57 protein-coding genes and 1 rRNA gene are annotated in these 57,671 nt (G+C 55.1%); 14 read left to right on the forward strand and 44 right to left on the reverse strand.

The genetic code is table 11. The features are described from left to right. A 16S ribosomal RNA gene (locus BMW84_RS20535) occupies positions 1–315 on the reverse strand; the annotation flags it as partial. 370 nt (positions 316–685) lie between these two features. Next, the gene (locus tag BMW84_RS20540) at positions 686–1,561 is read right to left on the reverse strand and encodes a nucleotidyltransferase-like protein (protein ID WP_175498941.1); all 876 of its coding nucleotides are present in this window, start codon (positions 1,559–1,561) and stop codon (positions 686–688) included. A gap of 128 nt (positions 1,562–1,689) precedes the next feature. Between BMW84_RS20540 and BMW84_RS20545 the strand changes: the two genes are divergently transcribed. Continuing rightward, positions 1,690–2,046: a DUF2614 family zinc ribbon-containing protein gene (locus BMW84_RS20545; protein WP_091071607.1), complete on the forward strand. Its 357-nt coding sequence runs from the start codon at positions 1,690–1,692 to the stop codon at positions 2,044–2,046. A gap of 84 nt (positions 2,047–2,130) precedes the next feature. Here the strand turns inward: BMW84_RS20545 and BMW84_RS20550 are convergent, their stop codons facing one another. The 17 genes from BMW84_RS20550 to BMW84_RS20635 form a co-directional block, all read right to left on the reverse strand. After that, positions 2,131–3,852, reverse strand: coding sequence for a glycosyl hydrolase family 18 protein (locus BMW84_RS20550; protein WP_091071608.1), 1,722 nt, complete (start codon positions 3,850–3,852; stop codon positions 2,131–2,133). 180 nt (positions 3,853–4,032) lie between these two features. Then, the gene (gene perR / locus BMW84_RS20555) at positions 4,033–4,464 is read right to left on the reverse strand and encodes a peroxide-responsive transcriptional repressor PerR (protein ID WP_091071610.1); all 432 of its coding nucleotides are present in this window, start codon (positions 4,462–4,464) and stop codon (positions 4,033–4,035) included. A 117-nt stretch (positions 4,465–4,581) separates the two neighbouring features. Continuing rightward, a complete protein-coding gene (locus BMW84_RS20560; RefSeq protein ID WP_254773072.1) occupies positions 4,582–6,426 on the reverse strand; it encodes a DUF4097 family beta strand repeat-containing protein in 1,845 nt (614 codons plus the stop codon). A gap of 42 nt (positions 6,427–6,468) precedes the next feature. Further along, entirely contained in the window at positions 6,469–6,939 is a 471-nt protein-coding gene (locus BMW84_RS20565) for a GNAT family N-acetyltransferase (protein ID WP_091071612.1), read from the reverse strand. Between the two features lie 100 nt (positions 6,940–7,039). Beyond that, positions 7,040–8,473, reverse strand: coding sequence for an Asp-tRNA(Asn)/Glu-tRNA(Gln) amidotransferase subunit GatB (gene gatB, locus BMW84_RS20570; protein ID WP_175498943.1), 1,434 nt, complete (start codon positions 8,471–8,473; stop codon positions 7,040–7,042). A gap of 30 nt (positions 8,474–8,503) precedes the next feature. Beyond that, positions 8,504–9,961 carry an Asp-tRNA(Asn)/Glu-tRNA(Gln) amidotransferase subunit GatA gene (gene gatA / locus BMW84_RS20575; protein ID WP_091071615.1) on the reverse strand — a complete coding sequence of 486 codons (1,458 nt, stop codon included), beginning with the start codon at positions 9,959–9,961 and terminating at the stop codon, positions 8,504–8,506. A gap of 25 nt (positions 9,962–9,986) precedes the next feature. Then, positions 9,987–10,274, reverse strand: coding sequence for an Asp-tRNA(Asn)/Glu-tRNA(Gln) amidotransferase subunit GatC (gene gatC, locus BMW84_RS20580; protein WP_091071617.1), 288 nt, complete (start codon positions 10,272–10,274; stop codon positions 9,987–9,989). Between the two features lie 140 nt (positions 10,275–10,414). Continuing rightward, positions 10,415–10,798: an ATPase gene (locus BMW84_RS20585; RefSeq protein ID WP_091071618.1), complete on the reverse strand. Its 384-nt coding sequence runs from the start codon at positions 10,796–10,798 to the stop codon at positions 10,415–10,417. Positions 10,799–10,954: 156 nt separating this feature from the next. Further along, on the reverse strand, positions 10,955–11,725 hold the full coding sequence (locus BMW84_RS20590; RefSeq protein WP_091071620.1) for an ABC transporter permease subunit: 771 nt from the start codon (positions 11,723–11,725) through the stop codon (positions 10,955–10,957). Further along, positions 11,722–12,630 (reverse strand): ABC transporter ATP-binding protein, encoded by a 909-nt coding sequence (locus tag BMW84_RS20595; protein WP_091071621.1) that lies wholly within the window; start codon positions 12,628–12,630, stop codon positions 11,722–11,724. Before BMW84_RS20595 ends, BMW84_RS20590 begins: the two co-directional genes overlap by 4 nt. Further along, positions 12,630–12,821 carry a PLD nuclease N-terminal domain-containing protein gene (locus BMW84_RS20600; RefSeq protein WP_091071623.1) on the reverse strand — a complete coding sequence of 64 codons (192 nt, stop codon included), beginning with the start codon at positions 12,819–12,821 and terminating at the stop codon, positions 12,630–12,632. The genes BMW84_RS20595 and BMW84_RS20600 overlap by 1 nt, the downstream gene beginning before the upstream one ends. After that, complete coding sequence (locus BMW84_RS20605) at positions 12,818–13,069, reverse strand: hypothetical protein (RefSeq protein WP_091071624.1); 252 nt, start codon at positions 13,067–13,069, stop codon at positions 12,818–12,820. The genes BMW84_RS20600 and BMW84_RS20605 overlap by 4 nt, the downstream gene beginning before the upstream one ends. Further along, positions 13,066–13,389: a DUF5345 family protein gene (locus tag BMW84_RS20610; protein ID WP_091071625.1), complete on the reverse strand. Its 324-nt coding sequence runs from the start codon at positions 13,387–13,389 to the stop codon at positions 13,066–13,068. The genes BMW84_RS20605 and BMW84_RS20610 overlap by 4 nt, the downstream gene beginning before the upstream one ends. Further along, positions 13,379–13,912 carry an RNA polymerase sigma factor SigY gene (sigY, locus tag BMW84_RS20615; RefSeq protein WP_091071626.1) on the reverse strand — a complete coding sequence of 178 codons (534 nt, stop codon included), beginning with the start codon at positions 13,910–13,912 and terminating at the stop codon, positions 13,379–13,381. The genes BMW84_RS20610 and sigY overlap by 11 nt, the downstream gene beginning before the upstream one ends. Before the next feature lie 445 nt (positions 13,913–14,357). Next, entirely contained in the window at positions 14,358–14,990 is a 633-nt protein-coding gene (locus BMW84_RS20625; RefSeq protein WP_091071629.1) for an MBL fold metallo-hydrolase, read from the reverse strand. A gap of 1 nt (position 14,991) precedes the next feature. Beyond that, positions 14,992–15,558, reverse strand: a complete 567-nt coding sequence (locus BMW84_RS20630) for a thioredoxin family protein (RefSeq protein ID WP_091071631.1) — start codon at positions 15,556–15,558, stop codon at positions 14,992–14,994. Next, a complete protein-coding gene (locus BMW84_RS20635; RefSeq protein ID WP_091071632.1) occupies positions 15,555–16,169 on the reverse strand; it encodes an undecaprenyl phosphate transporter UptA in 615 nt (204 codons plus the stop codon). Before BMW84_RS20635 ends, BMW84_RS20630 begins: the two co-directional genes overlap by 4 nt. 220 nt (positions 16,170–16,389) lie before the next feature. Here BMW84_RS20635 and BMW84_RS20640 point away from each other — a divergent pair, with 220 nt between their 5' ends. Next, positions 16,390–16,683 carry an autorepressor SdpR family transcription factor gene (locus BMW84_RS20640; RefSeq protein WP_175498968.1) on the forward strand — a complete coding sequence of 98 codons (294 nt, stop codon included), beginning with the start codon at positions 16,390–16,392 and terminating at the stop codon, positions 16,681–16,683. After that, positions 16,680–17,333, forward strand: a complete 654-nt coding sequence (locus BMW84_RS20645; RefSeq protein ID WP_091071636.1) for an SdpI family protein — start codon at positions 16,680–16,682, stop codon at positions 17,331–17,333. The genes BMW84_RS20640 and BMW84_RS20645 overlap by 4 nt, the downstream gene beginning before the upstream one ends. Before the next feature lie 98 nt (positions 17,334–17,431). Here the strand turns inward: BMW84_RS20645 and BMW84_RS20650 are convergent, their stop codons facing one another. The 3 genes from BMW84_RS20650 to BMW84_RS20665 form a co-directional block, all read right to left on the reverse strand. Beyond that, complete coding sequence (locus BMW84_RS20650) at positions 17,432–20,065, reverse strand: O-antigen ligase family protein (RefSeq protein WP_091071637.1); 2,634 nt, start codon at positions 20,063–20,065, stop codon at positions 17,432–17,434. Between the two features lie 757 nt (positions 20,066–20,822). Beyond that, positions 20,823–22,004 (reverse strand): class I SAM-dependent methyltransferase, encoded by a 1,182-nt coding sequence (locus BMW84_RS20660; protein WP_091071640.1) that lies wholly within the window; start codon positions 22,002–22,004, stop codon positions 20,823–20,825. 80 nt (positions 22,005–22,084) lie between these two features. Continuing rightward, entirely contained in the window at positions 22,085–22,750 is a 666-nt protein-coding gene (locus tag BMW84_RS20665) for a DUF6483 family protein (RefSeq protein WP_091071642.1), read from the reverse strand. A 260-nt stretch (positions 22,751–23,010) separates the two neighbouring features. Between BMW84_RS20665 and BMW84_RS20670 the strand changes: the two genes are divergently transcribed. Both BMW84_RS20670 and BMW84_RS20675 read left to right on the forward strand, forming a co-directional pair. Continuing rightward, positions 23,011–23,502, forward strand: a complete 492-nt coding sequence (locus BMW84_RS20670; protein ID WP_254773074.1) for an ArsR/SmtB family transcription factor — start codon at positions 23,011–23,013, stop codon at positions 23,500–23,502. Then, positions 23,503–24,804, forward strand: a complete 1,302-nt coding sequence (locus BMW84_RS20675; protein ID WP_091071646.1) for an MFS transporter — start codon at positions 23,503–23,505, stop codon at positions 24,802–24,804. A 62-nt stretch (positions 24,805–24,866) separates the two neighbouring features. Here BMW84_RS20675 and BMW84_RS20680 read toward each other — a convergent pair whose 3' ends face one another. Continuing rightward, entirely contained in the window at positions 24,867–25,658 is a 792-nt protein-coding gene (locus BMW84_RS20680) for an alpha/beta fold hydrolase (RefSeq protein ID WP_091071648.1), read from the reverse strand. A gap of 92 nt (positions 25,659–25,750) precedes the next feature. Next, positions 25,751–26,281, reverse strand: a complete 531-nt coding sequence (yyaC, locus tag BMW84_RS20685) for a spore protease YyaC (protein WP_091071650.1) — start codon at positions 26,279–26,281, stop codon at positions 25,751–25,753. A gap of 152 nt (positions 26,282–26,433) precedes the next feature. Between yyaC and BMW84_RS20690 the strand changes: the two genes are divergently transcribed. After that, positions 26,434–26,664, forward strand: coding sequence for a DUF1128 family protein (locus tag BMW84_RS20690; protein ID WP_091071651.1), 231 nt, complete (start codon positions 26,434–26,436; stop codon positions 26,662–26,664). Positions 26,665–26,836: 172 nt separating this feature from the next. On the opposite strand, the gene BMW84_RS20695 is transcribed toward BMW84_RS20690, so the two are convergent. Continuing rightward, entirely contained in the window at positions 26,837–27,556 is a 720-nt protein-coding gene (locus tag BMW84_RS20695) for a pirin family protein (RefSeq protein WP_091071653.1), read from the reverse strand. Between the two features lie 279 nt (positions 27,557–27,835). Between BMW84_RS20695 and BMW84_RS20700 the strand changes: the two genes are divergently transcribed. Together BMW84_RS20700 and BMW84_RS20705 are read left to right on the forward strand one after the other, a co-directional pair. Beyond that, positions 27,836–28,339: a YtxH domain-containing protein gene (locus tag BMW84_RS20700; protein ID WP_091071655.1), complete on the forward strand. Its 504-nt coding sequence runs from the start codon at positions 27,836–27,838 to the stop codon at positions 28,337–28,339. Between the two features lie 117 nt (positions 28,340–28,456). Further along, positions 28,457–28,789, forward strand: a complete 333-nt coding sequence (locus tag BMW84_RS20705) for a DUF5665 domain-containing protein (RefSeq protein ID WP_091071657.1) — start codon at positions 28,457–28,459, stop codon at positions 28,787–28,789. A gap of 94 nt (positions 28,790–28,883) precedes the next feature. Here the strand turns inward: BMW84_RS20705 and BMW84_RS20710 are convergent, their stop codons facing one another. The 10 genes from BMW84_RS20710 to BMW84_RS20755 form a co-directional block, all read right to left on the reverse strand. Beyond that, positions 28,884–29,654, reverse strand: a complete 771-nt coding sequence (locus BMW84_RS20710; RefSeq protein WP_091071658.1) for a sigma-70 family RNA polymerase sigma factor — start codon at positions 29,652–29,654, stop codon at positions 28,884–28,886. After that, a complete protein-coding gene (gene rsbW, locus BMW84_RS20715) occupies positions 29,651–30,103 on the reverse strand; it encodes an anti-sigma B factor RsbW (RefSeq protein ID WP_091071660.1) in 453 nt (150 codons plus the stop codon). The genes BMW84_RS20710 and rsbW overlap by 4 nt, the downstream gene beginning before the upstream one ends. An 18-nt stretch (positions 30,104–30,121) precedes the next feature. Then, on the reverse strand, positions 30,122–30,460 hold the full coding sequence (locus BMW84_RS20720) for an STAS domain-containing protein (protein WP_042200066.1): 339 nt from the start codon (positions 30,458–30,460) through the stop codon (positions 30,122–30,124). A 97-nt stretch (positions 30,461–30,557) separates the two neighbouring features. Further along, the gene (locus tag BMW84_RS20725; protein ID WP_091071661.1) at positions 30,558–32,228 is read right to left on the reverse strand and encodes a response regulator; all 1,671 of its coding nucleotides are present in this window, start codon (positions 32,226–32,228) and stop codon (positions 30,558–30,560) included. Positions 32,229–32,245: 17 nt separating this feature from the next. Continuing rightward, on the reverse strand, positions 32,246–33,106 hold the full coding sequence (locus tag BMW84_RS20730) for a CheR family methyltransferase (protein ID WP_254773081.1): 861 nt from the start codon (positions 33,104–33,106) through the stop codon (positions 32,246–32,248). Positions 33,107–33,196: 90 nt separating this feature from the next. Further along, on the reverse strand, positions 33,197–36,844 hold the full coding sequence (locus BMW84_RS20735; protein ID WP_091071665.1) for a response regulator: 3,648 nt from the start codon (positions 36,842–36,844) through the stop codon (positions 33,197–33,199). Then, positions 36,841–38,013 carry a SpoIIE family protein phosphatase gene (locus tag BMW84_RS20740; RefSeq protein WP_091071666.1) on the reverse strand — a complete coding sequence of 391 codons (1,173 nt, stop codon included), beginning with the start codon at positions 38,011–38,013 and terminating at the stop codon, positions 36,841–36,843. Before BMW84_RS20740 ends, BMW84_RS20735 begins: the two co-directional genes overlap by 4 nt. A 222-nt stretch (positions 38,014–38,235) precedes the next feature. Beyond that, positions 38,236–38,583, reverse strand: a complete 348-nt coding sequence (locus tag BMW84_RS20745) for a YflT domain-containing protein (protein WP_091071668.1) — start codon at positions 38,581–38,583, stop codon at positions 38,236–38,238. 86 nt (positions 38,584–38,669) lie between these two features. Beyond that, on the reverse strand, positions 38,670–39,197 hold the full coding sequence (locus BMW84_RS20750; RefSeq protein WP_091071669.1) for a hypothetical protein: 528 nt from the start codon (positions 39,195–39,197) through the stop codon (positions 38,670–38,672). Positions 39,198–39,235: 38 nt separating this feature from the next. Beyond that, positions 39,236–39,745 carry a DUF948 domain-containing protein gene (locus BMW84_RS20755; RefSeq protein ID WP_091071671.1) on the reverse strand — a complete coding sequence of 170 codons (510 nt, stop codon included), beginning with the start codon at positions 39,743–39,745 and terminating at the stop codon, positions 39,236–39,238. A 196-nt stretch (positions 39,746–39,941) separates the two neighbouring features. Here BMW84_RS20755 and BMW84_RS20760 point away from each other — a divergent pair, with 196 nt between their 5' ends. Together BMW84_RS20760 and BMW84_RS20765 are read left to right on the forward strand one after the other, a co-directional pair. Continuing rightward, positions 39,942–40,109: a DUF1328 domain-containing protein gene (locus tag BMW84_RS20760; protein ID WP_091071672.1), complete on the forward strand. Its 168-nt coding sequence runs from the start codon at positions 39,942–39,944 to the stop codon at positions 40,107–40,109. A 240-nt stretch (positions 40,110–40,349) separates the two neighbouring features. Further along, a complete protein-coding gene (locus tag BMW84_RS20765) occupies positions 40,350–40,733 on the forward strand; it encodes a hypothetical protein (RefSeq protein ID WP_091071674.1) in 384 nt (127 codons plus the stop codon). A gap of 166 nt (positions 40,734–40,899) precedes the next feature. Here the strand turns inward: BMW84_RS20765 and BMW84_RS20770 are convergent, their stop codons facing one another. Together BMW84_RS20770 and BMW84_RS20775 are read right to left on the reverse strand one after the other, a co-directional pair. After that, a complete protein-coding gene (locus BMW84_RS20770) occupies positions 40,900–42,015 on the reverse strand; it encodes a C40 family peptidase (protein ID WP_091071676.1) in 1,116 nt (371 codons plus the stop codon). 217 nt (positions 42,016–42,232) lie between these two features. Next, positions 42,233–43,102, reverse strand: coding sequence for a cation diffusion facilitator family transporter (locus tag BMW84_RS20775; RefSeq protein WP_091071677.1), 870 nt, complete (start codon positions 43,100–43,102; stop codon positions 42,233–42,235). 149 nt (positions 43,103–43,251) lie between these two features. Between BMW84_RS20775 and BMW84_RS20780 the strand changes: the two genes are divergently transcribed. Beyond that, positions 43,252–43,434: a hypothetical protein gene (locus tag BMW84_RS20780; RefSeq protein WP_175498947.1), complete on the forward strand. Its 183-nt coding sequence runs from the start codon at positions 43,252–43,254 to the stop codon at positions 43,432–43,434. Between the two features lie 164 nt (positions 43,435–43,598). Here BMW84_RS20780 and BMW84_RS20785 read toward each other — a convergent pair whose 3' ends face one another. Continuing rightward, on the reverse strand, positions 43,599–45,221 hold the full coding sequence (locus tag BMW84_RS20785) for an ABC-F family ATP-binding cassette domain-containing protein (RefSeq protein ID WP_091071679.1): 1,623 nt from the start codon (positions 45,219–45,221) through the stop codon (positions 43,599–43,601). Between the two features lie 254 nt (positions 45,222–45,475). Between BMW84_RS20785 and BMW84_RS20790 the strand changes: the two genes are divergently transcribed. From BMW84_RS20790 to BMW84_RS20800, 3 genes are all read left to right on the forward strand, one after another. Further along, positions 45,476–46,612, forward strand: a complete 1,137-nt coding sequence (locus BMW84_RS20790; RefSeq protein WP_091071681.1) for a virulence factor — start codon at positions 45,476–45,478, stop codon at positions 46,610–46,612. Positions 46,613–46,862: 250 nt separating this feature from the next. Beyond that, positions 46,863–47,306, forward strand: a complete 444-nt coding sequence (locus BMW84_RS20795; RefSeq protein WP_091071903.1) for a MarR family winged helix-turn-helix transcriptional regulator — start codon at positions 46,863–46,865, stop codon at positions 47,304–47,306. A gap of 220 nt (positions 47,307–47,526) precedes the next feature. Continuing rightward, the gene (locus BMW84_RS20800) at positions 47,527–48,357 is read left to right on the forward strand and encodes an NAD(P)H-binding protein (RefSeq protein ID WP_091071682.1); all 831 of its coding nucleotides are present in this window, start codon (positions 47,527–47,529) and stop codon (positions 48,355–48,357) included. A gap of 97 nt (positions 48,358–48,454) precedes the next feature. Here the strand turns inward: BMW84_RS20800 and BMW84_RS20805 are convergent, their stop codons facing one another. The 6 genes from BMW84_RS20805 to BMW84_RS20830 all read right to left on the reverse strand — a co-directional run bounded on the left by BMW84_RS20805 (position 48,455) and on the right by BMW84_RS20830 (position 57,614). Further along, positions 48,455–49,366 carry a copper amine oxidase N-terminal domain-containing protein gene (locus tag BMW84_RS20805; protein ID WP_091071684.1) on the reverse strand — a complete coding sequence of 304 codons (912 nt, stop codon included), beginning with the start codon at positions 49,364–49,366 and terminating at the stop codon, positions 48,455–48,457. Positions 49,367–49,647: 281 nt separating this feature from the next. Beyond that, positions 49,648–50,790, reverse strand: a complete 1,143-nt coding sequence (locus BMW84_RS20810) for a transglutaminase domain-containing protein (protein ID WP_091071685.1) — start codon at positions 50,788–50,790, stop codon at positions 49,648–49,650. Between the two features lie 567 nt (positions 50,791–51,357). Next, positions 51,358–53,721 (reverse strand): glycoside hydrolase family 95 protein, encoded by a 2,364-nt coding sequence (locus BMW84_RS20815; protein ID WP_091071686.1) that lies wholly within the window; start codon positions 53,719–53,721, stop codon positions 51,358–51,360. An 86-nt stretch (positions 53,722–53,807) separates the two neighbouring features. After that, entirely contained in the window at positions 53,808–55,553 is a 1,746-nt protein-coding gene (locus BMW84_RS20820; protein ID WP_091071688.1) for an ABC transporter substrate-binding protein, read from the reverse strand. Positions 55,554–55,762: 209 nt separating this feature from the next. Next, positions 55,763–56,662 carry a carbohydrate ABC transporter permease gene (locus BMW84_RS20825; protein WP_175498949.1) on the reverse strand — a complete coding sequence of 300 codons (900 nt, stop codon included), beginning with the start codon at positions 56,660–56,662 and terminating at the stop codon, positions 55,763–55,765. A gap of 13 nt (positions 56,663–56,675) precedes the next feature. Beyond that, entirely contained in the window at positions 56,676–57,614 is a 939-nt protein-coding gene (locus BMW84_RS20830) for an ABC transporter permease (RefSeq protein WP_254773083.1), read from the reverse strand. Between the last annotated feature and the right edge of the window lie 57 nt (positions 57,615–57,671).

The following is a 57,671-nucleotide window of genomic DNA, read 5'->3' on the forward strand; positions in this document are numbered from 1 at the left end:
TGGCCGTTCACCCTCTCAGGTCGGCTACGCATCGTCGCCTTGGTGAGCCGTTACCCCACCAACTAGCTAATGCGCCGCAGGCCCATCCCGTGATGACAGATTGCTCCGTCTTTCATCCTCCCTTCAGGCGAAAAGAGGAATTATCCGGTATTAGCTACCGTTTCCGGTAGTTATCCCAGTTCATGGGGCAGGTTGCCTACGTGTTACTCACCCGTCCGCCGCTAAGCTTACCCCGAAGGATAAACTCCGCTCGACTTGCATGTATTAGGCACGCCGCCAGCGTTCGTCCTGAGCCAGGATCAAACTCTCCATTAAAGGCGCTTATGACAGCGCTTAAAATCGAAAGAGCGATTCGCTCATTTTGAAACATCTGACGAGAATTTGCATTCTCATTTAATACTCACTCGTTGTTCAGTTTTCAAAGATCAAACTTCGTTTTCGTGTCATCCGCTTGTCAGCAGCGACTTTTATAATATATCATGTTACCCTCGATTTAGTCAACCGTTTTTTTAATTTCTTTTTTCGGCGGCTTTGCGTCAGCGTTTTTCACAAACCGACGTTTCCGAGGGACGAGTTATAATTTAACACATCTTTTACAGAGGAGTCAACACTAATTATTTCGCATAAAAAAGAGAGGCTTGCGCCTCTCCCTTGTCTATCCGGAATTAACTCCGAAACAGCTGTACTAAAGCGTATAACGGATAACATGCCCGGCTCCATTATCGGCGGCCCAATCGGTGATTTCTTTGATAAGCGAGCGACTCACCATTTTTCGTAACACAAAAGGCAGTTCCGCTTCGAGCTGACAAAGGTCGGGGTGCTCAAGCAGATCCTTGACGCTCCAGGTCCCCTTCCGGCTTCCGAGGGTATCCAGCAGCAGCCCGCAGCAGTACGCCATCTTCGACATCAGCGTAAACTCGCAGCCAAGCAGAATCAACTCTACCCGCTGCTCCAGCGTTTCGGTACTGACTGTAAGTTCTTCATACAGCTTATATACGGGAGAATTCAAATGTTTGACCTGCTCCCACACCGCAGGTTGGGGAAACAGCCCGGCTTCGGCCACTTCGATTCTTGCCCAATGATACAAAGCAATAAGCACGCAATTGTAAGCATCCATGGTGCAGCCTGCATCCAGGTAACGTTTAGCCTTCACGTTCAAATGCAGAAACCGTGCAAACTCCACCAGCAGCACTCGCTCTTTAAGCGCCTTGCTGAAGGTGAGAATTTCATGCCTCATTTCGCCCAGAATACCCTGGGGGTCCCAAATGACCTCCCCTTCCATCAGACTGGTCAACAATTCATTGTTGTCCCCGCGCAGGACGGCACGTTCCAACGCCGGAAGTCCCACATGGATCGTCTGCGTGCGCTTGTCTCCGTTAAAGGTATGGGTAAGGGTTCTTTCGTTATATTTATCCGCATGAAGCATCAGGACTACCATATCGAAATCGTGAAGAAGCGCGCTTTGAGCAGGCGGCTGGTCCATTTGCCGCAATGCGACGGCACCGAGAACATTCCTGTCAAAAATCTCTCCACTGGTCAAAGTCAAATTAGACAGTTCCATACTTCCCTCCATCAAATTTGGCGAATTTGCGTCAGTCAGTTATAATTCACTTGAACATTAATATTCTACATATTCATGTCAGTTCCTCCTGCACCGCCTAACTATATTTTAGCGAGGAGAAGGTACTCATGAAGTTTAAATCGGCTAAAATCAATGCTTTTCGCACATGGGGACTGTTGCTTACGCTGCTGGGGATGGGCCTGATGATCCTCGGCACCGCCGGCATCGTATTTTGGGGTTCCGCGGGAAAAGTTATTGCCGCCGTCGGTCTCGTCATCGGCTTGGTGGCCATGATGGCCAGCCTAGCGATTTATTTCTGGGCCGGCATGCTCTCGACCAGCGCCGTGCAGCTGGAATGTCCCGAATGCCGCAAGCTAACCAAAATGCTAGGTAAAACCGACCGCTGTATGTTCTGCCATACGATCTTGACCCGCGACCCGCAGCTGGCGACCGTAACGGCGGAGCAGCTCGAACGCACGGAATGATAACCATCTTTTCAAACATGCAATGAGGGCGTCCCGCAGCCGACCAAGGCTTTGGGACACCCTCATTTTTTTAGGCTATACAGGTTACTTATGAATGCCCTGGAGTGCTTCCCACGCCTCGGCATTGGCAAAACTGCGGTTCCAAGAAGCGATTCCCCCGAGCTGAAACGATTTGGCGAGCTTGACCCGGGCTTCCAGCGACAGCTTGTCTTCGATCCAGATTTTTTTTGCTGCACCGTCCTCTTTGTATTCTACATAATGCTGGCCTGCCGCTTCGTCGAGCACCGGCTTCAGCTTTTTCTCCGCGATGATCTCTTGTACCGCGTTCATGCTTACCGCCTTGGAACTGAGCTTGGTTTCCCCTTTTTCCGTAGTTTCGGACCAAATGCGGGTATACAGCGGCACGCCTAGAATAAGCTTCTCGGCAGGAACGCCGTCTTCCTCGATGATCCGGCTCACGGATGAGCCGGCCCATGGCAGTGAAGCTACCGAACCCGCCACCGGGCTGGACGCCCAATGCTCATCGTAGGCCATCACAATCAGAAAATCGACGACCTCGCCCAGCGCCTTGCGGTCCAGAAACAGCGACCACATTTCACTGTTTGATTTAGGCGTGACGTCCATCGAAATGATGAGATTTTTGGCCTGGGCCATCGGCTTCAGCTCCCGCATAAACTGGGTCACGTTCGCCTTATCTTTGGTGTAGACATTTTCAAAATCGATATTGATGCCGTCCAAATTGTACAAATCGGCGTAGGCCAGCATCTGCACGATGGTGTTCATCCGCCGCTCGTAGGTAGACAATGCTACGGTCGTCAGGTCCGGCTCAAAACTGTTGCTCAGCAGACCCCATACTTCCATCCCTTTGGCATGCGCCCACGCTACATAAGACTTGTCCGCCTGGCTGCGCACGTTGCCGTCATTGTCCACGATCCGGAACCAGGTTGGGCTGGCGACATTGACGCCCGGCATCGCGCCGAACTTCTGCGGGTTCGGGTTGCGTTCGTATACCGCTTCCCAGTACAGGTTCACCGCTTTGCCTTTCCAGCTGCGCTCAGCCCGGGTAGGCACGACCGGCAGCGGTTCGACCGTCTTTTGCCCGGCGGAGAGAATATCGTCCTTTTTGACATAACCGGCGTAGCCACTGTTCATTTGCACATACAACCAGTCTTCGTTATCGGAGTTCCAGATCTTCACGACCGTGCCTGGAGTCATGTCCGCCAGGATCGGCGCATGAATTGAAGCTTCGCTTCTCAGGGCCCGGGTGCGGTCCCCTTCGTTTCCTTTTACTTTACCCAGCGGTACGCTCTCCCCTGCCGTCATCAGCAGCACTGAGCCGGTCTCGGTGTCCTCCTCCACCTCAAAGCCGTACAGGCTCTCCAGCGTGTCGGCCGGCAGAAACGTTGTGCCCGACTGGTCTTCCGGCGCCAGGCGCAATTGCATCGGCTTATTGTTCAAGCTCGCATCGGTGGAATTCTCCTGCATGTACAGAAGATCATTGGCCGTCGTCAAAATAACCGATTTGGTGCCTTCCTCATATCGTATGGACGAATCCACGTATTTCTGTAAAAACGGCAGGGGCAGCAGCAGGCCGTCCCCGGTTCCGGATGCCGAATAGCCGGTCATTTCGCCATGCACGAAAATCGGTTTGTCCACGCTTCTCCATTCCGGTTCGATATGCAGCCGGTTCGGCAGAACCTGATAAATAACCCAGTATGCGGCAAGAGCAACAAGTACGAGTCCCAGCAAACGGCGGAACAGCCTGCCGCGCCGCCTGGAACGGCGATGAATTTGTGTCCGGTTCAAAATAAACCTCCATATGTGAAAGAGATAGATTGATAGGTTGGTCTTCCAATGTAAGTATACGCCTCGAACGGCTGGTTGGTCGCGTAAATCTTTTTGGTAAAAACAAAAAAACGCGCGGCCCCCGCTTGGGGAACCGGCACGTTTCGGAAGGTATGCATATGCGATTGAGTGATAAAGGAACTAGTGTTTCTGTTCGCTGCAGCCTTTGCAGACTCCATAAAGCTCCATGCGCAGACCGTGAATTTTGAAGCCGGTAGCTTTCTCGGCCTGCTCCTCCACTTCATGCAGAGAAGGGTAGCTGAAGTCTTCGATTTTGCCGCATTCCTGGCAGATGACGTGATAGTGATCGGATACGTTCGCATCAAAGCGGCTGGAGCTGTCGCCATAGGTCAATTCGCGGACCATGCCGGCCTCCATGAACATCTTGAGATTGTTGTACACCGTCGCCACGCTCATGCTGGGAAACTGGGGTTCGAGCGCACGATAAATATCGTCCGCCGTCGGATGGTTGAGCGATTCCATCAAATACGTAAGAATCGCATGACGCTGGGGCGTAATACGGACACCGGTAGTTTTCAATTGTTCCAAAGCGTGCTGTACACCACTACCCATTCATTCCACCGCCTTTAAATTTCAAACAAAGATATTGTCATTGTAAAACCGGGCTTTCGGCGTTGTCAATGTAACTATTATATTATATTTATTATTATATAAGAAAAATTTTTTATTTCAATATTTCTTCACATTAATATTGCTGTTTCCTTCGATATGCAGCTTGAACTCGCCGGTTCCCGTCTTGCCGGAGATCGTTTTCTTCTCAATGGAAAAGCCGGGAATATCCGTGGTTAAATCCCCGTAGCTGCTGGATCCGTCAAGCTTGTAATTGCCTTCCTCCGGAAGGGCAAGGTCAATGTCGCCGACCGCGCTGTAGACATCCCAGTCTCCGCCTACCTCCGCCGTCCGGATGCCGATGATGCCGTTCAGCGACTCCGCCTGTACCTTCATTCTTGCTCCGTCGATGTTTACGTTCCCGTTTTTGGTCGACAGCGAAAGATCATCCCCGCTGCGCACCGCTGAAATATGGCCCACCGCCGTGGTCAGCTGCAGCGCACCGCTGACATCCCAGGCGTCCATATTCCCGCCGCTGGTCGACAGGTTGACACCGCCTTGCACCTCTCTTACCCGTACGGCGCCGTTTAAGGTCTTCCCTTCAACGTCGCCGAAAATGCGGTGGAGAATCAGTTCCCCGTTCCCCGTCTCCAATGCAATGTTCCCGATGGCCTCCACATTCTGCAGCGTGATGTCGCCGTTCATGGTTCGCACCTGCAGATTAAAGCGCCGGTTGTCCGGCACGGAGATATCGAGATCGACGCGCGGCTGGCGTTTGCCCGAATCCCCGTACGACTTGTTGACCGTAGTAATCTTTATGGCCGCGCCACCCTCGGCACTGACAAACGATTGTTCGGCCACCGCCGCGGCCAGCGCCCCGTCCAGCTGATCGACCCATACGGTCGAACCGATCACCACATCCTTCACGGGTGCGCGATGGATCAAAATATCCCCGTTAATGCCTTCGATCGTGATTTTGGCTGTACGCAGCTCCACCGGAACATGCAGCGGCATTTTATCGAACCGGCTTCCTTCCGCTTCTCCATATTCCGCTGCAGCCGTCGTCAAATTCAGGCTGACTTTATTCCACAGATGCAAATAATGCTCCTGCTCGGCGACAATAAAAACACTGACGGAAAGCACAAGGGCGGCGAAGAGCCCGCGGAGATCCATCCGCGCTTTCGCAGCAGGCTTCTTCCCGCGGCCTTTTTTCCGGAAAACGAACAACGAGATGAAAATATACTCAAGTCCCCATAGAACCGCTGCCGCAGGCCACCATTTCAGCATCAGGTAGAGCAAATCCGAGCCGCTGCGGGCATCGATCAGCAGCAAAACCCCCATCGAAACAAGCGTTGCCGCTGCGGTGTATCGGCCAACACGGCGAATCCTCGGCACGGCTCCGCGGCCGTCCAGCAAATGCTTAACTGCCTCGCGAATGGCAAGCCACACCCCGCCGCCCATCAATGCCACGCTTACCGCCAGGCTGCCTTGCTGGTCGATAAACCGCTGCAGCCACTCCGGCTTCTGCCGGAACAAAAACATCGCCGTCCCGCCGAGGACCAGCATCAAGCCAAAACGGATATTTTGCCAGCCTTGGATGCTTCGCCGGCGCCCTTTCGGGGTTCCGGCAAAGCCACCCTGGCGGTCCGCCGATTGCAGCACATCGAACAGGTTATAGAAATACAGCGCCGGGATCAGCAGCCCCAGCAGCACCAGCAGCGGCACATTGACCTGCATGCCGATCGATGAAAAATACAGCATGCACGCCAAATCAAGCAAAATGATGAAAATAAAGGTAATTCCTTTGCGCAAAAAGCCCAAGTACAAATGTCCCGTGCCAGGGATCAGCGCACTGAACAGTCCGGCTAAAAATTTGCTTTTGCGGGGACGAGCTTTGGTACGGGGAGGAATCAGCGGCGGATTCTGCTCCTCCAGTGTTGAATCGTGGTCCTGGCCGGGGTTCATTTCCGGACTCCTCCTTAAGAATTAGCATATGTTGTGCGGGCCTTAAAGCTTCCCGCCGCGGTGAAATTCAATCAGCTCCACACCCGGAGCCACTTCCTCCACACTAAAAGGAACAAAGCCATGCTTCCTGTACAGCGCAACCGCAGGCTCGTTCAGCTTCCCTGTGGAAACAATGAACTGCCGCATGGACGGATAGCAGGCAAACACATGGGTGAGCAGGCTTCCGGCGACGCCTCTGCGGAAATGGTCCGGGTGCACCATCATCCGGGTTACGGTAAGAATGCCCGGCGCCTCTTCCATCACGGCCACGGCTCCCGCAAGCCCCTCTTCGGCGTCGAAGCTGCCGTAAAAGGTCTCGTGGGACTGTCTTAACATATCCCTCGTTTCCAGCAGCGGCGGTATTTCATGAAATCCGATGAGTTCGGCTTCAAGGCGATAAGCCTTATGCTGCAGGCTCCACAGCTCGCTTACGGTAACATCGTCCCGCAAATCCAGCTTCTGAATCGTATTCATTGCCGCATAACCCCCTATTATGCCGCTTAAGGGCCTGCCGTAAACCGGCAAGCCCCAAGCCATTGGTTCAATACATATATACCCCGAAAGGCGTTAACGTCTAGCGGCTGAGCACTTCGGCCAGAAGCGTGTTTACCAGTCCGGGATTTGCTTTTCCCTTGCTTTCTTTCATGACCTGGCCGACGAGGAAGCCGATGGCTTTCTGTTTGCCCGCTTTGTAATCCTCTACGGATTGCGGGTTGGCCGCAACGACATCTTCCACGATCTTCTTGATGGCCCCTTCGTCGCTGATCTGTACGAGTCCCTTTTCTTCAACGATGACGCCCGGGAGCTTGCCGCTGTCCAGCATTTCTTTAAAGACGGTTTTGGCGATTTTGCTGCTGATGGTGCCGGCGGCAATCAGGTTAACCATTTCGCCGAGGCCCTGCGGCGTAATCTTCACCGCGGACAGCTCCAGATTGTTGCCGTTCAGGTAGGCAAGCAGGTCACCCATCATCCAGTTCGCGATTTGTTTCGCATCCTTCGTATAGGCCAGGCTGCCTTCGAAAAAGTCTGCCAGCGGCTTGGAGGCGGTCAGAATGCCCGCATCATAGGCGGTAAGGCCGAATTCCTCGCTGTAACGCGCCTTTCGCGCATCCGGAAGCTCGGGAATCGTGCTGCGGATGGATTCCTTCCAGGCTTCATCGATATGCAGCACAATCAGGTCGGGATCCGGGAAATAGCGGTAGTCATGCGCTTCTTCTTTGCCGCGCATCGACAAGGTTTTGCCGGCAACTTCGTCCCAGCGCCGGGTCTCCTGCTCGACTTCGCCGCCATCGTCCAGAATCTCCGCTTGGCGGAACTGCTCGTATTCCAAGCCGCGCAGCACGCCGCGGAACGAGTTCATGTTCTTCAGTTCGGCACGGATGCCGAATTCCTTCTGTCCGTAAGGGCGAAGGCTAATGTTGGCGTCGCAGCGCATCGAGCCTTCTTCCATCTTGACGTCGGATACGTCGCAATACTGCATGATGGCACGGATTTTCTCCAGATAAGCCCGCGCTTCCTCCGGCGAACGGAGATCCGGCTCAGACACGATCTCGATCAGCGGCGTACCTACCCGGTTGAAGTCAACCAGCGAAGCGAAACCTCCGTCCACATGCGTGAGCTTACCGGCATCTTCCTCCAGATGCAGCCGGGTAATGCCGATGCGCTTCGTTTCGCCGTTCACTTCGATGTCGATCCAGCCGTTCAGGCCGATCGGCTGATCGTATTGAGAGATCTGGTATGCCTTCGGGGAATCCGGATAGAAGTAGTTTTTGCGGTCGAATTTGCTGACGTCGCCGATCGTGCAGTTCAGCGCCATCGCCGCTTTCATGGCATATTCCACCGCCTGGCGGTTTAGAACCGGCAGCACGCCGGGATGGCCGAGGCAAACGGGACAGGTATGGGTATTGGCCGGAGCACCGAAGGCCGTAGAGCATCCGCAAAAAATTTTGGACTTCGTATGCAGTTCGACGTGAACCTCCAGCCCGATAACAGTTTCATAATTGGACATCGTGATCCTCCTTCCTTTAGGGGCCGCAGGCTACAGCTGCGGGCGCGCTTTATGATGTTCCGTATGCTGTTCGTAGGCATGTGCCACGCGCAGCAGGGTATGTTCGTCAAATTCCTTGCCGATGATTTGCAGGCCGACCGGCAGTCCATCCGCGAAACCGCAAGGCACGCTGATTGCCGGAATGCCCGCGAGGCTCACCGGAATCGTCAGAATATCATTCAAATACATCGTCAGCGGATCTTCCGTCTGCGAGCCAAGCTTGAAGGCTGTCGTTGGGGCGGTCGGTCCGATCACGACATCGTAGTTTTGGAAGACTTCATCAAAATCCTGCTTGATCAGCGTGCGGACCTTCTGAGCCTTCAAATAATATGCGTCATAATAACCGGAGCTGAGCGCGTACGTTCCGAGCATGATCCGGCGTTTGACTTCCGGACCGAAGCCGCGGCTGCGGGACTGGTGATACAGGTCAAGCAAACCGCCGCCTTCGTCCACGCGCACGCCGTAGCGTACGCCGTCAAAGCGGGCCAGGTTGGAAGAAGCCTCCGAAGAAGACAGCAGATAATAAGCGGCGACCGCATATTCGGTATGCGGAAGGGAGACTTCCTCCCAGGTTGCGCCGAGGCTTTCCAGCACCTTCAGGGCCGCAAGCACCGTGTCACGCACGGCCGGATCTACGCCCTGGCCAATGTATTCCTTCGGCACGGCAATCCGCAGACCCGAGATGTCGCCGGTCAGGGCGCTCAGGTAGTCGGGAATGTCGACCTTCGCCGAAGTCGAGTCTTGAGCGTCGTAACCGGCGATGGCCTGCAGCACATAAGCCGAATCTTCGACGGTCCGGGTCACCGGACCGATCTGGTCCAGCGAGGATGCGAAGGCGATCAAGCCGTAGCGCGAGACAAGGCCGTAAGTCGGCTTCAATCCGACTACGCCGCAATAGGAAGCCGGCTGGCGGATCGAGCCGCCGGTATCCGAGCCGAGCGCGAAGAACACTTCGCCGGCTGCCACCGCAGCGGCCGAGCCGCCGCTGGACCCGCCGGGCACATGCTCCAGATTCCATGGATTGCGGACCGGACCGAAGGATGAATTTTCATTGGAGCCGCCCATGGCGAATTCGTCCATGTTCAGCTTGCCAATCGTCACGGCATCGGCCGCATGCAGCTTAGTTACGACGCTGGCGTCGTAAACAGGATCAAAGTTGGCTAAAAACTGGCTGGCGCAGGTGGTGCGCAGCCCTTTGGTCACGATATTGTCCTTAATGCCGGCAGGCAGGCCAAACAGCAGGCCGCGCGTTTCACCCGAAGCCAGCTTATCGTCAAGCGCCCGCGCCGCCGCGCGCGCGCCTTCCTCGTTCAACGTCAAAAAGGCATGAACCTTGGCATCATGCCTTGCGATGGCGGCAAACGCCTCCTCCGCCAGCTCGCTGACGGAAATCTGCTTGCCGTGCAGCATGTTATGTACTTCGGGCAATCGGTATTGAAACAGGCTCAACTTTGTTCCTCCTCATCTATAATTCTTATTCCAGCACCGCCGGCACTTTGAAATGTCCGTCCTCGTGGTCCGGCGCGTTCAGCAGCGCGTCCTCCCGTGACAGGCTTTCCTTGACGACATCCTCGCGCATCACATTGCTGACTTGCAGCACATGGGTCGTCGGTCTGACATTGTCCGTATCCAGCTCGTTCAATTTCTCCGCATATTGTAAAATCGCATTCATTTGTTCGGTAAAGGTCGCCTCTTCTTCCGGGCTTAGATGCAGGCGGGCCAGCCTGGCCACATGCTGCACGTCCTTGACGGTGATGCTCATTGAAATATCCCTCCTGTTTAAAGGGCTAAAGCGCCCGGATAACTTTTCTAATTATATTGTAGAAGCCTGGACAATTCAATGCGCGGAGCACAACAAAAAAGCCGGCATTCGCCGGCTCTACTTATCATATGAGATATTTCTTAAATCCACGCGCGCAGATTCACCTGCTTGATGAACTCCGCCTGGGACATGCTTTCTTTGGTGGTCTTCTCTGTCTCTTCCTCAACGGTTTGCTCGCCGTTCATCAGATGATGGAACAGCTTCTCATTGTGCGTAAACAAGGCATAATCGATCAGCGCTTCATGCGTTGCCCGTTCAGCCTCGGCTTCCAGCAATTGTTCCTCCGCCTCGACATCCTCCGCGGTAACGTAAAAATTACGGTTCGCTTGAGGTACGCGAATAACATAATCAAACGCGTTGTCAGGATTGCGGTCGTATGCAATCAGATAGCCATAGTCTCCGATAGGAAGACTCTGTTCAAAAGCGTCCGCGACAATGACAATTTTCTCCCCTAAACGCAGCATCGTCCTGCCTCCCGACCCCAGAATCTATCATTTGGTCCTGCTTGTTTCAACAGTCTACTAAAAAATAATAGTGCTGTCCAGCAGCGGGAGGCTTGTTCATGAAAATTTCGCAGAAAATATTCTGAAAATCGAGAGCATTCGGCAGAAAACGCTGTCTTATTCCGGCGAATGCTGTCTGCGGACCAGCAGCGCTGCGCCGCCAATGCATAGCACAATCAGGAGCACCGCGGAAATAACCGGGCCGGCGATCTTCCCGCCGCCCTCCGTCAACGCCTGTGCTGACAAGCCCGACAATGACGCAGGCGTCCAGGACAGGGCATGCGGCAGCACGCTATGGGCGACAGCCAGCACTGCCACGGTCAGCAAGGCAAGGCATGCGGCAGCCGGGCCGCGCAGCCAAGCGCTGAAGAGCAGCGTAAGCGACAGCCCGCAGAGCAGCCAAAGCCCATAGAGCAGAACGGCGGAACCCACTGCGCCGTAATCCAGGCCGCCGATAAGCGCCTCGGTATAGTAGGCGGCACCGGCGGCACCCGCCAGCAGCGCGGCGGCGAGCAAGGTGAGCTGCGCCGCCCACTTGGCCAGCGCGATGGCTGCCGCGGAGAGCGGCCGCACCAGCAGCAGCTCGGCGGTACCGCTGGCCCGTTCACCGGCCAGCACGTTCATCGTGCCGAGCGCGAGTACCAGCATGCCGATGGTGCCGTATTGCCCCAGCGCCTCCGCCATGACTTGCCCGGCGGCAGGAACGGTATAGCTGTCCAGCAGCCCTGGCGGAACCTCGCCGGCCTGCTTCAGAATCTCCGGCAAATAATACGCGCTGATCGGCTGCATGACGCCCAGGATCAGAAAGACGATCGGAATCCAGAGCAGCTTGTAGCTGCGCAGCGTCTCCAGCAGTTCCTTCTTATAAAGAATCCAGCCGTTTCTCACGAGCCCACCACCTTCATGAACAAGTCTTCAAGCGTGGAAGAACCGGCTTCGAACTGGAGCAGCGGAATCTTCTTGCCGGCGGCCTCCTGAAGGACGAATTGCCGCGCCTGCTCCAGGTCGTTCACATTGAAGCTGGCCTGCCCGCCGGTAATCCGCGCTTCAATGACAAACGGCGCAGCTCCAATCTGCTCTAGCCACCCCTGCGCGCCGCTCTCCACGGTGAGGCGGATGATCGGCAGGCTGTAAGCGGTACGCAATTTAGACAGCGGTCCTTGCTCGGCAATGGCTCCCTTATTGAGCAGAATAATATCATCGCAGATTTCTTCCGCATCATGCAGCACATGCGTGGAGAACATGACCGTCGTCTCCTTGCGGATGTCGCGAAGCAGCTCCATCACTTCCCGGCGGCCGATCGGATCCAGCGCCGACACCGGCTCATCCAGCAGCAGCAGGCGCGGCCGGTGGACGAGGGCTTGAGCCAGCCCCAGGCGCTGCTTCATGCCGCCGGAGTAACCGGAGATCTTCCGGCGGGCCGCCTCGCCTAGCCCCACCCGTTCCAGCATAACAGCCGCTTGCTTGTCGGCATCCCGGCTGCTTAAGCCGCTGAGCTTTGCCGCAAAGCTCATATACTCCCGGCCGCTCATCCAGCCGTAAAAGGCCGGCGCCTGCGGCAAATATCCGAGCAGTCGGCGGATATCCGCACCGGCCGGAGCGCCGTCAAACCGGATGTCGCCCGACGTCGGCGCGAGCAGCCCGGCAAGCATCCGCAGCGTCGTCGTTTTCCCGGCACCGTTTGGACCGAGCAGCGCAACGCATTGTCCCGCTTCGATCTCAAAGCTAATGCCGTACACGGAGCGCCGGTTCCCGTAGCTTTTAGCCAATTGATGAACCCTCAGCAGCGGCATCAGGCATCTTTCCTTCCTACAACAAAATAGGCGATACTGCCCAGCATATTGCCAAAGACAATGATAATGACCCACAGCCATTTCGGTCCGCGCACCCGTTCCGCCCGGGCCAGCGAGATCAACCCGATAACAGCCAGCAGCAATTGAAGCACAAACAGCGGCAGCAGCAGCTTCACATCCGCACCGTTCATTCCCGTTCCCCACCTTTCGTTTCATTCCGTTCCGTCTTCAACTTTCTTGCCCTTCTTCGGTCCAGCCATACGACGAACAGCAAATAACAGATGACCGGCGTAGGCGTGCCCGTAATCCCCCATAACCCCCAGAACCAGGCTTTTCTTCCGCGCTTGCGTGCATCACGGAACAGCAGATTGCCCTGTATCAGCAGAAAAATGCCCAGACAGATCCAGAACCAAAGCGGCAAATCCTTTTGTTCGTTCAATGCTCCGCATCCTCTCTGCGTTGTCTGATCCGAGCTGCCGCCGCCACGACAAGCGCCGCGGCCGGTATCAGCGTCTGAAGCGCAACGTACAATACGGGGATATAACCCAGTCCGGCCAGACATGCAGCCACGAGAATAAAGGAGAGAATGACGAAGAGCAGCGATTCCCGGCGCTCCCGCCGCTTTCTGCGCATATTCGTTTCGGCGATCAGCCGCATAAAGGCAGCATCCGAAGGCACCGTCTCATCGAACACCGTGTCCAGCTTCCGCATGTCTTCCGATAGCTTGCGCAGCAATTCATCTTCCGTATTAGAATTCACCGTCGCCCAGCTCCTTTCTCAGTTCTTTGACTCCGGCAGCGACACGCGATTTGGCCGTTCCCGGGGGGATTCCCATGATGGCGCCGATCTCATCGTAGCTGTATCCGTAATAATGCTTCAGCAGCACGGCAATGCGCTGGGCGGACGGCAGCCCGGATAAAACGTCCAGCAACTCGCTCCATTCCATGTTCCGGCTTGCGAACTTCCAGCGGATGTTGCGAAGACCCTGCTCCCTGCGCAGCCAATCGGCTTCCAGCCGCCAGCGCCGTTTCCGGTCGATGTACAGGCGGGTGGCGATCGTAATGAGCCATGAGGAGAACGCCGACTGCCCGTTGTACGTGGCTATTTTTTCGATGCAGCGGACCATCGTATCCTGGGTGAGCTCTTCCGCGAGCAGCGGGTCCATCGTCGCTTTGATTAAATAATGGTGCAGAAAAGAATAATGCTCGCGCAGCAGAACCGAGAGTGCTTCCCTGTCCCCGTTCCGGGCCGATTCAATTCTTTCCGCCATACGATCGCTCATGGGCGCCTCCTGCAGGATTACTTTCACGCAATTATTACGAGTATACCCCTCATTTCGTTCAATCGTGATTCGAATGATTTTGCAGTTCCCATAAGCGGCGCCGCCAAGGCTGGATTCCTCCCGTCATTCCGGGAAAATGCCAAAAAAGAACCTCGTTCCCCAAGCGATTGCTCGGCTCTCCGTCAAGCTTCGCGCTTTCCCGGATGACGGGTTCTTTCCGCTGATACGGCTGAGGGTAATCCATGTAATAGAAGAAGTCCTTCTTTGACATCTGCGGCCTCCGGCTGGGGATAGACATAAAAAAAGAACGCAAACCGGGATAAATTCCTCAGTCTGCGTGCTTCGCGATGTAAATGTTACATTTAATTAACGTCATTGTAGCAACTTTGTAGTCTTTTGTCCATCAAAAATTTCCCGTTTGCCATGCCCGGACCCTGAGGCCCGTTTACAGCTGTACGTACGGATTGCGGCTTTTCTCGAACCCGATGGATGTCCGCGGACCATGTCCCGGATACACTTTGACTTCGTCGTCCAGTCGGTACAGCTTGCCGCGTAGCGAGTTGACCAGATCGTTCTCCCTGCCGCCGGGAAGGTCGGTACGTCCGACGCCAAGCCGGAACAAAACATCGCCGGAGAACAAATCGTTGCCGCACAAAAAGCTCACGCTTCCGGGAGAATGCCCCGGCGTATGCATAACCTTAAAGCTCAGACCAATCAGATTCAGGGTTTGTCCCTCCGCCAAATCGTATTCGGCCGGCTCCGTCGAGATCGGCGGGGATACCTCCGGCCACATCAGCGAACCGTTTAGTTTGGGACTGGTCAGCCATTCGCTCTCCAGCGGATGGACATAAACAGGACATTTCTTCAATTTGCGGATTTCGTCCACGCCGCCGATATGATCGAAATGCGCATGGGTCAGCAGGATCGCTTCGATCTCCATGTCGGCCACGGCACGGATAAGTCCGGACGGATTCATGCCGGGATCGATGATGATGCCCCGTGAAGGATCGGCGCCGGTCAGGAGATAGGCATTGGTCTGCAGCGGGCCTAAGTTATAGGATCTTACGTTCAGCATCATCTTATAACCCGGAAAGCAGGCTGCGCAGCTCGCTGGCAATCACAGCATGCGATTCCGTTCCTTCCCCGTAGGCTTGCCCCATAGCCTTGCGTACTTCAGCGATCCGGCTCTCATAGTCCGGCGCTTCGCGATCCGGATTCTCCTGTTTGAAGGCGACCATCAGCGATTGCACATGCGCGGGACGCGGTCCCCATTGGCCGAGCACGTATCCGCCGGTATCGGCAACAATGACGATCGGAACCGATCTGCCTCCCATCGTCAGGAAGTCATCCATTAAGTCCTGGTTGTCTTCCAGAATCAGCACCTCTGTCTTGATGCCGGCAGTCTCGAGAATACGGAACACAACCGGTACATTGCGCACCACATCGCCGCACCAGTCGGCCGCCAGAATCAGGACCCGCAGATCATCGCGGTGGTTCAAGCTCTCAAAAAAGGCTTTGTCCTCTTCATTCTCCCAGGCAAACCGTTCATACCAGGATTCGAAGGCCTGCTGGTTTTGGGTCATGCTTTCCACGAACTGGCGGGGCGTCAGCCCTTGGCCGAATTTGTGGGCTACATTCTTTTTCATACGCCGCTTCCTTTCTTCTTGGATTTGTACCATTTGAATAAAAAGTATACGATAATGAGCGCGATGGCGCCTAGAATAATCTCATGGGTATATGTTGCCGCAACTTCGTCAATGGTCTCCCATTTATCGCCGAGCGTGTAGCCAAGGTATACGAAAAGCGCACTCCACGGAATGACTGCAAGCGTAGTCAGCAGCGTGAACTTGCCCAGCGGCATGCGGGAAATTCCCGCGGGAACCGAAATGGCATGGCGGACAACCGGAATAAAGCGCGCCGTAAAAATAACGCCTGTTCCGTATTTGTTGAACCACTCTTCGGAATGATCGATATGTTTTTTGGAGATAAAAATATATTTGCCGTAACGTTCAAGCACCGGCCTGCCGCCATAACGTCCGATCCAGTAGACAAAAATTTGGGCGATAACCCCGCCTACCGTACCGAATGCAACCGCTCCGAAAAAATTGATATCTCCCTGCGATACCAGATAACCGCCGTATGCGAGCACAATCTCACTCGGAATCACCTCGATCATGAGTCCAATCATAATTCCGAAGTATCCGAGGCTTTGGATCCACTCAAACAATTGCGAGACGATATCTGAAAAAAAATGCAACAGCAGCTCCTCCTCCCGTAAAATTTGCGAAAGTTCGGCTTTTCGGCCCGATAATCAGGGTCTTTGCCGCTCTCGCTCTATTTATCCAGCTTCTCCTAGCCTATTCTAGCATATGCGGGGTTACGACTTCTACTTGGGTCAAACCGCATTGACAGCCAAACCCGTTCGGACTATTGTATATTTAGATAATTGTTTAAATATCGAAGGGTTGGTGATGGACATGAACGATTCGTTCAAGGCGCTGGCCGACCCCACCCGCAGGCAAATTCTCCGGCTGCTGCGGGAGCGGGACCGGACCGCCGGGGAGATCGCCGATTTTTTCCAAATGACCAAACCGAGCATCTCGCATCACCTGACCATCCTAAAGCATGCCGGACTGATTCAGGATACGCGCCAGGGGCAGTTCATTCTGTATTCGCTCGATACAACGGTGCTTGAAGAGGTGCTTGGCTGGTTTCTGGAACTGACCGGAACGGGAACGGACGACAGCGAAAACGGAGGTAGAGAACAATGAAGAGTTTCAAATGGAAGTGGCAGGATACGCTGGTGGTCATCCTGGGCGTGTTAACACTGGGGTACGGCCTGATCAATTACGGCAAGCTGCCGGATCAGCTGCCTTCCCATTTTGGCATCAGCGGGGAGGTCGACTCTTACTGGAGTAAAAATTCCGTATTCATTCTTGCCGCCGTGATGGGGCTTTTGTTCCCGATCGGCATGCAGTTTATCCGAAAGATTGATCCGAAGCGGGAAAATTACGAGCGCTTTGAGCACGCCTATAAAATGATCCGGCTGTTTATTGCTGTCGTGTTCGATGCCTTTTTCGTGATATCGGTCTCCTACGGCCTGGACGATCAATTTCAAGCGGGAAAATGGGCGCTGGTATTGGTGGGGCTGATGATCCTGCTGCTCGGCAACTATTTGCCGCAGGTGAAAGACAATTATTTTATCGGCATCCGCACGCCGTGGACGCTAAATAACCCCGACGTGTGGCGGCGGACGCACCGCTTCTCCGGTTTGGTATGGACGGCAGGCGGACTGCTGATTCTTATCGGCGTATTTTTGCCGAAGCCGGCAATGGTAACAATGCTTGTTGCCTCGCTCGCGCTCATCACAATCTTGCCGCTGTTCTACTCCTGGATGATATCGGAGCGCAAAAAAGCGTAGGGCTTTGGGAGGGTCCGGCAGGCAGGATAAGCTGTGGGTGCCCCCCGGGAAGCCGGATGCAGATCGGGGCTTATGCAGATCGGGGCTTCTATTGGATCTTACGGGATTGCCGCCCCGTCGTCTGCGGTGCCTCCCGATACGGCTTGGCTGCGGAAGCGTTCCGGTTCCGCAGCCAGCTGGGTCAGCCGGAGCTGCAGGGCTGCGGCTGACGGTCCATATTCGAACCGGCGGTCATTATGGCCGCCGGTTCGTGCTGTTCCGGCGGCCAGCAGCCGGAACTGCCGCAGCAGCGCCAGCCCTGCGCCGGCGCTGCGCCGGGCGCGGCCCGGATCGCCGGCCAGCCGCTGCGCTGTGGCGATGCCGAGCATCCCTTGCGCGGCCTGCATTTGTTTGCCGGCATTGTACCGGTCGAGCCGCAGGCTCCGGCGGGCCCAGTGCAGTGCGTCTGCGGCATCTCCGCTCCTCATATAGCTGCGGGCCAGCGCCCAATTCAGCCGCGGGTCCTCCGTCGACCGGGCCAGACCCTGCTTCAGCGCGGTTTGCTCCTCAGCGGCGGGAAGCAGCCGTGCCAGCAATAGCACCACGCGCGGCTGGCCCGGATCGTACGCGAGCGATTGCCGCAGCAGCGCAATCTTCACCGCGGGTTCATCCGCTTGCATCGCTTTGCGGTACAAAGCGTCCCCCTGCGCAGCCGAATAAGCCATCCGTGCGAGCGGAAGCCCCGCCAGGCTGATCGCCAGGATGCAGGCTAAGCCTAGCTGCGGGAAAATGGAGGTACGGAGATGATAGAATTCGCGGGGCTTTGCCGCTGCCGGGCTGAAAGACGATTGCGGCGGCAGCGGTGAGAAGACAGCCTCCTCATGGCGCGGGGACCGGGTGATTGCTGACGGCCTGCTCTTGGCTATTGCCGGCGCAATGGACGTTACCGGGGCATATTCGGCAACAGCAAGTGCTGCCAAAAGCGACAGCAGCAGCCAGATCAGGCCGTAGCTCCAGTCAAAATCGACCGCGCCATGCAGGACGACTGCCGCAAACGGCGCGAACCGCCGCGGCGAAGCTTTGGCGGTCAGCCAGCCGGCGGCGAGCAGCCACAGCACAACGCCGGCTAATCCCACAATGCCAAGATTGAGCAGAATATCGAGGTAGCCGCTGTGCACCTGGCTGCCCACATAGGGGCTGGACTGGACGGCGAGGTAACTGCCGTGCCAGGTCTCGCCCCCGCGGCCCAGCCAGGGTGCCCGCCCCGCGAGCCGCCAGGCATCGCGGTACAGCTCGCCGCGGGCCAAGGCGGTCGCCGGCGTGCCGCCGACCCGCCCGCGCACCAGCGGCAGGACGGCGCAGCCTGCCGCCGCCCAGAGCAGCGGCGCGTACAGCCGCTGCTGTAGCAGACCCGCCGCTCCCTTCGGGCGGCGGGCCAGCCACAGGCCGGCGAGCAGCGCGCCGGCCCAAAGCCCGGCCAGCGCCAGCAGGCCGGGCCCGGGCTGTACCGCCAGGCCGCCCGCGGCGTACTGGCGGTACAGCAGCGCCGCCGCAGCCAGCGGTGCGGCGGCAGCGGCAAGAAGCGGCGCGGCCAGCCGCCGCTTCAGGGGCAATGCCGCCGCGGCGGCCGCGGCCGCGGCGAGCCACGCGCCGCGCGACTCGCTGAGCAGCAGCGCGGCGGCGTAGGGGAACAGCGGCAGCTGGCGAAGCAGCTGCCGCGCGGTTCCTTGCGGGAAGGCTTCGCCCGCAAGGAACCGCATCAAGACTGCCGGGCCCCGCAGCCCCAAAACGCCCGTCTTCCCAAACACTGCTTGCGCAGGTCTCGTCGGTTCTGTGCCGGTCGTTCTGCCTGCCCGGCCCCGCAGCCACGCTGTTACTCCGCCTTTTTGTTCGGTCTCAGCCGAATTCTTACCTGACCCTGCTGCGCTGCTTTTTTTGACATTTGCTTTGCCTTCGGATGTTCTTCCCTTCCGGCCGTGAACCTCCCCCAGCGGCTCCTGCACCCTGCCGCCATCCTCCCGCACGGCTTCGGCCACTGCGAACCAGCGCTCCAGCCCAAATATCGCCATCACCGCGCCAAAGGTATTGGGATACTCCAGCAACCCACCCAGTCTCACGCCGGTCGCGCTGATCTCCGGGGAAGCCGTACGCAGGACAGCATAAGGCAGCGGGACGACGCCGCATACCGCCAGCAGCGCACTCAGGCTGAGCAGCAGGCCAACAATATGCCAAAGCGCGGCAAGGGCGGTACGCCCGCCACGGGTTGCCGTGCTAAGACAGGCAAGCCAGGCGAATGCGGTATAGAATCCCCAGCGGAAAAGCTCGTTCATCGTCCCGGTTAGGGATACCGGCTCCAGCCGCAAATGCAGCGCATAGAAAGCAGCAATCACCGGCGGGGTGAACAGCAGTATGACAAGCACAGGCACGGGCAATCGGAAATCCGGGGCGGAATCATCCTCCGGTTGCTCCTTGAACCGTGCAGATTGCAGTCCCCCATTGAAACCGGCAACGTTCCGCTGGCGCTTTAATAAGGGTAAAGACGCCGGATTGCATTGGTTTTGATAAACATAAAAAAGCAGACCAAGTCCGCAGACGATCCCCGCAGGGGGAAGCCAGAATGACAACAAGGGATACATGTCCGCCGTGAAAAACATCCCCCGCAGCAGGCAGGCCGAAAGCGCCGCAACAGCCACCAAGCCCACCGAAAGAATCCGCAGCGCTGTTAGCGTCGGTCCACTCTTTCTGCCATCCACTTCCTGTCCCCTCCCTTTGACGTAATGCCCGTCAGCCGTCCTAATTCCGCTGGCTCCGGTACCTCAGTCACAGTCTCGCCAAAAAAACGGGTAAACAACGGCAACGCAAAAGGACGGTCATTCTCTCTTGAGAATAACCGTCCACGATAAAGGTGCTCGATGTGCTGAAACACTAGGCACCAACAACAAATGGCCATCGTAACGGACCTGAGCGCCGCTATTCCCGGGAAATAAAGCTATTTCCCAACGCTATGGACACCAGAGACCTTATTTGATGAAAATGTGCACGAGAACATGGCTTTATCAACAAATAACGGCGCTTCGGTCCGTTAATTCGCTGAAATGGGCAAAAACAGGCAAATAAGGGCTGTCAGGTCCGTTAGCTGCTTTCCGCTAACGTTCTTTCCATGAAAATTGCAGCGCAAAGAACTATAGGTTTGCTGTGCGGCCTTTGCTGCAGCTGTTGGAAATTTTTGAAACTCCTTTATGGTGCTTTGGCAGTTTTGGAGGCTTTTGTACTGCTTTTGTGGTGCGGCTTTAGGCCTTTGTCCAGCTTTTGTGTGTATCTCACCTTTTGGCGGCTTCTGCGCTGCTCTTTGTGAAGCGGCTTTTGTGCGGACTGTTCCCTTAGCCAGCTGTTGCCGGCTTGCCATACTCAGGCTTCGCGCCGGGATTCCCCCCAACCGGAGAAAATCTCTCGCGTTCCGCCAGCGCCAGCACTACCCCTTGCCTTCATTACCCGCAACCTCCAACCGCCTTATTCCACCGCTTGTCCGGCAGGCAAACGGCCCTCCAGCGCGCGTTCCAGGTAAGGCTTGGCCCCCAGAAAATCACGGAAAGCGGCATATTCCCGCCACTTGGCGGCCTGGTCGCCGCTCGGACTTTTGACGGCACGGATCAGGATGTTCTTCGGCGTGTGCTCCATGTCGATGAACTCCAGCAGCTGGGTACGGTAACCGACCAGGTCCAGCAGCTTGGCGCGGATGGCGTCGGTCGCGAGCGCCGAAAAGCGTTCCTTGAGAATCCCGTGCGACAGCAGGGGACTAAGCACGTCATTGTCGATCTGGCCAAACAGCTCATGTTGGCAGCATGGCACCGAAAGAATGACGGAGGCGCCCCAGCGGACGGCTTTTTCAAGGGCGGCGTCGGTCGCCGTATCGCAGGCATGCAGGGTGACGACCATGTCGACCTGCTCCAGCTCATTGTATTCGGCGATATCGCCCACGAGGAAGCGGAGCTTGTCGTAGCCCAGCTTGTCGGCCAGCTCGCTGCAATGCGCGATAACGTCCGCTTTCAGATCAAGGCCGACGATGCTCAACTCCCGCCGTTCGCGCACGGCCAAATAATGATACAGCGCAAACGTCAAATACGATTTGCCGCAGCCGAAATCGACGATGGTCAGCGGCCGGCCCGAAGGCAGATCGGCAAGCACGTCCTCCACCATCTCCAGGAAACGGTTGATCTGGCGGAACTTATCGTATTTCTTGGCCAGCACCTTGCCTTCGGCGTTCATGATCCCGAGCTCCACCAGAAACGGCACCGGCTCGCCCTCATCCAGCACATATTGCTTCTTGCGGTTATGGGCCAAGCTGCCTGCCGTTTTTTTGGTCGGTGACTTGGTCAGGACCGACACCTTGAATTTCTTGCTGATCAGCACCTGATAATCCGCTTCGGCCGTGCAGACCAGCGCCTGGCGGAAGGTGGCGCGAAGCAGCGCCATCATTTCTTCGGCTGCTTGTTCCTCAGGAATATTGCGGTGCTCGACCTTCGGTCCGGTAAAATAGGCGAACTGATAGTGCAGCTTGCCCTTCAGTTCCACCGGCTTGATCTGCACCTTGCTGTATGTGGCTTCGCCCTTGCTGCGCAGCTGGCTGAAGCTGGCGGTAATCAGCGTCCGGGCGGTAACGATTTGTTCGATTAATGCCTGTAAAGATTCCACGGCGTACCTCTCGCTTTCTGCTCAAAAATAAGCACCGCTATTATAGCATAATTCGGCGCAAGAAATGAGAACGGCCTCCGTCAAGGGCTGACCGACTTCGCGGTTAACCGCGCCCATTCTTCCCGGCCCTGACGGACTTCGTCCAGCGGCAAGCCGCCCTGCTCCAGCTTTTCCTGCGGCAGCAGCAGCAATCGCTCATACCAGGCGCTGCCTTCCGCGCCTACGTCTTCTCCCTGCTCCCATAACCGGTACAGACTGTCTTCCGCTTTGGCATACCGGCCCAGCGACTCCAGATAAGGCCACAGCAAATGTTCGGTGGCCACGGGAAGCCTGTACCGCTCCGTTTCGGCCAGCAGGCTGTCCACCTCTGCGGTCAAGCCGAGCAAAGACCGGTCCGCGCCGCCGCGGTCGGCGTACAGGAATAGATGCAGCGACCGCAGATTCCGCTGCAGCGATTCTTCGCTTTTTCCGGCAGCACCATAGATAGAGGCCTCTTCCTTGAGGAGCCGGGCGACGCCCTGCAGCTTGTCGGTCTCCAGCACCCCGCCCAGCCGGAACATGTTGATGAGATCATCCAGGGCCAAAGAGTTCATCAGCCTGGAGTTGAGGCGGAAATGCCGGTTCAGCAGTTCATCGACTTCCCATAACGCCTCGGTATTTTTTCGTTCTTGCTTGAGCGTGAACACCTTGGCGACCATCGCGGTCATGTCTTCAATCATGCGTACAATGTAATCCCTGCGGAACAAAGCAGTCTCCCCTTTCCCGTGTACGAGTCTGTACTCTGCCTGGCTTTATCTTAACTCATACGTGGGGAGAGGTTCCACTTGCGCTCCATATTGACGGAAACCAGGCGGCAAGCTATACTCGAAATAACCGATCTGGATTACAGAATGATCCAATTCGCAGAACATGCCGGACTGCAGAACGAACCTTACTACAGTACAAATTTTATCGAGGAAGGCTGTTCTCAACCTTTTTCTAAAATTCATTAAAGGAGCACATGCGGATGGAACCCTTCCCTAAACCTTTGGAGATCACTTCCGAACAGAGCAAACTGCTTGAATCCGCGCTGCGGATCAAAATCATGCACATGCTGGCCGATACGCCGCTGACCTCGAAGCAGGTTGCCGACCGCCTGCACAAAACGCCGGGCAATGTCCATTACCATATGATGAAGCTGTATGAGGGCGGATTGCTCGAGCTGGTACGGACGGAGACGGCCGGCGGAATCGTCCAGAAGTTTTACCGCTCCAAAGCGACCTGGTTCAACGGCCCGGAATTCAGCGGCTTCCAGTTTACGCCGGAGAATACGGTGGAGCATTTCACCACGAGGCTGACGCTGTCATCCGAAGAACTGGCGCTTTTCCGCCGGGATCTGATGGCTTTCATCTCCTCCTGGGAATCCAAAGTTACCCATGGCGGCGAATACGGCCTCGACATCGTGCTCGGCCGTTTACAGCCGGAAAACGAAGAGGCCCATCCCGAGGTGAGCCCATAGATGTTGCCTGCCCCCGCCGAAGACGTCAAACAGCGTCCGCTGCAGCGTTTTCTCGCCCCGTTTGCCGCGTCGAGAGCCTTTTTGTTCTTATGGCTCGGACATATGGTCTCCTTCCTCGGCAGTTCGATTACCATGGTGATCCTGCCCGTGCTGATCTACTCGCTGACCGGATCCACGACGATCATGGGGATGATTATGGCCGCCTATATGCTGCCGAACGTGATTATGCTGCCGATCTCCGGCCATATCGTCGATAAGTATGACCGTGTCCGTATCATGATGCTGGCCGATGTCGCCCGATTCCTTATTATGGCGGCTACAGCCGTTTTATCGCTTACCGGCGTGCTCAGCATTCCGATGCTGTACGTGTTGTTCGCCATCTACGGTCTGCTCGACGGCCTCTTTCAGCCCGCTTATGCCGCGATGCGGGCCACGGTGTTCACGCCGGACATCCGCATCGCCGCCAACTCGCTGACGCAAATGACAACGCAGGCCATCCGCCTGCTCGGTCCTTCGCTGGGTGGCCTGCTCGTTACCCATTTTGCGGCGGGTACGGGCTTTGGCCTGGATGCCTTCAGCTACCTGATCTCGCTCGTCTGCCTCATCTTCTTGCGCAGGGTGCTGACCGGCCGTTACAACGCCGCTTCCGCGCCCGCGGCCGTCCAAACCGCGGTCCCTGTTAAGGAGAGGATTGCCGGGCATTGGAAAGGCGATTTCAAGGAAGGGTTAGCCGTGCTGCGCAGCCATCCCTGGCTTTGGATCACCATTCTGGCCTTTTCGTTCATTAACATCTGTTACGGAGGCGTTACTACCGTCCTGGTTCCCTGGCTGTTCAAGGTACATCACGGCTGGAGCCCCTCCGTCTATGGGCTGGCGCTGACCTTCTCCGGCGTTGGCGCGTTGTGCGCCGGGTTTATCTATGGCCTTCGCTCCAGCTGGAAACACCGCGGATGGATGGCCTACGGCGGCGTCCTGCTGAGCGGCTTGGCGCTGCTGGCGCTGCCGTTTGCGCCAAATCCGGCCGTTGCGATAGCGCTGTTTGCCCTTGATGGCTTCGGCTTGATGATCTTCGGGCTGATCTGGGAGATCAGCCTGCAGGAGCTGGTGCCGCAGGAAGCGTTCGGCCGCGTCGCCAGCCTCGACATGCTGGGCTCCTTCGCCCTGCTTCCGGTCGGGTACATCGTGGTCGGCAGCCTGGCCGACGCTTTCGGCGGCATAATTACGATGGCGCTGTTCGCTTTGGCCGGCATCGCCTGCACCGCGCTGGTGCTGATGAATCCGGCCATCCGCAAATTCCAATAAAAAATAGTCCCAGGTTCCGTTGTAAGGCGGAACCCGGGACTATTTGATTTTGATATCTGCGTTTATTTCGCCACTCTTTGCATGGCCGGCACAAAATCCTTGATGATCTCCGCCAGCCGTTCCGGAGCTTCAAACATACTCATATGCCCCGCCCCGGAGATCGTCGCTTTCGTGACATTCGGCTTGTCGGCCGTAAACGCCCGCTCAGGCGTAACGATGGCATCCTGATCACCGGCGACCAGCAGCACCGGCAATGCCGAAGCGGAGATGACATCCCGGCGGTCCGGACGTTCGCGCATCGCCAGCGCAGCGCCGACCGCGCCTTGCGGCGGCGTCCGGTAACCGATTTCTTTGGCCCGCTGCAGCAGCTGCGGCGCCGCATCCGGCGCGAACAATCCCGGCACGAGCTGATCGACAAAATCGGTTATGCCTTCGCTCCGGATCTGGCTGACGCTCTTCAGCCGCTTCTCCTTCGCTTCCTCGCTGTCCGGATATCCGGTAGAATGGATCAGCCCAAAGCCCTTCAGCCGCGCCGAATGGCGCTGGGCAAACGACAACGTGATGTACCCGCCGAGCGAATGTCCAAGCAGATAACATTTAGGGATCTCCAATGCGTCCAGCAGAGACAATACGTCGTCCGCCATTTGCTCGATGGTATAGGCACCCAGCGGCGCATCCGATGCGCCATGGCCGCGCAGATCGGGGGCGATGACGCGATAGCGGCCGCTCAAATACGGTATGACCTGCTCAAAATAGCTGGAGCTTCCGCAAAAACCGTGCAGCAGCACGATGACCTCGCCGGAACCCTGGTCGCTGTAACAAATATTGTTTCCTTCACACCGAATGTTTTCCATGGCCGCTTCCTTCTTTCCATATGTAGTGACATACAGTTACAGCTTTTGCTTTTCTTAATTATTTAAGCCAAAGCAGGAGCCTTGAAACGCAGTTATTTAAAATTAAAACCAAATCCCTGCGCCGCCGCAGCGGCGATTTTGTTGGACATCACCATGACCCGGTGCAGCGGAGTGGTCTGCAATATGCGGTACGGCCACGGACCGTTTACATCAACAATCGCCGCAAGGCTGGCATGGCCTACCGCCGGCAGCGATATGCCGACGGATTGCGCGGGCCGCAGCGGCTCCCGCGCGACAAAGTAACAACCCAGCGCCGCGGCAGGGCCGAGACAAGCATCCACCGCAACGATATACTGGTCCGGTCCGATGGCGGCAAGCCTATCCACCAGATTGTTCGCATCGCAAGGATCAGGCAGCGTACCGACTACGTTCGGGAAGCCATATTCCGTCAGCTTGCTGCCGGTCAGCGGCCCGAGCGCGTCTCCGGTGGAGCGGTCCGTGCCGATACATAAAAAGGTAATCTTCTCGGCCGGGTGCAAAGCGGCAAGACCGGCGAAAAATTCGACCAGTCCGGCGGCATCCGCCTTCATCCGTTTGCGGCTCTCCTCTTCCCTGATCGCCACCCGCTTCACTCCTTCCCTAACTGAATAGTTCCTCATCCAAAAACGATTTTCTCTAATTTATCATAATTCCATTGCCGCGGACAAAAAAATGGTGTTCATGAACAAAAGCTGTTAGAATAACTCGGAGATACGAAAAAGAGAGGACGGTTCCAATGGATTTATCGCAGCCCAGCCAGGAAAACGTGGAATACATGATCGAAGCCATCAAGAGCAAGCTTAAGATGGCCAGCGCTGCCGCCATGCAGGCATCCGCTTTTTCCGTGGAGCATTATGAAGATATTATGGATATTTACGAGGTGACCATGAGCAGCGAACGGCTCAGCATCGCCCAGGTTGAGGCCTTGGTATCCGAGCTTGGCCGCCTGCGCAACAAATCCAATTAAACCGCTGGATCAGCAAAAACGCCTTGCCCTTCCGTCGCCCCTCCGGGCAGCGGCTAAGGCAAGGCGTTTTTTTAGCGAATGGAACGGTATACTCCTTTGCGGCCTCCGCATAGTGCTTGAGTATACCCCGAAGCTGTTGCCCCTAATTTCAAGTTTTACTTCCCGGGACGGTTTACGGCAAGTCGATCAGCACAAGCTCAGCGTCGCCCTTGCTGCTCGTCCCCTTCAACGTCAAATCGCCGCCGCTGCGGATGCGTGCCGCATCGCCAGGCTCCAGTTGAAACACGCCGTCAGCCCCGGTCACCTCCAGATTTCCGGAGACGACATATAGATGAAGCCGGCGGTCGCCATTTTGCGGATAGGCGAGGCTTTGCCCCGTCTCCAGCGCAGACAAATGGATGTTCACCTGCTTGTCCAGCTCCAGAGCTCCCTCTGTCCCGACGCCCGACACTACGGTCAGCAGGCGGTTGCGCCTGAATTCCGGCGGATAAAACTTTGCGTTCCATTGCGGCACGGCTTCAGGTTTATCCGGCAGAATCCACATTTGCAGAAACCGCACGTCTTCTTCCTCCGAAGGATTCGTCTCCGAATGGTTGATTCCCGTTCCCGCGCACATGAGCTGCACGCTGCCTGCCTGAAGATCGGCGTGGTTGCCGAGATCGTCCTGATGCCGCAGCACGCCGCTGATGACATAGGTGATAATCTCCATATCATGATGCGGATGCTCATGCATGCCTTGCCCCGGCTTCAGCACGTTGTCATTGTGGGCCAGCAGCGCCCCGAAATGGGCATTGCTCGGATCATCGTAATCGGCGAACGAAAAGCTGAATTCACTGTGAATCCATTCCCGATTCGATGTATGGCGCTGCGCCGATGTAACGATTTTAAACATGATGGATTGCACCTCCAGGTGGTTTGCGTCCTCCTGCCATAAGCACACGGGGTGCGCTGCCAATCTGAACAAGTTGTGGCAGGTACTGTAATTATGTATTGTTTACCCGGTTATTTCTTCCCTCAATCAACGGTGAAACCCCGTGCTTAACGGCACTTTTTGACTGTTTCAGCCCATACCTCAACGTTTATATACGAAGTAAGATCGCTGCAGGATTATCCTGACAGGCGATATCCTTTTCTTAGCGTTACACATTATCCATACAAGGAGTGATTGATGATGAATAAGGCAGAAACGGAATATCCAATGGACAGCGGACACACTTTTTTGAAGGGTATCTTTATCGGCGGACTTCTTGGAGCCGCAGCTGCGCTGCTCTTTGCGCCTAAGCCCGGCCGCGAGATGCGCAGCGACTTGTCCGAAAAGCTGTCGCTTGCAACCGATAAAACGAAAGAAGTAGCCGGCACCTTGACGGATAAGACGAAATCCCTTGCTTCGACTGTCAGCGAAAAAGCTACCGATCTGGCCGGCGTTGTATCCTCCAAAGCCTCCGATATCTTCAGCACGGTCAGCGACGGCAAACAGCAGATCGCGGCTACGCTGCAGGAGACCGGCCAAAAAATCGGCGCTACCGTCACCGAGGCTTCCGAAGATATCGCCTCTGATGTTAAGGATGCGTCCAAGAATGTAGCCGGCGAAGCCAAAGAAGCTTCCAAGGACGTCGCCGATACGGCAAAGGAAACGAAAGAGGAAGTTCAATCCTCTTATAAATCGTCTTATTGATCCACCGTCCGGGTGAATCATGGCACTCGAAGCAGAACGAACCAGGGCAGCCAGCTCACCGCAGCTGGCTGTTTTTATTCCAAAGAGCCTTGGGGCTGCAGAAAGCGAGGAATCATTATGGGGACAGCAAGCAGCAGACCGAAAGCGTATGAGGTCGACGAGCATCCGTTTGAACTTAGACATGAAGTAAAGCGCCTCAACGCGCGGCTTGATCAAATTGCCGATTCGCTGGAGAAGTCGGAGTTCAAGGATATTCTCGAGAACTACACCAATCCGAAAAAAAGAATCCTGACCAACCTGATGGCGGGCATTTCCCGGGGTCTTGGCCTGTCGCTCGGTACCTTCATTATCCTGGGGCTACTCGGGTATATTGCCAGCCTCTTTATCGACGTCCCGGTCATCGGGGAATATCTGGGCGAGATCAAAAAATACATCGATGCCAACAACTGAGCATAAGCTGTCACGTCAAACCGCCGGTACACATACAAACAGGACAAGCCCCCTTTAAGCAAGGAGGCTTGTCCTGTTTCACTGATGATACAAATCAATAGGAGGAGTTCGCCATAATCTGTTTCAGTTTTTCGGTGGCCCGCTTCTGGATACGGGAGACGCTCATCTGCGAAACCCCCAGCTTCTGGGCAATCGCCCGCTGCGATTGGCCGTCTTGGAAGGCAAGCAGCAGCACCTGCTGTTCCTGTTCCTTGAGCTGGCCGAGCGCCTGCTGCAGGTCCATCCGTTTTTCCACCGTTTCATAGTCATTGGCCTCGGAGCTGATCAGTTCGCCCAGCGTTGCGCCCGTCTCTTCCTGAGAGAGCGGCGAATCCAGCGATACATAATGATAGCACTCCCGGCCGGCCAGCACTTCCACCGTTTCTTCCACGGACAGGTCAAGGAAGCTTGCAATCTCGTCAACCGCCGGCGATCGCTCCAGCTTGATGGTTAGCTCATCAATGGCTTGCTGGACAAGCGCACCTTTTTCCTTGATTCGTCGGGGAACCTGGATATACCATGATTTGTCGCGAAGGAAATTTTTCATGTGGCCGATCATGCTCTTCATCGCATAAGGCTCAAACGGAATCCCCAGGCTAATATCATACTGCTGAAGCAGCCGGATCAATGCCATTTGTCCGACCTGATACAAATCCTCATACAAATCCGGACGGTTGCGGGCGATTTTGCCTGCCGCCATTTTGACCATCGGTTCATAAGTACGGATCAGCTCGGTCGCGATATCGTTATCCTTCGTCTGTTGATACTCCCAAATCATGCTTACCGCTTCGCTCATGGATTCAGGGGGAGTCACTTTCTCATTCATACTTTCTCCTCACTGAAATGAAGTCGTTTTGTCAGGGTCACGACCGTCCCTTTTCCTGCTTCGCTCACCACGCTAACTTCATCCATGAGCGCTTGCATTAAATAAAATCCGAGCCCGCCCACCTGAACATCACTCAGCTCTTTGTCATGCAGCGTCATGTGTTCGCCGGACTTGTCCGCTTCGTCAAAGCTCTCCCCTTCGTCTTTGACCGTAATCGACAAGCTGCTGGACCCTACTTCAAAAATGACATCGACCAGACCGTCCTCCTGCCCGTAGGCATACAGAACGGAGTTGTTACAGGCTTCGGAGACAGCGACCTTCATGTCCTCGATGTCTTCATAGGTAAACCCCATTTTGGAGGCTATGCCATATAAGTTAAGTCTGACGATATCGACATATTCTGCGCTGGCGGGTAACTGAAGAATTACTTTTTGCACGTCATCACTCATCCTAATTTCTATCCTTTCCTAGTGGGAATTCTCTTGGGGGGCAAAAAACTTGGAGATGCCGGTCATGTCAAACAGCTTCTGGATTTGCGGCGGAACCTCTTCGACCGTAAATTTGACGTCCATCCCATGCCGCGCTTTCAGAATGGACAGCAGAATGCCGATACCTGTGCTGTCTATATATTTCAAATCCTTCAGGTTAATGACGAGATCCAGCCCCGTATCTCCCACGAGCGGTTCCATAACCAGGCGAAAATCGGGAGCTACCGACAAATCCAGCTCACCGATCAGATAAACTGTACATACATTGCCTTCCGTTTCGGTCTTTGCGTGGAACTTTTCGCTTTTATGAGTATTCATAGACAATCTCTCCTGATATATGTTTTCTTTACCAATAACCCTAAAGTCACATGATTGAAACAGAAAATGCAGGTTTGCACACTTGGTAAAATGTGCCTTACGTCTTATACACGGACGTATTGCGCTCCTTAAGCGGCAGCTCGGCTCGAGAATACCGGGAGATCATCTGCTTAATGCTGCTCAGCTTCAGCGGTTTGCTGATATACCCGTCCATCCCAGCCGCGAGGCAGCGGTTCTGGATGCCTTCCATAACATTGGCAGTCATGGCGATGATGACGGCACGGCTCGCCGAACGGCCGCCTCCGGTACGAATCTTCGCGGTCGCGGCTAAACCGTCCATCACCGGCATCTGTAGATCCATGAAGATAAAATCATAGGCGTTCGCGGACGCCAGCTCTACCGCCTGGCCCCCGTCTTCGGCAACATCGGCGATATAACCGAGCTTGTCCAGCATGCTGACCATCAGACGCTGGTTGATCGGGTGGTCGTCGGCAACCAGAATTCGGCTGCGCCATTTCCGGCCCAGCGCCACTCCTGCCGGCTCTTCCTCGCGCGTATCTCCGGCAAACTCCGTCTCGGGCAGCGCCGTCTCGATGGTGAACACGAAGGTGGCACCTTTTTCTTCCATGGATTCGACACGGATCTCCCCGCCCATCATTCCGACAAGCGACTTGCAGATCGCCAGGCCCAGACCTGTGCCGCCGTATTTGCGGGTCATCGAAGAATCCAGCTGCGAGAACGGCTTGAACAGCCGGTCGCGTTTTTCCGGAGAAATCCCGATACCGGTGTCCTTGACCGTAAATTCGACAACCAGCTTCCCTTCCGCCGACGGCAGGGGGGTCGCCACCAGGTATACGCCGCCCTGGTTCGTGAACTTCACCGCATTGGCGACAAGATTGATAAGCACCTGCCGCAGGCGCGCCATATCCCCGTAGATCAGCTTCGGCAGCTTCTGGTCGATGAAATAGGCCAATTCGAGGTTCTTCTTCCCGGCTTCCGCCGAGAATAGGCTGAATACCTCCTGGATCGTCACCTGAAGCTCGAACAGCTGCTCCTCCATCTCCATTTTACCAGATTCCATTTTCGTGAAATCCAGAATATCATTTATAACCGTAATCAGCGTATCTGCGCTTTTCCGGATAATTTCGGTGTATTCCTTCTGCTCGGGCGAAAGGTCGGTCTCCATCAGTAAATCGATCATGCCGACGACGCCGTTCATGGGCGTCCGGATTTCATGGCTCATCATCGCCAGAAATTCCGTTTTTGCCTTGGCGGCAATTTCGGCCTCTTCCTTCGCCTTGATGAGCTCGCCGTTGATCTTCTCCAGCTCCTGCGTCTTCTGCTGCAGCAGCGATGATTGCATCTGATGCATCTTGCTCGTCAAATACATATGCACGAAGCCCTCAATCTTGGACTTCAGGATTTGCGGGATAAACGGTTTTACCATATAGTCGATGGCCCCGGCAGAGTAACCCGCGAACAAATGCTCAGCCTCTTTGCTGTTGGCGGAAATGAAGATAATCGGAATATCCTTCGTTTTCTCCCGCGCTTTGATCAGCTTGGCGGTCTCGATCCCGTCCATTCCCGGCATCTGCACGTCCAGTACGATTACGGCAAATTCATATTTCAGCAGACACCGCAGCGCTTCTTCGCCGGATGTCGCTTTAATCAGCTTGTACTTCTGGCTTTCCAATACGGCTTCCAGCGCAAGCAAATTTTCAGGCCTGTCGTCAACCAGCAGGATATGAATCGGTTCTTGAACCCCCATAGGCTCCTCCTGTCTTGTCACTTGTTCTTGCGGTATATTTTTTCGATGCGGTCCAGGGGTTCGTAGCTGTCGCTGTACCTGGTAAAATGAATGGACTCCTTCGCTCCGAGCACCAATACGCCGAACCGGCTCAGGCTTTCGTGGAACAGGCCGTGAACATGGTCGCGCAGTTCATCATTGAAATAAATCATCACGTTGCGGCAGAAAATCACGTTGAATTCGTTGAACGAGGTGTCCGTGGCCAGGTTATGTTCGGCGAAAATGATGTTTTTGCGTAAAAAGGGCTGCAGCATCACCGAATTATATTTGGCCGTGTAATACTCGGAGAACGCTCGCGTCCCGCCGGCCGCCATATAATTTTTGGTGTACTGCTTCATCTTGCCGATGTCGTAGAGTCCTTCCTTGGCTTGCTGGAGCGAGCGCTCATTCATATCCGTCGCATAAATGCGGGCTTTATCGTACAGCCCTTCCTCATGCAGCAGAATTGCCATGGAGTAGACTTCCTCCCCGGTCGAGCAGCCGGCGTGCCAGATGCGGATGTAGGGGTAGGTCCGCAGCAGGGGCACCACCTTTTGCCGGAAGGTCAAAAACAGGCTCGGATCGCGGAACATTTCCGTAACCGGGATGGACAAGCTGTAGACAAACCGTTCGAAGCAAGCCCTGTCATGCAGCACCTTCTCCTGCAGCGCGGAAATGTTCGGCACGTTCTCGCTGTGGACATGATGCCAAATGCGGCGCTTCAGCGAAGGCATCGCATAATTTCTAAAATCATAGCCGTACAGGCGATGCACGCCGCTGAGCAGCAGCTCGATTTCGATTTGCTCCAGTTCCTGCTTATTTTCCATTGTATGCACTTGTCCGTCCATTCTGCCTTCCATGGCTTCCATACACTTCCGACTCCTTGATCCCTGCCGCATTCGGACTGGCGGTTTTATTTGTACTGTATAGCTATTACCCCAAAAAACGGCTTACGAATACAGCCATACCCGCATTAAGGAGAGAAGCTGATCCGTACTGATCGGTTTCTTCATATAATCGGAGGCACCGGCTTCGATACACTTGGCCCGGTCCTCCTTCATCGCCTTGGCGGTGAGCGCAATAATCGGCAGCTTATGATATTCCGGCAGCATCCGGATTTGCCGGGTGGCCTCATAGCCGTCCATCTCCGGCATCATCATATCCATCAGAACCAGGTCGAAATCCTTCTGCTGCGCAAGAATCTCCAGCGCTTCCCGTCCATTCTCGGCAAATTTCACTTCCATATGATACCCCTCCAGCACGCTCGACAGTGCAAACACATTGCGGATGTCGTCGTCGACAAGAAGGATTTTTTTGCCGTCGAATAGTTCTTCTTTATTGTGCAGTTTTTGCAGAATTTTACGCTTGTCTTCCGGAAGGTTGGCTTCAACCCGGTGCAGGAAAAGTGTCGTTTCGTCCAACAGCCGTTCCGGCGAACGCACATCCTTGATAATGATCGATTCGGCGTATTTGCGCAGCCGCGTCTCTTCTTTGCTGTCCAGGTCTTTGCCGGTATAAACGATGATCGGCAGATCGTTCAGATCCTCGTCGTCGCGGATCCGGTCAAGCAGCTCAAACCCGTCCATGTCCTCAAGAATCAGGTCCAGCACCATGCAGTCGTACCGCTGCATCCGCAGTTCCCGGATCGCTTCTTCCCCGGTCGAAACGGCCGTGATCGCCACATCGTCGTGACCGATCAGCTCCATGATCGAACGGCGCTGGATATCGTCGTCTTCCACGATCAGCAGATGTTTCAGCGAACTGGAGGTGTAACTTTCGATTTGTGAAAAAGCGTGTTCCAGCGCTTCCTTGGAGGAAGGCTTGCGCAAATAGGCCATGGCGCCCATCATAAGCCCCTGCTTCACTTCATCGCTGACCGAGATGACATGCACCGGAATGTGGCGGGTATGCGATTCGCCCTTGAGTTCGCGCAAAATCGCCCAGCCGTCGATGACCGGCAGCTGGATGTCGAGAATAATCGCATCCGGCAGGTAGGTCTGCGCCATATGCAGACCGATATCGCCGCGCAGCGCCACCAGCCCTTTAAATCCGCGCGCGCGTGCCATACTCAGCAGAATTTTGGCGAATTTCACGTCATCTTCAACAATGAGCAGAACTTTGTCGTCCGGCCCCAGCGTATTCCGGTCATCTTCGACATCCGTTGCCTGCTCAGGCATTTCGGCAAAATGAGCTTCCGGCACCGGCGGAGCAGGTAATTCTTCCAGCGTCGCCGCCGCCGCTATGGCGCCCGGCAGTAGGCTGTAATGGCCTTGCACCGGTAAATAGAGGGTGAAGACGCTGCCTTTGCCTTCCGTCGAATCGACTGTGATGGCGCCGCCCATCAGGCGGGCAAGCTCGCGGCTGATCGACAGTCCCAGGCCGGTGCCGCCGTACTTGCGGCTGGTCGTTCCGTCGACCTGCTGGAACGCTTCAAAGATAATATCCAGCTTATCTTTAGGGATACCAATGCCGCTGTCGCGGACAGAAATCGCCACGTATTTGAAATCGGCCGGCAGGTAATCCGGCAGCTTCTTTGGATCGGCATGGCTAACCTCGAATTCGATATGCCCCTGGCTGGTAAATTTGAAAGCGTTGGACAGCAGATTCCGCAGAATCTGCTTCAGCCGGTGGCTGTCGGTATACAGGTTGTCCGGCAGCGGCTCGTCGAAGGTCAGGCGCAACAGCAGCCCTTTTTTGGCGGCCTGCGGCGCGAAATTTTGTTTCACGAAGGTCTTCAGCTCAGTCATCGGGATTTCTTCGTAGTTCAGCTCCATTTTTCCGGCATCGACCTTGGACAAATCGAGAATCTCATCGATCATCTTCAGCAGATCGGCGCCCGACATATAGATGGTTTGGGCAAACTCGATCTGCTTCTCCGTCAAATTACCTTCCTTGTTCTCCGTAAGAAGCTGCGACAGAATCAGCAGGCTATTCAGCGGGGTCCGCAGCTCATGGGACATATTCGCCATGAATTCGGACTTGTATTTGCTGGTGACGGACAGCTGCATCGCCTGTTTCTCCAGTTGGGAACGGGCGGCTTCGATCTCGTCCTTCTTCTCTTTGACTTCCTGCACCTGAACTTCCAATTCCCGGGTTTTGGCGACCAGTTCGGTGTTGTAATGCTCCAGTTCCTCCTGCTGCCGCTGCAGCAGTTCTTCGGAGCGCCGCAGCGCATCGGTCTGCTCCTCCAGGTTCTCATTGGAGCGCCGCAGCTCTTCCTGCTGGGTCTGCAATTCCTCGGACTGGCATTGCAGCTCCTCGGTCAACGCCTGGGATTCGCGCAGCAACTCCTCGACCGTCAGGCGGCGGTTAATGTTGTTGAGCACGACGCCCAGGTTAGCCGACAATTGATGCAGCAGCTCGCTTTGCAGCGCCGAGAACGGCGTGAAGGACGCAAATTCCACCACGCCCAGCAGGTCGTCCTCGAACAGAAGCGGATAAATGGAAATATGGCCCGGTTTGGCTTCACCGAATCCGGAGGCGACCGAGAGATAGCCGGCAGGCGCCTCTTCCAGCTTGATCGGCTTGCGGTCCAGCGCCGCCTGGCCGATCAGGCCTTGGCCGACGTCGAAGCCTTCCTTCGGGGCGACGTCTTCCACGCCGGCGTAGAAGGCCGCGGCATTCAAACGGTTCGGGTGTTTGGCATCGGTCAAATAAATCGCTCCGTACTGCGCGCCGAGCAGCGGCGTAAACTCGCTCATAAAGGTCTGGGACACCTGCTCCAGCGATTTGACGCCGCGCAGCAGCTCGGTGACGCGCGCAACGCTCGCATTCAGCCAAGCCTGGTCGCTCTGCGCTTGAGTGTACGCTTTTTCCAGTTGCTGTTTCTGCTCCAGATCCTCTGCCAGATCCTGAAAGACCTTGGCGATGCTGCCGAATTCGTCTTTGGAGGTTACTTTGATCCGGCGGATCGCCCGCATTTTGCCTTCGCCGAAGCCCTTCATCATCATGGCCACGACATTGAGGCCGCGGGAAATGCTGGGAATAACCCATAAAATGATGCCAAGGGCAAGCAGAAGGCCGACGACCATGACCAGGGTAACGATCTGGATCGAACGCTCATGCGCCGCTTTGGCTGCATCGTACTCCTCGTTCATGACATTGGCATTGTGATCCGTAAGCGCATTGATGCTGGCCAGCACTTCATCTTGAATCGCTTGCCCCGAGGTGTTGCGGTAGGTGTTGGCGTTCTGGAAGTAGCCTTCTCCCATTAATTCAACGACTTTGTTCTGATAATCCTCGTAGGCGGCGTAAGCCTTTTCGATCCGGGACAAAAAATCGCGTTCGTCCGCCAGCGTCAAGGCATCCTCAAGACTTTTCAGATACGCCCTCGCAGTGGTTGTTTTGGTATCCAGCACCTTCTCCTGCGCTTCGACGGTCAACGTGTCGGCATTCAGCATCGTCGTCGTCAAAATACGGGCCATGTCGTTGACTTCGCCCCGCAGCCCTGAAGCATATCGCCCTTTGACGTATTTTTGCTGGATGCTGTCGAGTTGACCGCTCATATAATTCAGACGGTCTAGGCCGATTATCGTGAGCGCCAGCATAATCGCCAGCAGCGCGCTAAACCCGATGAGCAGCTTGCCCTTGATCTTCATTCCCTATCCGTCCCTTTCTTCAAAGCTATCCATACCAGACATTTGTCGTCGTCGCGCTCCGGGCTGGCTTTTTCCGTGAAAAAGGCTTCACGCATCTGCGCCTCGCGCCATTCATGCCCGCCGATGAGCCGTTTGGTCATGAATTCGAGCTGAGCCTCCTGACCGCCTTCGACCAGCTCCAGCAGACCGTCGGTATACAGCGCCAGATGGCCCTCCTCTTCGAACGTAATATGCTGCGGAACGATGTCGATTTTGTCGAACAGCCCGACCGGGTGGCAGTTGCTCTCCAGAAGGACGGGCACTTTGGCATCGCCTTCGAAGAACATCGCCGGCGGATGTCCGGCGTTTACGAAATCAATGCGCTTCATGCGCGTATCGACGACCAGGTAAATCGCCGTGAAATAATACTGCACCAGCTGCTTTTCAATATAGAGCTGATTAAAGCGGCGGTTCAGCTCCTGGATCACCTTTTCCGGCTCGACATAGGTCGTTACCGTGTCCTTCAGCACCGAAGCCAGGAACATGCAGAACAGCGAGGACGAGATGCCGTGGCCCATCATGTCGAGCAGAATGACGGCATATCTTCCGTCGCCGAGCGGATACCAGGCATACAAATCCCCGGCCAGCTCGAACGACGGCTGGTATATGGCATGGACCTCGAATGCCTCGTCCGTAATCGGCAGGCTGAGCACCGCATTCTGCACGAGCGCAGCCAGCTTCAGCTCATCCTGAATGCGCTGGTCCCGCTCCTTATGCCAGTCTTTTTCCCGTTTGAGACGCAGCGCCAACCGGATGCGGGCCATCAGCTCCACTTTGTTGATCGGTTTCGTTACATAGTCGACCGCGCCGGCATCCAGCGCTTCGGCCAGCTTTTTAGAGTCGCCTACCGCCGTAACCATAATTATGGGAATATCCTTCAGATGCTCATACTGCTGGATCACCCGGCAGGCCTCGATGCCGTCCATTTCGGGCATCATCATATCCAGCAGAATCAGATCAATATCGGACGGGCGCGGCCTTTTTCCCGGCGCCTCTACCGAGGCGCCCAGCAGTTTCAGCATTTCTTTGGCCGATGCGGCCGTCGTCAAATTCCGGTAGTTTTCTTTTTTCAGGATTTCACGGATAATGATTACGTTTGTCGGATTGTCGTCGACGATTAATATTCTCAAATTCTTCACCTCGCACGAAAAGTATTAGGAGTCCGCAAATATCCAAGTCTATCTTTCTATCATACGATATTCGGCATAATTCTACATTTTTAAAAAATAGCAGACCGGCCAGCATCTGCCTGAGGCAAGTGGACAACAAAGTAACCTCCAACCCTGCGGTTCATCGCAGGACTGGAGGTTACGCTATTGGAATATAGATGAGCAGCCGGTGCAGAAGCGGAATTATTCCGGTCTTCTCTTGGCAATAACCAGCACTTTGCCCCTATCCAGTTCTTTCTCGTAAAAGCCCGCTTCGGCCTGGCTAAATCCAAGTGAGGTGATTTTGGAACGGAGTGCATCGCCCCGGGACCGGAACAAGTTGGCGATGGCGCCAAACAGTCCTTCCTCGTGCAGTCCGACTTCATTGGAATTTGCCGCCTCGGTAATCCGCTCTTCCCGGTCCTGATCATGACTGATCACGTAAATTTCATCCTTCGTGTACCCGCTGCTCCGCAGCCGGTTCACCTCTTCAATCGCCTGTACACCGTTATCGAGCACTTTGGCAAACGACTTCGCACCGATGAAATCCATGAGATCACGCTCCTGATTTAATAGTAATAGGACTGCTGCAAGACAGCTTTTTACTATTAACCAAAAACCTATGCCCTTGAAACAGTTTAGGAAAGATTGCCGTCGAAGAGATCAATGCCTTCCCAGATTCCGGTCTGCATATTGCGGTAGATCTTCAGTGCAGCGTTCCCTCTAAGATATACATCCCCGTCATCCGCGATAAAGTCGGGTTTGCCCAGCAGCTCCTGCAGATTGTTATGGACCGGATCAAGACGCGTGCCGTTGATGCTCAGCCCATATTGCCGCGCCTGCTCCGGCTCTACATGGATATAGATGACCGAGCCCCCGGCCACGCCAACCGACAGATCCGCATAATGATATTCGAGCGAGTCCTGCCAAGGATCGGCAGTAATGTCGAGCGGCGCACCCTTGATATCGAGCAGCGTATCCAGCGGCATGTACAGTGTCACGCCGGACAATGCTTCGAAATGGCCGATGTAGGCATTTTCTTCGGCATGGGTCTCAAACGCAAGCGCAACCTGCGGCGTATCGAACATGGAAGCGGGCACCCTATCAACCGTTGACGGAGATACATAAAAGGTAAACAGCTTCATCAATAAAACCACAACATCCATATCGATTCCCCCGCCTCTCCATTATTCAATACCGCCGGTTACTTACGGAATCTTTGCCACAGTACCGCTGCGGCATCCACGCCTTTCAGCGCCAATGCGATTTTACCGGTACCTGTTTTTTTGCCTTGGGCAGCTTCATAGGAATGAACCGTGCGTTCCTCCGCCGCCGTCAGCGGCTTTTGCTCCAGCGACACAGCCTCAGCCTTCTCCTTCAGCTCGCGCGATTTGCGGAATTTCTCAATGACGGTAACGGATACCTGTTTAACGGTCAGCGTCAATTCATTCATGACATCCCCGAGGTTTTTTACCGAATCAACAATGGGATCGATTTTTTGGATTTTACTCTGCACGTCCGCAGTGATATCGTTGGCGTGACGGACGGTCGTTTTGACTTCATACGTCAGCTCGTCGATCGTTTTTTGGACCTCCTGCAGCGTTTGGCTGACCTTGTCGAGGGACTCTTTTGCGGAGCCGAGCGTTCTGATTAGGAAAAATACAAGTACGGCAAATGCGACGGCTACGAGTGCTACGCTAATATCAATAATCATGTCCATTTCTCCTTCCACATACATCAAAATGTCGGCTGACTTGCCCTAATATTGCTTAGTTACCCTTACGCAAATTGGCCGAAACAATTAGTCAAAGGGCCCTTCTCCCTGCGCCTTCCGTTTTGTTTCAAAGCGGCCCCCCCCGTTTAAACTAACACTACATCGCCACCGAAACCAACCGAAAGGATGATGCATCATGTTAAGATGGTCTGTTGCGCTGCTGGTCATCGCACTGATCGCCGGCGTCTTCGGCTTCTTCAATATCGTAGGGGCGGCTGTCGGCATCGCCAAAGTGCTGTTCTTCATCTTCCTCGTACTCTTTATCGTTTCGCTCTTTACGGGGCGCAGGGGAAGATCGCTATAACCTTAATCCTTGAAAAAGCAAGCCCGGCGCTCCAACCCTGGAGGCCGGGCTTTTTGCCGGCTTTTACGATACCATTCTATATCGCGATTCTATATGTTAATATGTTATTCGCCAAAACATTTTTATAGCCTTCTGAAATGGGTTGGTTCAGTTCTGCCTCTTTCTGTTTACATGCATATTAGCACAGCACAAAATTGCCAAATAAGCTACAACAAATCCCACATTAGGAGGAATCAGTGTATGAAAAAAATGGTCAGTTTTACAGCGGCTCTCGGAATTGCAGCTTCCATTGCGGCTACGGCTTCCGCAGCGGACGTTACCGGAACCGTCACCAGCACCGAACCTTCAACCGTTACTTCCAGTACCTACAGCCAGGCGTTTGAAACCGTAATCACCCCTGCGGTTCTTAAACCGGCTACGCCAATGATCATCCTGACCAAAGCTACGCCATTCCACTTCTCCATCGACAGCCTGACACCGGTCGGTTGGCTTGGTGCGCAAACCATAGACACCACAGGTGTGGTGACGACCGATGCGTTCGGCAATGAGTGGCGCGAAGTCTACACCTGGTTGGGAAAAGCCTGGATTAAGGTTCCTGCATCCGCTTATGTCATCACCCCTTAACGTAACCCCACAAAGTGGGGCCTTGGCTTGCTAGAAATTCCGGATATAAACAGGAAAAGCTCTCCATTCAGTCGATGATTCCACTGAATGGAGAGCCCTGCAAAACATCCGTTTATGTTCACCCGTCACAAACTAAACTTCTGTCGCTCCTGTTTCTTCTATATAATTAGCGGATGACGGAACCTCCGTACAGGAACCGGTTCATCCAAGAAGCGCTTAATGTATCCACTCTTACCCCGCCTGAAGCCACGGAATACGTGTGGAGAATTTGACCATTGCCGAGATATACGGCGACATGCGATATTCTCTCCGCAAACCGGTCTACGCCGGCATATGCCGATGCCGAACTTCCCTTATAGTCCATAAAGAACATCAAATCCCCGCGTTTCAAGGAAGAAACGCTGGTTACAGCAGTGCTGTTCTCTCTAACCCACGTTCCCTGCTGGCGGGAATCCGCTGGAAGCTTAAGGCCTGCCGCTTCAATAAAGATTTGACGAACAAAATCCGAGCAGTCGAACGTGCTCGTATCGCTTCGGCTGGAGCCGAATTCATACGGCGTACCGAGGTAAGCCATGCCTGTCGCGATCACCTTTTCAAGCGTTACAGATGCCGGAGTCGGCGTTGGTGTCGGTGTCGGTGTCGGTTTTGGCGTCGGTGTTGGTGTCGGTGTTGGCGTTGGTGTTGGCGTTGGTGTCGGTGTTGGCGTAGGTTTTGGCGTCGGCGTCGGTGTTGGCGTCGGGACTGCATTGTCTGCATCAATATACTGTTCCGAAGAACTGGTGTAACCGACTTGTCCGTCTGCTGTCTGCACCTTATACCAGTAATCATTCGTTTCTTCCAAGATAACTACTTTGTCGCCCTTGTACAGATATCCAAGCACTTTGCCACTTGTTGCCGGCGTTTCCCGAAGCCTCACGGTTGCTACGATTTCGGCGGATAGCGCTGCCGGAGCCGCGGTGACGCTGATATACTGGGAATCGGCACTGGTATAGCCTATCGTCCCTTCGGACGTTTGTACCTTATACCAATAGCTGTTGGTTTGTTCCAAGATCACGACTTGCTCGCCTTTATTCAAATAGCGGATGACAGTGGCGCTGGTTGCTGCCCCGGTGCGCAGCCGGACGGACGCCTGGATAACCCCTGTCTGTTTCGCCGCAGTAATGCTGACGACGCTCGGGGCCGAGGCGGCCGAAGCTTCTACCGGATGAAAAACTCCCCAAGATACGACAAGTGATGCCGCGACCAGAATCGACGCTGCCAGTTGCTTCTGAGATTGGATCATAAGCGTTCCCCCGCCTAATATGATGAGAAATTCAACAACGGCGCGCGCGGTCTCGTTTGTTGCTTTCTGCACTCATTATAGGATGAGGCGGGAAATGGAACATGCTCCAAATATCACAAAAAAACTTTCCACTTTATGGAACAATACAGGTCTTTAGTCTTGAATTCTCCTTGGAAATGTATAATTTAACAGAGAAATAGGAGAACCCAAGGCGATTTCACCCCTTGGGTTCAACATGAACTTGCACATTCATGATATTGTGCAGGCGCGTCATCCGATCTTCAATCGAATCGCTGATGTCATGGCCTTCCGCAACGGAGATCGAAGCCTCCACCTCCACAACGACATCGACCAGCACATGATTGCCGTGTACGCGGGCTTTCAAATCCTTGATGCCGAGCACGCCGGGCGTACGGGCGATCGTGCTGCGCAGATCCATCAGCTTATCCTCGTCAAATCCGTCGGTGAGCCGGTACGTCGAATCCCGGAAGATGTCCCAGGCCGTCTTGAGAATCAGAAAGCCGACCAGTACGGCTGCGGCGGAATCGACCCAGGGCAGGCCGAACTGCGCGCCAACAATTCCGACCGCCGCGCCTATGCTGACCATGGCATCCGAGAAATTATCCTTGGCGGCCGCCATCAGCGCACCGCTGTTAATCGCCTTGGCAAGGCGTCTGTTGTACACATATACGCCGAACATTGCCGCGGCGCAGATGACGGCGACGGCCGCGGACCTCAGGTCCGGTACTTTTTTGCCCCCGGCGATCCAGGAGCGGACCGCTTCCACTACCACTTCGATGCCGACCATTGCCATTATAAACGAAGCTAGCAATGCGGCTACCGTCTCGGCGCGGAAATGCCCGTATTTATGGGCCGCATCGGGCGGCTTGCGGGAAATGCGCAGACCGATCAGCACGGCCAGCGAAGCAACAATGTCTGTCAGATTATTAAACCCGTCCGCAAGCAGTGCGCTTGAATGAAACAGATAGCCGCTGACCAGCTTGAAGCCGGACAATACCAGATATGCGGCGATGCTTACCATCGCCCCTCGTTCACCCTTGCGGATGTCCTCGTAAATATCGGCCAATGGACCGCCCTCCCGTCCTTCCGCACCCGCCCTGTCGTCCGGGACTGCGGGAATCGTCAACCATGATCTAAGTTATTCTTGCCCTTGTAGCAGCATTTAAAAACATTTAGAATATAGGCATATTGGACTTGCTCGAAGGGGGTAACATAATGGACGATAACAACTCAAAGAAAATTAATCTGGCCGACGCCATCCGGCAAAAGCTGGAGCAAAAGAAACAGCAATCTTCCGCCAAGCCGGGTGCCGGCTTCCAAGGCGGTTCCGCAAAAACGCTGAAAAGCCAAAATACGAAAAAACCAAACAATCAACGCCGGCGTACCGGCGGTTCGTAAATCCTGCGTTATGAAGAAGCGGCTGCGTCCTCCCTCCTAGGGAAGCGCAGCCGCTTCTTGTTGTAAACCGCTTCAATGCAGGACTCCACTTTGTGGGGCTATGGTTCCGGGGTCCCCGCAAAGTACCTGACTAGACTTCAATGCAAAGCTCCACTTTGTGGGGCTTAACTTATTGGGTACATGCGTTGACGCAGTTCCTTGATTTCCGGATTTTCGAGATATTCGTCGTACGACATCGTCCGGTCGATTACGCCGGTAGGCGTAATTTCGATGATGCGGTTCGCAATCGTCTGGATGAACTGATGGTCATGGGAAGTGAACAGGATCGTGCCGTCGAAGTCGATCAGCCCGTTGTTCAGCGCCGTAATGGATTCCAGATCCAAGTGGTTGGTCGGCTCATCGAATACCAGGACGTTGGCCCCATTCAGCATCATCTTAGCCAGCATGCAGCGCACCTTCTCGCCCCCGGACAGCACTTTCGCCTTCTTCAGCGCTTCTTCGCCGGAGAACAGCATGCGGCCTAGGAAACCACGCAGGAAGGTTTCATCCTGATCCTTGGAGTATTGGCGCAGCCATTCCACCAGGTTCATGTCCACGTCGTCAAAATAGGCAGAGTTGTCTTTCGGGAAATATGCCTGGGTTGTCGTAACGCCCCATGTATATTCGCCGGCATCCGCTTCCTTTTCGCCCATGATAATATCGAACAGCAGCGATTTCGGCTGGGAGTTTGGACCTACGAAAGCGATTTTGTCGCCTTTGTTGACGACAAGGCTGAATTCATCCAGCAGCTTTTCGCCTTCTACCGTCTTGGTCAGCCCGCTGATGGTCAGCAGCTGCTTGCCGGCTTCACGCTCCGGTTTGAAGTTGAGGAACGGATACTTCCGGTTGGATGGCCGGATGTCGTCCAGCGTAATTTTGTCGAGCTGCTTCTTCCGCGAAGTTGCCTGCTTGGATTTAGAAGCATTGGCGGAGAAGCGCTGGATAAACGCCTGGAGTTCCTTGATCTTCTCTTCCTTCTTCTTGTTCGCGTCCCGCTGCAATGTCAGTGCCAGCTGGCTGGACTCGTACCAGAAGTCGTAGTTGCCGACATACATCTGGATTTTACCGAAATCGATATCCGCAATATGCGTGCACACTTTGTTCAGGAAGTGGCGGTCATGGGATACCACGATAACGGTGCCTTCGTAATCCATCAGGAAGTTCTCCAGCCAGCCGATCGATTCAAGATCCAAGTGGTTGGTAGGTTCGTCAAGCAGCAGATTGTTCGGATGCCCGAACAACGCTTGCGCCAAGAGGACGCGAACCTTTTCGTTACCGCTCAGCTCCGCCATCTTCTTATCATGCATCTCGCGGGTAATGCCGAGGCCGATCAGCATCGCTGCCGCATCCGGTTCGGCGTCCCAGCCGTTCAGTTCGGCGAATTCGCCTTCCAGCTCGCCGGCGCGCAGGCCGTCTTCCTCGGAGAAATCGGCTTTGGCGTACAGCGCGTCCTTCTCCTTCATGATGGAATACAGACGCGTGTGGCCCATGATCACCGTCTCGAGCACCGGATATTCATCGTATTCAAAATGGTTCTGCTTGAGCACAGCCATACGCTCGCCCGGCGTAATATGCACTTCACCGGTGTTGGCTTCAATTTCGCCGGACAAAATCTTCAGGAATGTCGATTTGCCCGCTCCGTTCGCCCCGATGAGGCCATAGCAGTTGCCGGGGGTGAATTTTATGTTGACATCTTCGAATAATGCGCGTTTTCCGTAGCGGAGTGTTACGCCGCTTGTACTGATCATTATGCATACCATCCTTTTCACATAGGCTTCCGGCATATTATAGCATAAAACCGGGGGCATTTGCCCGGGAAAATCCCCCGGTTTCAGAGTTGGATTCCGAAACTTGACTCAAGCTACGCGCGGAAGCGCCTTTGGATTTACACACGAGTTGCGGTACAATTTTGGTAAAGACAGCGGCACTAAATATTTTTAATTTGAAATACATCCGGAAAACCAATACATTTATAGTTGTAAAAAAGGGGAGTGCCACGCATATGAAAATTACTTTTATCGAACCTACACCAAGTCCGAATACAATGAAGCTTCACCTCGACGAAAGTCTGGAGCCCGGCATCCGCCGTACTTATACGCCGGAGAGCCGGCGAAGCGCACCCGCCTGGGCCCAGGAAATGCTTGATATTCCGGGCGTTACCGGCATTTACCACGCCGCGGATTTTGCTGCGCTGGACCGCAAGGGCAGTGCCGACTGGGCGGCCATCCTGCGCGAAGTACAGCGCCGGTTCGGCGCGGACGGCCTGAGCGCCGAGGTCCATCTCGCGGACGAAGATGCGGGCGCCCACTTTGGGGAGTCGCAGGTCTTCGTCCAGATGTTCCGCGGCATCCCGATGCAGATCCGCGTCAAAACCGGCGCACACGAAGAGCGCATTGCGCTTGCCGCCCGCTTCGCGCAGGCGGTGACGGATGTCGCCAGCGCCGTGCTGATCAAGGAGCGCAAGCTCACCGATTTCGGCGTGCGTTACGGCGAGCCGGCGGAGATTGCCCGCGAGGTCGAGCAGGAGCTGGAGGCGGCGTATCCGCAGGAACGCCTCAACTCCCTCGTGCAGCAGGCCATCGCGCACGGCAACGCCGGCGAGTTCGTCGAGCAGCGGCGCAAGCGGCCCCAGGCCGAGCTGCTGCGAGACCTGCGGGACGAGGACTGGCGCGTGCGCTACGCCGCGCTGGAGGACCTGACGCCGGAGCCGGAGCTGCTGCCGGAGCTGCAGAACGCGCTCTGCGATCCGAAGCTGCAGATCCGCCGCCTGGCGGTGGTTTACCTCGGCGACCTTCGCACGCCGGAGGCGATGGAGCTGCTCTACGAAGCGATGGCTGACAGCGCACCGGCGGTGCGGCGCACGGCCGGGGACACGCTCTCCGACATCGGCGACCCCGCAGCCACGCCCGTCATGACCCGGGCGCTGAAGGATGCCAGCAAGCTGGTCCGCTGGCGGGCGGCGCGCTTCCTCTACGAAGTCGGCACGGCCGATGCCGAGAGTGCCCTGAAGGAAGCGGCGGACGACCCGGAGTTCGAAGTCGGCCTCCAGGCGCGGATGGCGCTGGAGCGCATCGCTTCCGGCGAAGAAGCGGCCGGAACCGTCTGGCAGCAAATGTCGGAGAGACGGCGGGACAAATAGCCGTTACCGGGCGTTTTGGCGGATCGGCGCAAAAAGGGACTTGGGTCGTACCCAGTCCCTTTTTCATGTTTCCGGGCATGATTCTTCCCCGCTATTTTTCTCCGCGCAATGCCCCCTTCAACTACACCGCTCTGCCGGCCATTCAACCAATTGGTTTTGACAACGCGCAGTCACTCTGTTAATCTAATTATAGTTAAGCACTTAACCATACAGATGACGGAGCGACATGATGACGGATAAGATGGATCAAATGGACTTACAGCAGTACGTGCTGAATTTACCGCTGCCAAACACAGTTTTCTTCGCGCTCGTCGAGGCAACGGCCAAGCTGGTTGACCTCTCGGATAGATATTGGCAGTCCCAAGGGCTTCACGGCGCACGGGTCCGCATCCTCGTGGAGCTCATGAAAGAAGGCGGCACGCTGCTCCCCTCTCTCCTGGCGAACAAAATCGGGGTCACCAAAGCGAATGTCAGCCTGCTGCTCACTCCACTCGAGCAGGATGGTCTGATCCTCCGGGAGCCTCATCCCAGCGACGGACGGAAATGGGTCGTCTCCATCACCGCAACGGGGCAAACTTTCCTGCTCCGGCATTTGCCCGAAAACCGTCAGCGGGTTGCAGATGCCATGAACGCGCTGAACACGCAGGAGCTGCACCAGCTGCTCGCATTGCTGGCAAAACTTAAGAATGGCTAAGCCCCTTTCCCACATGACTACTCTTTCTTAAATGATGATCAGCCGCTGGACTATGCTTAGCCCTTCTTCAGCGATGTTCAGCCGCTCTCGACTATGCCTAGCCCTTTAGTCTATGCATGCTGAACCTCTCTCAACTAAGCTGAGCGTCTTTAGGTCTATGCCGTCCATATAGTTAAGCGCTTAACTAAAATCCCCAAAAGTAAACGAAGGAGCGATTATGATGTCCATCGCCATCACCGGGGCTGGCGGCAATCTTGGCCGCCTGATCATCAAGCAGCTGCTCAAAGCCCTCCCGCCGCATGAAATCATCGCCTGCGTCCGCCACCCTGAAGCGGCTCAGGATCTGGCGGATCAAGGCATTGCTGTCCGTTTATGCGACTACGACCGTTCGGATACGCTACAGGCTGCTTTTTCCGGCATCTCCCGCTTGCTGCTTATCTCCAGTCCGCATCCCGACGACAGCATCCGGCTGCGCCAGCACGCTCATGTCATTGAGGCCGCCAAACAGGCAAGTGTCGGTCACCTGTTATATACAAGCTTTGCCTTTGCAGAGAACGGTGCCTGCCCGCTCGTCCACTTGCATCTGGCGACCGAACATGCCATCATGGCAGCCGGACTGCCGTATACGATGCTGCGCAGCGGCCTTTACACGGACATCGCCGGCGCCTTTGATCTGAGCGCCGCGCTGGCATCAGGCGAACTGCGGGTGCCTCCCGGTGATTGGCGCTTCAACTCGGTCTCCCGTCGTGACCTTGCCGCAGCAATCGCTGCCGTATTAGCCGATGCGGATCGTTATCGCAATCAGCGCCTGGAGCTGACTGCACCTCAGACCTGGAGAATGGCTGATCTGGCCGCTGCACTCACCGGACTTTCCGGGAATCCCATTACCGTTGTTACCGACGCCGCTGTCAACAATTGGGTATTCGGATTTCTGCAGCTCATTGATACCGCTTCGACATCGGACGACCTGGAGCGCCTCCTAAGCCGGCCACCGGAAACGCTGCTTGAGAGCATCAGGCCCTTTGTCCGTATCAACCCTCCCCTCCTGTGATAACAGTGCAAAAACAACAAAAAAAGCGGCAAGACCTTGCATCCCAAGGTCTTGCCGCCATCTTGACACTCTCGCTTTCACACCCGTCCGGGGTGGCCTATTCTTCGTAAACGACTACGGTTTGCGATTCCGGCTCCCATTTCACGGTTGCTTTCAGGGCCTCGCTCACGAAACGGATCGGCACGAGCGTACTGCCATCCACGATAGCCGGTGCGGCCTTCAGTACAACCGGTTTTCCGTTAACATAGGCCGTCGTTTTGCCGATGATTAATTTGACCGATGTTCCGTCACGTGTTACCGTAACAGACTGCTCCGCCGGATTCCAGACGACCTCTGCCTGCAGCGCTTCGGAGATTGACCGGAACGGTACCAGGGTATTGCCATCCTTCAGCACGGGTGCGGTCCCGGAGACCGTTTCTTCGCCGTTGACGAACAGCTTCACTCCGTCTACGCCGAGCTTGTCATACAACTTGCCAAGCTTTTTGTATGCGACAAGATCCTTCATATTGGCTTGAATGGCTTCCTTCTGCGCGTATACCGCATCGGTCACGCTTCCTCTTTGCTCCAGCAGGTCAGCCAGCTTCGAAAGGGCCGCTTCCTGTCCCTGGATTGCTTCCAGCTCCGCCTTCATTTCGGGCGTCAGCTGCGTATCGTATTTCGTCAGCAGGATTTCGGCAAGAACCGCGCCTGCCGGCTTATCTTTTACGTTTTGAATCGCGTTCAAAAGCCCCTTATACCCGTTGTGCCCGTTGCCGTAAGTAGCGTATGTAACCGTGGTCACCGTTGCCTTTCCTTTCGGCTCTTGCTTCTCCGCGGCCTTGCTGTTTGCGGCCGGAGTGGCCGGCTTTTGCACGGCAGGAGCTTCCTGTTTCTTGTCGGCGCCGTTACCGTTTCCATTCCCGTTTCCGTTTCCGTTTCCGTTTCCGTTTGGGGATTTCGCCAATGCCGCTCCCGACATCAGACTAAGTGCCAGCAAACCGCTTGCGAGGATCATTAAGCCTTTCTTCATCTGTACAAATACCTCCTCAGCCGTAATGAAATCGTTATCTTAGATTTTTTCGGCGTTATCCCCCGGTTTTGTTAGAGCGGATGCGTGATTTGGTTAAAATAGCTTGCGTCCAAAATTAGCAACTTTCCGGAGAACTATTCTGCGGAAGCTTACCTGGCAGGCCCTTCATTCGGAAGGACTATATTTATTCCTTATCCGCCTGTTTCCCGCCAGTCGTTGTCCCAAACAAAAACAGGCCCAATCGTCGGATGACTTCGGGCCTCGCCATGTATATAGTAGTTCTATAGCTCCCACTCCACGTACACCCGCAGATCGCCGGTGTTCTCAAAAGCGCTGCTGCTGTAAGACAAGTCCTCCAGCCCCAGGTCATACAGCTTTAGCAAATCCTGCTTCAGCTCTGCTGCCGTGCCGCGGTACCGGAACAACAAGGAGTCCTCGCCGGAAGCGAGCGCCTGTTTCGCCAGCGTTTTCAAAGCATCGCTGTTCGTGATCACTTGAGCTTCTTCATATAAATCGTAATCAAGTTCCTGCTGCAGCGTCTTGTATATGGCGGTATTTGGTCCGCCTTTGGCGACCAGGGCCGCAAGGGTATCCGCATATGGGGTCGCTGCGCTTGGATAACTCTTCGTCCAGCTGTGATCCTTGCGCATCTGGGCGTCGGTGCGCAGGTAATACGCCGTGCTGATCTGCGCCCCGCCGCCGACCGGATCATCCCAGGTCGTATCGAGATGATACCATTTGCCGTCCAGCTGGACCAGATTCCAAGCATGGGATTGGCGCACGCCGCCTTCCTGCTTCGCCGTACCTTCCACAATACGCACCGGAATACCGGACCCCTGCAGCAGCTTATAGGTCAAAAGCGAATAGCCCTGGCACACGGCACTGCCGCCTTTGAGTGCAGCGTAGGCCGTATATCGGGTGTAGGAGTTGTCGTAACGCAGACGCTGAACGACCCAATCGTGGATGACCTTGACCTTTTGGTGGCTGGTCATTTGCGGCGTAACGATTTTGGCCAGCGCGGCCTTTACCTGGGCGTTGACGTATGCGGTCTGCTCCAAGCTTTCACGGTAAACGACCGATACCGTTACGTTGGCATAACCGCTGCTCCCCCGATAACTGAAAGCATAACTGTCGACAATATAATACAGGTAAGGATCGCTGCCCATCGCCTGGTCGATCGCTTTTTGCACAAGCGGCTTTAGCTTGCTTGTTTTTCCTTGATAGCTGAAGGTAATCGTTTCTCTCCGGTTAGCCATTGCACTGGTGAGCTTCGTTGTCATTTCATCGACGGAGCGAAGCGCCGTGCTTCCTGAAGCCGCCGCATGCACCTGCCCCCACCCGAAATAAAGCGCCGGCGGCAGAGCTCCGAACAGCAGCATTCCCCCGATTATCGCTTTAGCCAGCGGCCATTGTCTTTTTCCCATTACTCCTGCTCCCCCAGTATTTCTGCACGCCCGAATGCGCGGCGGAAACATCCCGTTCTTTATATAGTAAATGCGGCTTAACCCGCCGTTATATCTATAACTATTATCGGCACTGTAAGGCGGTGTTATAAGCGCTCAACTGGCATCCATTGCTGCTGATTCCATAATAACCCGCTTCGATTTTGCTTGCCACATCAAGTTTTTTAATCTTCTCCCCCGCTTGCTTTACGTTACGGACATGAGCGCCTTTATTTTAGGGAAATGATGTCATTTCCCAAGATAACGGACACAGTCGCCGTTATTCTTCCAGAATGCCCCGAAATTCTTATAAAAACGGCCCAATAACGGCGCTCATGTCCGTTACACTCCAAAACTGCCTGTTTTTCTCAAAATAGCGCCTCTGGTGTCCGTTAGCTCCCCCTCAATCTCATTCGCGCCTATTAAACATACCTTTATCGCCATTCGAAAGCTGTGCACCGCCTCCATCCATAAGGACCGAAAAACGGCTCCGTTCCATGAAAAAAGCCGATACCGGACAAGTCCGGCATCGGCAGAGCGGTAAAACCTTTATTGCAGCGTGACCAGGTAGCTCTCTCCCGCTTTAACGGCAAAGCCGCTGGCAGTACGTGCGGCAGAACCGCCCGCAGCCGCAAAGGACAGCGGTTTCGCATAGCTAAGCCGGCATTCGCCGTCCTGCAGCGCGGTAATCCGGGCAGATACCAGCGTTCCCTCAGACCATTCGAGGTCGAGCTCGAAGCCGCCGCGGGCCCGCAGGCCCTTGACGCTTCCTTGACTCCAGGCAGCCGGCAGTGCCGGCAGCAAGGCGATTTCGCCGAGATGGCTTTGTACCAGCATTTCGGCGATCCCCGCCGCCGCGCCGAAGTTACCGTCGATTTGGAACGGCGGATGCGCGTCGAACAGGTTCGGGTACACGGAACGGGTCAGCAGCGTGCGCACGAAGCTATGCGCGGTCTCGCCTTCTTTGAGCCGGGCGTACAGGTTGATCAGCCAGGCGCAGCTCCACCCGGTATGGCCGCCGCCCGAAGCGATCCGCTTGCGCAGCGATTCGCGCGCCGCTTCCAGCAGCGCCGGCGTTTCCCGTTCGTTGATCTCATGACCCGGGAACAAGCCGTACAGATGGGAGACATGGCGATGTCCCGGCTCCGATTCGGCGAATGCTTCGATCCATTCCAGCAGTCGGCCGTCCTCGCCGATCTTTAGGGGCGCAAGACGGGCAAGCTTCTGCTCCAGCTCATCTGCGAATTCGGCGTCTTCGCCGAGAATCCGCGCGGCCTGGATGCAGTTGCCGAATAGCTCGCGGATCAGGGTCATATCCATCGCGGACCCCATGGACACGCTGCAAGGCGTTCCGTCTGCGGTAACGAAGCGGTTCTCCGGCGAAGTCGACGGGCTGGTCACCAGCTTGCCGTCCGGTCCTTCGACCAGCCAATCAAGGCAGAAGAGCGTTGCGCCCTTCAGCAGCGGATAAGCTTTTTCCCGCAAGTAAACTTCATCCGGCAGGAACAGATAATGCTCCCACAGATGGCTGCTCAGCCAGACGCCGCCCATCGGCCAGAACGCCCAGCTGGCGTCGCCGCCGGAAGGCACCGAGCTGCGCCACAGGTCGACGTTATGATGGGCCACCCAGCCGCGCGCGTTGTAGTGGACAGCCGCCGTCCGGCCGCCCGTCTCGCTCAGCTCGGTGATCATATCGATCAGCGGCTCATGGAGCTCGCCCAAGTTGCAGGTCTCCGCCAGCCAGTAGTTCATTTGCGTATTAATGTTGGTCGTATAATTGCTGTTCCACGGCGGCTGCACATGCGGATTCCAGATGCCCTGCAGGTTGGCGGCCTGCGTGCCCTGGCGGGAGCTGGCGATCAACAAATAGCGTCCGTATTGGAACAGCAGCGCTTCCAGCGCCGGGTCTTCATGACCCGCCTTGTAGTCTGCCAGCCGCTGATCCGTTGGAAGGCCGCTGCGTTCCGCGCCGCCCAAATCCAGTTCCACGCGGCGGAAGAACCGCCGGTGGTCTTCCACATGCCGCCCGCGCAGCGTCTCGTAACCGGCTGCACCTGCAGCCGCGATGCGCCGCCCATTCTCATCGGCCGGCGCCGTGCCATCCCAGGCCGCCCCTTTCAGATGGGCAGCTCTGCTCTTCAGCTCCGCGTAGTTCGTGGCCGAGGCGAGCAGCAGCACCGCCTGGTCCGCGCCGCGGATCGACAGCTTCCCGTCCGCCGTCTCCGTGCGGCCTCCGGTAACCATCGTCTCCAGCTGCAGCTCGAAGGTCATTCCCAGACCTTCCTCGTACAGCACGGACAGCGGATGATCACGGTGATAGTTGTCGGCGATATGCGTCGGAGCTTCTCCGCGCAGCACAAGCCCGTGGGTACCTCTGGCCGAAGATACCGCTTTCAAAGGACTGTCCAGCCAAAGATCCAGATTCAAAGCTCCCGGCTCCGAGGCACCGAGACGCACCCCCATCACGCCATCGGCGGCGCTGATCCACATTTCGCGGGTGTACGTCACTTCGCCTGCCTCATACGTAACCGAGGCGATACCGCTGTCCAGATCCAGCTCCCTAAGGTACCCGCGAACCTCCGCGGCATCCGGATGCACCAGGTGCAAATCGCCAAGCGGCATGTACGCCTGGCAGTTGACGCCAAGCATCCGTGTGTTGATCAGGTTTTCTGCTTCCGCATAGCTGCCTTCGGTAATCAACTCGCGCGCTTTTTTCAAATAACGCAGGGCTTCATAATTGTTCGTATCGCGCGGGAATCCCGACCAGAGCGTATCTTCGTTTAGCTGAATCAGCTCATTGTCGGCTCCGCCGAATATCATGGCGCCCATATGCCCGTTCCCGATCGGCAGCGCCTCTTCCCATACTTCCGCCGGTTTGTTGTACCGCAGACTCCACTTCTTCTCCTCTGTCACCGTCTCACCCTCCAGCACAGCATAAAAATACAGCAAAGACCCTGACCTAAGTCGGGCCTTTGCTTCAAAACGAATGTGTTTAAAGATTACAGTTGTTTTCCGGTCCACAGCGAGACTCTTTGTTTCACGAGGTCGGTGTAGATACCTTCCATCTTCTCAGCGCCGGCTTTGTTCAGCTCAGCGATAAAGCTATCATAGATCTTATCAAAATCAGCTGGTTTCGACAAGACGGCTTCTGGAATCCGTTTGCGGACGATGTCTTGCGTTTTGCTGAAGATGACTTGATAGTCGCCGTCCGTAGGAACCGGCATGTTGTACAGCGCGCCCCATTCCTTGGTAGGGAAGTCGGACTCTTGCGGGAACAGATCTTTCCAAGTCGTTGCGCCGTATGCTTTCAAAGTTTCTTTTTCAGCATCGGAGTAAGAAGCAACGATTTGTTCAGGGAAGTTCGTAGTGTAGTAGTTGCCAGTGGAATCCTTCACGCCGTCGCCGTATTTAGCGCCGAAGATGCCGTACAAGCCGATACCGGATTCTTTAGTGAATGTAGCGTTGTCGTTTACTTTACGGTCTTGAACGGTAGGATCAACAATACGTGTGCCGTTAGCGTCTACAGTGTAGTGCGTGCCTTCAACGCCCCAGTTTCTCAGCACTTGGCCTTCTTCGGAAGACATCCAATCAAGGAACTTGATGGCGCGAACCGGATCTTTACAAGCGGTAGTGATGGCAATACCGTAGCCGTCAACACCGGTGGTTTGGAACGAGTGGTCTTGGTAATCTTCGGACAGCGTCACTGGGAAGTGAGCGTAAGTGTCTTCGTTTTTACCGGCAGCCTTCAGAGCGTTTTCAGCTTCGCCGTATTCCCATTCTTGGGAGATCAGGCCAAGGACGCGTCCGCTGGCGATTTTAGCTTTATATTGGTCGTCTTTTTGAACGAATGTGTCCTTATCGAGCAAGCCTTCGTTGTACATTTTGTTCAACCAACGGAAATATTCTTTTTCTTCCGGACGTTTGTAGTGCAGTTGTGCAGCATACGTTTCCGGATTTACATAATATTCACCGTCATCCGGTGCGCCAGTTGTAAGGAACGCAGGGTTCGTTACCGTGATCATGATTTTCCAGTCATCCGCATTCAGCGTCAGCGGAATGGTTGGTTGACCGTCGGTTGTCGGATGCAGAGCCACATAGTCTTTCAGCACTTTTTCGTAGTCGGCAAGTGTGCGGACTTTCGGATATCCGAGTTCTTTCAGGACCTTCATTTGAATCTCAAAGCCGCCGCCAGCGTCAAACGATTTTTGGTCTACGCCGACGTTGGTTGGGATGGAATAGATGCTTTGGTCGTCGTTGCTGTATTTCAGGCGGTTCATGTTTTCGCTCATAACCTTTTTGATGTTAGGAGCATATTTGTCGATCAGGTCGGTCAGGTCAAGCACCAAGCCGGCATCCACCAGTTTGGACAGCTCGCCTTTCGCGAAGATCATATCCGGCACGTCGCCGCTTGCTGCCATCAGAGCGATTTTGCTTTGGCCGCCGCCGGCGCCTACGTCGAATTCTGCATTAATGGAAACGCCGGTTTTTTCGGTAATAACTTTACCGGTAGCGTCCTGCATGTTGTTCCAGTTCGGGCTGGAGTCACCGCCAAAGAATGTAAAGGTGATTGGGCTGGTATCTTCCGGAGCTGCAGTAGCCTCCGCGTTGGTTCCAGCAGCGTTGGTGTTGCCGGTGTTTGCGGCGTTGTTGGCCGCATTGTTGTTATTGTTGCCTCCGCAGCCGGCGATGAGCATACTGCTCAGCAGCATAAGCGTGAAAACCGTTTTAACACTTTTGCGTTTCATTTTTTCTCCCCCTTGAGAAATTTATGATTCATCTATGCATATCAGGTTGCCCTGGATATACCGCTTCCAATTCTGTTGTTAGCGCTTGCATAAACGCTATAAATATAAAACTAACAACATCGAAATACGAGGAATAATCTGGGAACGCGGTTAGGTCCAGCTCTTGCTGGCCCGCCCTGCGTTCCCGTCGATCATTCGATTTATCAAGCTTAGGCTTTAACCGCGCCCAGCGTCATGCCGCCAACGAAGTATTTTTGCAGGAACGGATACACAACCAGGATCGGAACCGTTACGACGATGGTGATTGCCATCTTGATGGATTCCGGCGAGATTTGCGCCATCTTGGTCGCCATATCGTTCGCGTTGGTCATCGCACTGCCTTGGTTCGTCGATTGCAGCACTTTCATCAGTTCATACTGCAGCGTGGTCAGGTTGGCCTTGCTGCCGTTGTACAGGTAGGTGGTGAACCATTCATTCCATTGACCTACCGCCAGGAAAAGGGCGATGGTCGCAAGCACCGGCTTACAGAGCGGCATAATGATCCGCCAGTAAATCATGAAGTCATTGGCTCCGTCCAGCTTGGCGGATTCCTGAAGCGCGTAAGGCAGGCCGTCCATGAAGGAACGGATGACGAACACGTTGAATGCGGAAACTGCACCCGGCAGGATGTAGATCCAGAACGTGCCGATCAGATTCAGGTCTCTCATCAGAATGTAGACCGGAACCAGACCGCCGGAGAAGTACATCGTCATGGCCAGGAAGACCGAAACGAATTTTCTGGCGCGGAATTCCTGTCTGCTCAGTGTAAAGGCCAGCATCGAACCGGTGAGCAGACCGATGAGGGTACCGCTTACGGTCCGGAGCACCGAGATTTTGAAGCCTTGGATCAGACCGGTGTAGCTAAAGATGCGTTCGTAGTTCTCAAGTGTAAATACCCGCGGCCAAATGTAGATCCCGCCGCGAACCGTGTCTGTAGATTCGTTAAAGGAAATTGCCAGTACGTTCAGGAAGGGATATAAAGTCACGATCATGATGATCCCCAGAAAGACGTACAAGAATATATCAAATGCCCGTTCAGACTTGGACATTGCGAATGCTTTGCCTGCCACTTTATTCCCCTCCTTACATGATGCTTTCTTTTGTAATTTTCTTCATGGTGCCGTTTGCTACCAGCAGCAGAATGATGCTGACTACGGAAGTAAACATACTGATTGCGGTACCGTATGAGAAGTGGGCGATCTGAATACCATACTTAAGCGCATACATATCCAAGACTTCCGAATAATCGGTAACAAGGCTGTTGCTGAGCTGGAACTGCTTTTCAAATCCGATGCCAATCAGGTGGCCGATGGACATGATCAACAGGACCGTAATGGTAGTCCGGATCCCCGGAAGCGTAATATTGAACATTTGCTTGATGCGGCCTGCGCCGTCGACTTTGGCGGCTTCATACAGTTCTTTATCGATGCCTGTAATCGCTGCCAAGTAGATGATCGCATTCCAACCTGTTTCTTTCCACAGATCCGCTGCGGTGATAATCCCCCAGAACCATTTGGCTTTCGCCATGAACTGAATCGGCTCATCGGTGATATGAAGCCAGGTCAGCATATCGTTTACGATCCCGCCGTTGATCGACAGCATCTTGTAGACGATACCGCCTACAACGACCCAGGATACAAAGTGAGGCAGGTACGAAACCGTCTGCACCGTGCGTTTGAATGCGTTGCCGCGAAGCTCGTTGAGCAAAACCGCGAATAAGATCGGAACGACAAATCCGAAGACAAGTCCCAGTCCGCTCATCGCCAAGGTATTACGGAGTACGAGGTAAAAACGGTCATCCTGGAACAACCGGCTGAAGTTATCCCATCCAACCCACTTCTGCTGGCCGAAGGTCTTGAACGGTTTATAATTTTGGAATGCCATCGTCCATCCCCACAAGGGTACGTAGCTGAAGATAAATACCCAAATTACGAATGGAATAGACATGAGATACAAGTACTTCTGTTGCACTACACTCTTCCAAAAACCATTCGTTTTCTTTGTAGGTGGGGCGTGGGTCACGCTTTCATTTACGGTAATGCCTTCATCCGTGAGCGCTTTCACGTTTATGATTCCCCC

Origin of the sequence: Paenibacillus sp. NFR01 (genome assembly GCF_900111565.1) — a bacterium.
GTDB lineage: Bacteria > Bacillota > Bacilli > Paenibacillales > Paenibacillaceae > Paenibacillus_AQ.

Coding starts and splice junctions, on each gene's coding strand:
- gatB (WP_175498943.1), bottom strand. CDS start 8,473: ATGTCCAATTATGAAACTGTTATCGGGCTGGAGGTTCACGTCGAACTG.
- BMW84_RS20675 (WP_091071646.1), top strand. CDS start 23,503: ATGTTGCCTGCCCCCGCCGAAGACGTCAAACAGCGTCCGCTGCAGCGT.
- BMW84_RS20735 (WP_091071665.1), bottom strand. CDS start 36,844: ATGAAGATCAAGGGCAAGCTGCTCATCGGGTTTAGCGCGCTGCTGGCG.
- sigY (WP_091071626.1), bottom strand. CDS start 13,912: ATGAGCGATCGTATGGCGGAAAGAATTGAATCGGCCCGGAACGGGGAC.
- BMW84_RS20630 (WP_091071631.1), bottom strand. CDS start 15,558: ATGAAAAAGAATGTAGCCCACAAATTCGGCCAAGGGCTGACGCCCCGC.
- BMW84_RS20705 (WP_091071657.1), top strand. CDS start 28,457: ATGGGGACAGCAAGCAGCAGACCGAAAGCGTATGAGGTCGACGAGCAT.
- BMW84_RS20755 (WP_091071671.1), bottom strand. CDS start 39,745: ATGATTATTGATATTAGCGTAGCACTCGTAGCCGTCGCATTTGCCGTA.
- BMW84_RS20790 (WP_091071681.1), top strand. CDS start 45,476: ATGAAAATTACTTTTATCGAACCTACACCAAGTCCGAATACAATGAAG.
- BMW84_RS20795 (WP_091071903.1), top strand. CDS start 46,863: ATGGACTTACAGCAGTACGTGCTGAATTTACCGCTGCCAAACACAGTT.
- BMW84_RS20745 (WP_091071668.1), bottom strand. CDS start 38,583: ATGGATTTCATCGGTGCGAAGTCGTTTGCCAAAGTGCTCGATAACGGT.
- perR (WP_091071610.1), bottom strand. CDS start 4,464: ATGGGTAGTGGTGTACAGCACGCTTTGGAACAATTGAAAACTACCGGT.
- BMW84_RS20600 (WP_091071623.1), bottom strand. CDS start 12,821: ATGAACGGTGCGGATGTGAAGCTGCTGCTGCCGCTGTTTGTGCTTCAA.
- BMW84_RS20695 (WP_091071653.1), bottom strand. CDS start 27,556: ATGTTTAAAATCGTTACATCGGCGCAGCGCCATACATCGAATCGGGAA.
- BMW84_RS20810 (WP_091071685.1), bottom strand. CDS start 50,790: ATGGGAAAAAGACAATGGCCGCTGGCTAAAGCGATAATCGGGGGAATG.
- BMW84_RS20645 (WP_091071636.1), top strand. CDS start 16,680: ATGAAGAGTTTCAAATGGAAGTGGCAGGATACGCTGGTGGTCATCCTG.
- BMW84_RS20545 (WP_091071607.1), top strand. CDS start 1,690: ATGAAGTTTAAATCGGCTAAAATCAATGCTTTTCGCACATGGGGACTG.
- rsbW (WP_091071660.1), bottom strand. CDS start 30,103: ATGAGTGATGACGTGCAAAAAGTAATTCTTCAGTTACCCGCCAGCGCA.
- BMW84_RS20820 (WP_091071688.1), bottom strand. CDS start 55,553: ATGAAACGCAAAAGTGTTAAAACGGTTTTCACGCTTATGCTGCTGAGC.
- BMW84_RS20800 (WP_091071682.1), top strand. CDS start 47,527: ATGTCCATCGCCATCACCGGGGCTGGCGGCAATCTTGGCCGCCTGATC.
- BMW84_RS20750 (WP_091071669.1), bottom strand. CDS start 39,197: ATGGATGTTGTGGTTTTATTGATGAAGCTGTTTACCTTTTATGTATCT.
- BMW84_RS20805 (WP_091071684.1), bottom strand. CDS start 49,366: ATGAAGAAAGGCTTAATGATCCTCGCAAGCGGTTTGCTGGCACTTAGT.
- BMW84_RS20770 (WP_091071676.1), bottom strand. CDS start 42,015: ATGATCCAATCTCAGAAGCAACTGGCAGCGTCGATTCTGGTCGCGGCA.
- BMW84_RS20690 (WP_091071651.1), top strand. CDS start 26,434: ATGGATTTATCGCAGCCCAGCCAGGAAAACGTGGAATACATGATCGAA.
- BMW84_RS20780 (WP_175498947.1), top strand. CDS start 43,252: ATGGACGATAACAACTCAAAGAAAATTAATCTGGCCGACGCCATCCGG.
- BMW84_RS20760 (WP_091071672.1), top strand. CDS start 39,942: ATGTTAAGATGGTCTGTTGCGCTGCTGGTCATCGCACTGATCGCCGGC.
- BMW84_RS20720 (WP_042200066.1), bottom strand. CDS start 30,460: ATGAATACTCATAAAAGCGAAAAGTTCCACGCAAAGACCGAAACGGAA.
- BMW84_RS20640 (WP_175498968.1), top strand. CDS start 16,390: ATGAACGATTCGTTCAAGGCGCTGGCCGACCCCACCCGCAGGCAAATT.
- BMW84_RS20680 (WP_091071648.1), bottom strand. CDS start 25,658: ATGGAAAACATTCGGTGTGAAGGAAACAATATTTGTTACAGCGACCAG.
- BMW84_RS20565 (WP_091071612.1), bottom strand. CDS start 6,939: ATGAATACGATTCAGAAGCTGGATTTGCGGGACGATGTTACCGTAAGC.
- BMW84_RS20725 (WP_091071661.1), bottom strand. CDS start 32,228: ATGGGGGTTCAAGAACCGATTCATATCCTGCTGGTTGACGACAGGCCT.
- BMW84_RS20700 (WP_091071655.1), top strand. CDS start 27,836: ATGAATAAGGCAGAAACGGAATATCCAATGGACAGCGGACACACTTTT.
- BMW84_RS20585 (WP_091071618.1), bottom strand. CDS start 10,798: ATGCTGCGTTTAGGGGAGAAAATTGTCATTGTCGCGGACGCTTTTGAA.
- BMW84_RS20540 (WP_175498941.1), bottom strand. CDS start 1,561: ATGGAACTGTCTAATTTGACTTTGACCAGTGGAGAGATTTTTGACAGG.
- BMW84_RS20730 (WP_254773081.1), bottom strand. CDS start 33,106: ATGGAAGGCAGAATGGACGGACAAGTGCATACAATGGAAAATAAGCAG.
- BMW84_RS20560 (WP_254773072.1), bottom strand. CDS start 6,426: ATGAACCCCGGCCAGGACCACGATTCAACACTGGAGGAGCAGAATCCG.
- gatC (WP_091071617.1), bottom strand. CDS start 10,274: ATGAGCATCACCGTCAAGGACGTGCAGCATGTGGCCAGGCTGGCCCGC.
- BMW84_RS20710 (WP_091071658.1), bottom strand. CDS start 29,654: ATGAATGAGAAAGTGACTCCCCCTGAATCCATGAGCGAAGCGGTAAGC.
- BMW84_RS20765 (WP_091071674.1), top strand. CDS start 40,350: ATGAAAAAAATGGTCAGTTTTACAGCGGCTCTCGGAATTGCAGCTTCC.
- BMW84_RS20595 (WP_091071621.1), bottom strand. CDS start 12,630: ATGCCGCTGCTGAGGGTTCATCAATTGGCTAAAAGCTACGGGAACCGG.
- BMW84_RS20670 (WP_254773074.1), top strand. CDS start 23,011: ATGGAACCCTTCCCTAAACCTTTGGAGATCACTTCCGAACAGAGCAAA.
- BMW84_RS20625 (WP_091071629.1), bottom strand. CDS start 14,990: ATGATGCTGAACGTAAGATCCTATAACTTAGGCCCGCTGCAGACCAAT.
- BMW84_RS20785 (WP_091071679.1), bottom strand. CDS start 45,221: ATGATCAGTACAAGCGGCGTAACACTCCGCTACGGAAAACGCGCATTA.